At 70.4% G+C, this 56,841-nt stretch carries 47 protein-coding genes and 1 riboswitch (2 of these 48 running past the window's edge); of the genes, 22 read left to right on the forward strand and 25 right to left on the reverse strand.

The window, feature by feature from the left end:
• Nucleotides 1-362, forward strand: partial view of a glycerol-3-phosphate dehydrogenase/oxidase gene (locus tag AB0N02_RS03370; RefSeq protein ID WP_363942102.1) — the 3' end only. The gene continues 1,381 nt to the left of window position 1, outside the view; 362 of the gene's 1,743 nt are visible here — the last part of the coding sequence; its start codon lies off the left edge, out of view; its stop codon occupies nt 360-362.
• On the opposite strand, the gene AB0N02_RS03375 is transcribed toward AB0N02_RS03370, so the two are convergent.
• The gene (locus AB0N02_RS03375) at nt 359-652 is read right to left on the reverse strand and encodes a type II toxin-antitoxin system Phd/YefM family antitoxin (protein WP_363942104.1); all 294 of its coding nucleotides are present in this window, start codon (nt 650-652) and stop codon (nt 359-361) included. The genes AB0N02_RS03370 and AB0N02_RS03375 overlap by 4 nt on opposite strands.
• 65 nt (nt 653-717) lie before the next feature.
• On the opposite strand from AB0N02_RS03375, the gene AB0N02_RS03380 reads away from it, so the two are divergent.
• The gene (locus tag AB0N02_RS03380; RefSeq protein WP_363942106.1) at nt 718-1,320 is read left to right on the forward strand and encodes an ATP-dependent Clp protease proteolytic subunit; all 603 of its coding nucleotides are present in this window, start codon (nt 718-720) and stop codon (nt 1,318-1,320) included.
• A gap of 139 nt (nt 1,321-1,459) precedes the next feature.
• Here the strand turns inward: AB0N02_RS03380 and AB0N02_RS03385 are convergent, their stop codons facing one another.
• A complete protein-coding gene (locus tag AB0N02_RS03385; RefSeq protein WP_363942108.1) occupies nt 1,460-1,927 on the reverse strand; it encodes an ATP-binding protein in 468 nt (155 codons plus the stop codon).
• A 124-nt stretch (nt 1,928-2,051) separates the two neighbouring features.
• Here AB0N02_RS03385 and AB0N02_RS03390 point away from each other — a divergent pair, with 124 nt between their 5' ends.
• Both AB0N02_RS03390 and AB0N02_RS03395 read left to right on the forward strand, forming a co-directional pair.
• The gene (locus tag AB0N02_RS03390) at nt 2,052-2,903 is read left to right on the forward strand and encodes a helix-turn-helix transcriptional regulator (protein ID WP_363942111.1); all 852 of its coding nucleotides are present in this window, start codon (nt 2,052-2,054) and stop codon (nt 2,901-2,903) included.
• The gene (locus AB0N02_RS03395) at nt 2,888-3,103 is read left to right on the forward strand and encodes a DUF397 domain-containing protein (protein ID WP_363942113.1); all 216 of its coding nucleotides are present in this window, start codon (nt 2,888-2,890) and stop codon (nt 3,101-3,103) included. The genes AB0N02_RS03390 and AB0N02_RS03395 overlap by 16 nt, the downstream gene beginning before the upstream one ends.
• Nucleotides 3,104-3,335: 232 nt before the next feature.
• Here AB0N02_RS03395 and AB0N02_RS03400 read toward each other — a convergent pair whose 3' ends face one another.
• Nucleotides 3,336-3,689 (reverse strand): VOC family protein, encoded by a 354-nt coding sequence (locus tag AB0N02_RS03400; protein WP_363942115.1) that lies wholly within the window; start codon nt 3,687-3,689, stop codon nt 3,336-3,338.
• A gap of 231 nt (nt 3,690-3,920) precedes the next feature.
• Here AB0N02_RS03400 and AB0N02_RS03405 point away from each other — a divergent pair, with 231 nt between their 5' ends.
• From AB0N02_RS03405 to tgmC, 7 genes are all read left to right on the forward strand, one after another.
• Nucleotides 3,921-4,136, forward strand: a complete 216-nt coding sequence (locus AB0N02_RS03405) for a DUF397 domain-containing protein (RefSeq protein WP_363942118.1) — start codon at nt 3,921-3,923, stop codon at nt 4,134-4,136.
• 280 nt (nt 4,137-4,416) lie between these two features.
• The gene (locus tag AB0N02_RS03410; RefSeq protein ID WP_363942120.1) at nt 4,417-4,656 is read left to right on the forward strand and encodes a hypothetical protein; all 240 of its coding nucleotides are present in this window, start codon (nt 4,417-4,419) and stop codon (nt 4,654-4,656) included.
• Nucleotides 4,637-5,149 (forward strand): DUF6879 family protein, encoded by a 513-nt coding sequence (locus AB0N02_RS03415; protein ID WP_363942507.1) that lies wholly within the window; start codon nt 4,637-4,639, stop codon nt 5,147-5,149. The genes AB0N02_RS03410 and AB0N02_RS03415 overlap by 20 nt, the downstream gene beginning before the upstream one ends.
• A 16-nt stretch (nt 5,150-5,165) precedes the next feature.
• The gene (locus AB0N02_RS03420) at nt 5,166-6,017 is read left to right on the forward strand and encodes a helix-turn-helix transcriptional regulator (RefSeq protein WP_363942123.1); all 852 of its coding nucleotides are present in this window, start codon (nt 5,166-5,168) and stop codon (nt 6,015-6,017) included.
• Between the two features lie 63 nt (nt 6,018-6,080).
• Nucleotides 6,081-6,383 (forward strand): putative ATP-grasp-modified RiPP, encoded by a 303-nt coding sequence (gene tgmA, locus AB0N02_RS03425; protein ID WP_363942126.1) that lies wholly within the window; start codon nt 6,081-6,083, stop codon nt 6,381-6,383.
• 28 nt (nt 6,384-6,411) lie between these two features.
• Entirely contained in the window at nt 6,412-7,371 is a 960-nt protein-coding gene (gene tgmB / locus AB0N02_RS03430; RefSeq protein WP_363942509.1) for an ATP-grasp ribosomal peptide maturase, read from the forward strand.
• Nucleotides 7,368-8,507 carry an ATP-grasp peptide maturase system methyltransferase gene (gene tgmC, locus AB0N02_RS03435; RefSeq protein ID WP_363942128.1) on the forward strand — a complete coding sequence of 380 codons (1,140 nt, stop codon included), beginning with the start codon at nt 7,368-7,370 and terminating at the stop codon, nt 8,505-8,507. The genes tgmB and tgmC overlap by 4 nt, the downstream gene beginning before the upstream one ends.
• Before the next feature lie 199 nt (nt 8,508-8,706).
• Here tgmC and AB0N02_RS03440 read toward each other — a convergent pair whose 3' ends face one another.
• The 3 genes from AB0N02_RS03440 to AB0N02_RS03450 form a co-directional block, all read right to left on the reverse strand.
• A complete protein-coding gene (locus AB0N02_RS03440; RefSeq protein WP_363942131.1) occupies nt 8,707-8,898 on the reverse strand; it encodes a hypothetical protein in 192 nt (63 codons plus the stop codon).
• A gap of 753 nt (nt 8,899-9,651) precedes the next feature.
• Nucleotides 9,652-11,202, reverse strand: coding sequence for an alpha/beta hydrolase (locus AB0N02_RS03445; RefSeq protein ID WP_363942133.1), 1,551 nt, complete (start codon nt 11,200-11,202; stop codon nt 9,652-9,654).
• A 774-nt stretch (nt 11,203-11,976) separates the two neighbouring features.
• Nucleotides 11,977-13,527: an alpha/beta hydrolase gene (locus AB0N02_RS03450; RefSeq protein ID WP_363942134.1), complete on the reverse strand. Its 1,551-nt coding sequence runs from the start codon at nt 13,525-13,527 to the stop codon at nt 11,977-11,979.
• Nucleotides 13,528-13,991: 464 nt separating this feature from the next.
• Here AB0N02_RS03450 and AB0N02_RS03455 point away from each other — a divergent pair, with 464 nt between their 5' ends.
• From AB0N02_RS03455 to AB0N02_RS03470, 4 genes are all read left to right on the forward strand, one after another.
• Entirely contained in the window at nt 13,992-15,032 is a 1,041-nt protein-coding gene (locus tag AB0N02_RS03455) for a class I SAM-dependent methyltransferase (RefSeq protein ID WP_363942136.1), read from the forward strand.
• Nucleotides 15,029-17,359: a glycosyltransferase gene (locus AB0N02_RS03460; RefSeq protein ID WP_363942139.1), complete on the forward strand. Its 2,331-nt coding sequence runs from the start codon at nt 15,029-15,031 to the stop codon at nt 17,357-17,359. Before AB0N02_RS03455 ends, AB0N02_RS03460 begins: the two co-directional genes overlap by 4 nt.
• Before the next feature lie 15 nt (nt 17,360-17,374).
• Complete coding sequence (locus AB0N02_RS03465; RefSeq protein ID WP_363942141.1) at nt 17,375-19,198, forward strand: glycosyltransferase; 1,824 nt, start codon at nt 17,375-17,377, stop codon at nt 19,196-19,198.
• A 522-nt stretch (nt 19,199-19,720) separates the two neighbouring features.
• Complete coding sequence (locus AB0N02_RS03470; RefSeq protein ID WP_363942143.1) at nt 19,721-23,383, forward strand: CDP-glycerol glycerophosphotransferase family protein; 3,663 nt, start codon at nt 19,721-19,723, stop codon at nt 23,381-23,383.
• A 32-nt stretch (nt 23,384-23,415) separates the two neighbouring features.
• Here AB0N02_RS03470 and AB0N02_RS03475 read toward each other — a convergent pair whose 3' ends face one another.
• The 7 genes from AB0N02_RS03475 to AB0N02_RS03505 all read right to left on the reverse strand — a co-directional run bounded on the left by AB0N02_RS03475 (nt 23,416) and on the right by AB0N02_RS03505 (nt 31,335).
• On the reverse strand, nt 23,416-24,396 hold the full coding sequence (locus AB0N02_RS03475; protein ID WP_363942145.1) for an amidohydrolase family protein: 981 nt from the start codon (nt 24,394-24,396) through the stop codon (nt 23,416-23,418).
• 105 nt (nt 24,397-24,501) lie between these two features.
• Nucleotides 24,502-25,131 (reverse strand): hypothetical protein, encoded by a 630-nt coding sequence (locus AB0N02_RS03480; RefSeq protein ID WP_363942147.1) that lies wholly within the window; start codon nt 25,129-25,131, stop codon nt 24,502-24,504.
• A gap of 20 nt (nt 25,132-25,151) precedes the next feature.
• Nucleotides 25,152-25,907, reverse strand: coding sequence for an ABC transporter ATP-binding protein (locus AB0N02_RS03485; RefSeq protein ID WP_363942149.1), 756 nt, complete (start codon nt 25,905-25,907; stop codon nt 25,152-25,154).
• Nucleotides 25,904-26,701 carry an ABC transporter ATP-binding protein gene (locus AB0N02_RS03490; RefSeq protein WP_363942151.1) on the reverse strand — a complete coding sequence of 266 codons (798 nt, stop codon included), beginning with the start codon at nt 26,699-26,701 and terminating at the stop codon, nt 25,904-25,906. The genes AB0N02_RS03485 and AB0N02_RS03490 overlap by 4 nt, the downstream gene beginning before the upstream one ends.
• On the reverse strand, nt 26,701-28,707 hold the full coding sequence (locus AB0N02_RS03495; protein WP_363942153.1) for an ABC transporter permease: 2,007 nt from the start codon (nt 28,705-28,707) through the stop codon (nt 26,701-26,703). Before AB0N02_RS03495 ends, AB0N02_RS03490 begins: the two co-directional genes overlap by 1 nt.
• A 46-nt stretch (nt 28,708-28,753) precedes the next feature.
• A complete protein-coding gene (locus AB0N02_RS03500; RefSeq protein WP_363942156.1) occupies nt 28,754-30,103 on the reverse strand; it encodes an ABC transporter substrate-binding protein in 1,350 nt (449 codons plus the stop codon).
• On the reverse strand, nt 30,100-31,335 hold the full coding sequence (locus tag AB0N02_RS03505; RefSeq protein WP_363942158.1) for an FAD-dependent monooxygenase: 1,236 nt from the start codon (nt 31,333-31,335) through the stop codon (nt 30,100-30,102). Before AB0N02_RS03505 ends, AB0N02_RS03500 begins: the two co-directional genes overlap by 4 nt.
• 280 nt (nt 31,336-31,615) lie before the next feature.
• Between AB0N02_RS03505 and AB0N02_RS03510 the strand changes: the two genes are divergently transcribed.
• Nucleotides 31,616-32,446, forward strand: a complete 831-nt coding sequence (locus AB0N02_RS03510) for an IclR family transcriptional regulator (protein WP_363942161.1) — start codon at nt 31,616-31,618, stop codon at nt 32,444-32,446.
• Between the two features lie 99 nt (nt 32,447-32,545).
• Here the strand turns inward: AB0N02_RS03510 and AB0N02_RS03515 are convergent, their stop codons facing one another.
• The 6 genes from AB0N02_RS03515 to AB0N02_RS03540 all read right to left on the reverse strand — a co-directional run bounded on the left by AB0N02_RS03515 (nt 32,546) and on the right by AB0N02_RS03540 (nt 40,212).
• Nucleotides 32,546-33,454: an intradiol ring-cleavage dioxygenase gene (locus AB0N02_RS03515; protein ID WP_363942162.1), complete on the reverse strand. Its 909-nt coding sequence runs from the start codon at nt 33,452-33,454 to the stop codon at nt 32,546-32,548.
• On the reverse strand, nt 33,451-34,509 hold the full coding sequence (locus AB0N02_RS03520; protein ID WP_363942164.1) for a maleylacetate reductase: 1,059 nt from the start codon (nt 34,507-34,509) through the stop codon (nt 33,451-33,453). The genes AB0N02_RS03515 and AB0N02_RS03520 overlap by 4 nt, the downstream gene beginning before the upstream one ends.
• A 100-nt stretch (nt 34,510-34,609) precedes the next feature.
• On the reverse strand, nt 34,610-36,118 hold the full coding sequence (locus tag AB0N02_RS03525; RefSeq protein WP_363942166.1) for a CoA-acylating methylmalonate-semialdehyde dehydrogenase: 1,509 nt from the start codon (nt 36,116-36,118) through the stop codon (nt 34,610-34,612).
• A gap of 82 nt (nt 36,119-36,200) precedes the next feature.
• A complete protein-coding gene (locus tag AB0N02_RS03530; RefSeq protein WP_363942168.1) occupies nt 36,201-37,127 on the reverse strand; it encodes an alpha/beta hydrolase in 927 nt (308 codons plus the stop codon).
• A gap of 180 nt (nt 37,128-37,307) precedes the next feature.
• Nucleotides 37,308-38,648 (reverse strand): amidohydrolase family protein, encoded by a 1,341-nt coding sequence (locus AB0N02_RS03535; protein WP_363942170.1) that lies wholly within the window; start codon nt 38,646-38,648, stop codon nt 37,308-37,310.
• Between the two features lie 22 nt (nt 38,649-38,670).
• Nucleotides 38,671-40,212 carry an FAD-dependent oxidoreductase gene (locus AB0N02_RS03540; RefSeq protein ID WP_363942171.1) on the reverse strand — a complete coding sequence of 514 codons (1,542 nt, stop codon included), beginning with the start codon at nt 40,210-40,212 and terminating at the stop codon, nt 38,671-38,673.
• 209 nt (nt 40,213-40,421) lie between these two features.
• Here AB0N02_RS03540 and AB0N02_RS03545 point away from each other — a divergent pair, with 209 nt between their 5' ends.
• Nucleotides 40,422-41,237, forward strand: a complete 816-nt coding sequence (locus AB0N02_RS03545) for an IclR family transcriptional regulator C-terminal domain-containing protein (RefSeq protein ID WP_363942172.1) — start codon at nt 40,422-40,424, stop codon at nt 41,235-41,237.
• Nucleotides 41,238-41,300: 63 nt separating this feature from the next.
• Here AB0N02_RS03545 and AB0N02_RS03550 read toward each other — a convergent pair whose 3' ends face one another.
• On the reverse strand, nt 41,301-42,767 hold the full coding sequence (locus AB0N02_RS03550) for an IclR family transcriptional regulator C-terminal domain-containing protein (protein ID WP_363942174.1): 1,467 nt from the start codon (nt 42,765-42,767) through the stop codon (nt 41,301-41,303).
• 116 nt (nt 42,768-42,883) lie between these two features.
• On the opposite strand from AB0N02_RS03550, the gene AB0N02_RS03555 reads away from it, so the two are divergent.
• The 3 genes from AB0N02_RS03555 to AB0N02_RS03565 are packed head-to-tail and all read left to right on the forward strand — an operon-like array spanning nt 42,884 to nt 45,404.
• Complete coding sequence (locus AB0N02_RS03555) at nt 42,884-43,636, forward strand: CoA transferase subunit A (RefSeq protein WP_363942176.1); 753 nt, start codon at nt 42,884-42,886, stop codon at nt 43,634-43,636.
• Nucleotides 43,633-44,262: a CoA transferase subunit B gene (locus AB0N02_RS03560; protein ID WP_363942178.1), complete on the forward strand. Its 630-nt coding sequence runs from the start codon at nt 43,633-43,635 to the stop codon at nt 44,260-44,262. Before AB0N02_RS03555 ends, AB0N02_RS03560 begins: the two co-directional genes overlap by 4 nt.
• Nucleotides 44,259-45,404: a thiolase family protein gene (locus tag AB0N02_RS03565; RefSeq protein ID WP_363942180.1), complete on the forward strand. Its 1,146-nt coding sequence runs from the start codon at nt 44,259-44,261 to the stop codon at nt 45,402-45,404. The genes AB0N02_RS03560 and AB0N02_RS03565 overlap by 4 nt, the downstream gene beginning before the upstream one ends.
• A gap of 189 nt (nt 45,405-45,593) precedes the next feature.
• On the opposite strand, the gene AB0N02_RS03570 is transcribed toward AB0N02_RS03565, so the two are convergent.
• Both AB0N02_RS03570 and AB0N02_RS03575 read right to left on the reverse strand, forming a co-directional pair.
• A complete protein-coding gene (locus AB0N02_RS03570) occupies nt 45,594-48,581 on the reverse strand; it encodes a M36 family metallopeptidase (protein ID WP_363942183.1) in 2,988 nt (995 codons plus the stop codon).
• 336 nt (nt 48,582-48,917) lie between these two features.
• Entirely contained in the window at nt 48,918-51,047 is a 2,130-nt protein-coding gene (locus tag AB0N02_RS03575; protein ID WP_363942186.1) for a beta-propeller domain-containing protein, read from the reverse strand.
• A gap of 85 nt (nt 51,048-51,132) precedes the next feature.
• Here AB0N02_RS03575 and AB0N02_RS03580 point away from each other — a divergent pair, with 85 nt between their 5' ends.
• A complete protein-coding gene (locus tag AB0N02_RS03580; protein WP_363942189.1) occupies nt 51,133-52,698 on the forward strand; it encodes a succinic semialdehyde dehydrogenase in 1,566 nt (521 codons plus the stop codon).
• 211 nt (nt 52,699-52,909) lie between these two features.
• A riboswitch (TPP riboswitch) is annotated at nt 52,910-53,021 on the forward strand.
• Nucleotides 53,016-54,746, forward strand: a complete 1,731-nt coding sequence (gene thiC / locus AB0N02_RS03585; protein WP_363942192.1) for a phosphomethylpyrimidine synthase ThiC — start codon at nt 53,016-53,018, stop codon at nt 54,744-54,746. It overlaps the preceding riboswitch by 6 nt.
• 332 nt (nt 54,747-55,078) lie before the next feature.
• Here the strand turns inward: thiC and AB0N02_RS03590 are convergent, their stop codons facing one another.
• The 3 genes from AB0N02_RS03590 to AB0N02_RS03600 form a co-directional block, all read right to left on the reverse strand.
• A complete protein-coding gene (locus AB0N02_RS03590) occupies nt 55,079-55,807 on the reverse strand; it encodes an SDR family oxidoreductase (protein WP_363942195.1) in 729 nt (242 codons plus the stop codon).
• 73 nt (nt 55,808-55,880) lie between these two features.
• The gene (locus tag AB0N02_RS03595) at nt 55,881-56,564 is read right to left on the reverse strand and encodes a response regulator transcription factor (protein ID WP_363942197.1); all 684 of its coding nucleotides are present in this window, start codon (nt 56,562-56,564) and stop codon (nt 55,881-55,883) included.
• 70 nt (nt 56,565-56,634) lie between these two features.
• On the reverse strand, nt 56,635-56,841 hold the 3' portion of the coding sequence (locus AB0N02_RS03600) for a histidine kinase (RefSeq protein ID WP_363942200.1). It continues 1,344 nt past the right edge of the window; 207 of the gene's 1,551 nt are visible here — the last part of the coding sequence; the start codon falls outside the window, past its right edge — the gene reads right to left on this strand; the stop codon is at nt 56,635-56,637.

The raw sequence follows: 56,841 nt of genomic DNA on the forward strand, positions 1-56,841 counted from the left end.
AGGCGGACCCGTCCCTGGCGCTCCCGCTGGCCGGGGCGGACGACTATCTCAGGGCGGAGGTCGTCTACGCGGCCACCCACGAGGGCGCGCGGCACCTGAACGACGTGCTGTCCCGGCGCACGCACATCTCGATCGAGACCTTCCACCGGGGGGTGGGGGTGGCCGAGGAGGTGGCCGAACTGCTCGCCGGGCCGCTGGACTGGGACGACGAGCAGATCAAGCGCGAGGTGGAGTACTACGCCAAGCGGATCGAGGCCGAGCGGCTCTCCCAGGAACAGGACACCGACCAGGAGGCCGACGCCATCCGCCTGGGCGCCCCCGAGATCGTCCCGGTGGCGGTCCCCGGCCCGGACCGCCTCTAGCGGGGTCCGTCGGGCTTGCCCGGCTGCCGCCGGTACTCCGCGGCGATGCCGATGCGGCGGGGCTCGGCCGGCTGGGGCTCAACGGTGTAGGTCGCGGCCCCCAGACGGGTGATCGTCTCCGGGGGCTGCCGTTCCATGCTCTCCAGCCGTTCGAGGTCGGCGGCCGGGACCAGGGCCACGATGGGTTTTCCGTGCCGGGTCATCACGATGCGCTCCCCGCCGTACGCGGCGCGGTTCACCAGCTCGGCGAAGTCGGCGCGAGCTTGCGTGACAGGGATCTCTTCCGCCATGACTCCAACATAGCATTCTGTATGTAGTGTACGTTCTGTATATTCTGTACAGAACGGAGGCGCTCATGATCAACCCAATCGGCCGATATGTCCTGCCAGAGGTTATTGAGAGGACTGGCCACGGCACGATCGTGATGGATCCCTACTCCAAGCTCCTGGCCGGGCGGATCATCTTTCTGGGCGCCCCCATCGACGACACCAGCGCCAACGACGTGATGGCGCAGATGCTCTATCTCGATTACGACAACCCCGAGCGGGACATCTCGCTCTACATCAACTCTCCCGGCGGCTCGTTCACCGCGATGATGGCGATCTACGACACCATGCAACACGTCGCCTCGGATGTGGAGACCGTCTGCATGGGCCAGGCCGCCTCCGCCGCCGCCGTCCTGCTGGCGGCCGGAACCCCCGGAAAGCGGATGGTTCTGCCGCGCTCGCGCGTCCTCGTTCGCCAGCCCTCCAGCGAGGGGCGGGGGCAGTACAGCGACCTGGAGGTCCACGCCCGGGAGATCTTGCGTGCGCGGACGCTCATGGAGACACTGCTCGCCGGGCACACCGGACAGAGCGAGGAGCGCGTCCGGCGTGACCTTGAGCGGGACAAGGTCCTCGACGCCGACGAGGCCATCGCCTACGGCTTCGCCGACGCGATGGCCGCCTCGCGCAAGTAGGTCCCGATGGGTTGTGCGTGGAGGCCCCGGCGCCGGGGGTGGCGCCGGGGCCTCCACTCTCCCGGCCCGCCCCATCGTGGGGAGCCGGAGGCGGGCGTCACGGTGTCGGGGGAACACCGTGGCCGGGAGGGCGTGAAGGTCAGACGTTCTCGTCTTCCGTTTCCGTTCCCGTGACGGGAATGACGTCCAGAACGGCCCAAACGGCCCGGCCGAGCGAGCCGTAATCCCGCACACCCCAGCTACGGGAATGCCGGGCGACCAGCCAGAGACCGCGACCGTTCTCCTGGTCGATCGGTATTTCATCGGGCACGACCGGATTCCACGGCGGCCCGCCGGGATCGATCACCTGAACGTATATCCGGTCCTCGGAGGAGGTGACGGTCAGAGTCACCTTGTTTCCGTACGGCCTGCCTCTCGTGGAGTGGACGACCGAGTTGGCCACGAGCTCGGAGACCACCAGCTCGGTCCTTTCATAAGCCGGGTGTTCGGTTCCCAGCCATTCGCGCAAGCGGGCACGCGCCTGCGAAACGACTTCCGGCGCGAGATCGAACGTTGCCGCGCCCAGGAGTGTCCAGCGACTTTCTACACAGGACTCCTCAAGATCCATGGCTTTCCCTTATCTGGTCATCCGTCTTTTCGGATTCGCCTGACCAGGATGGCAGTGCATGGCTACAGTCGGTAGTCGAACGGCTTGAAAGGGTGGTCAACGGTTTTGTTAAACCGTGTCTTAAATGACGGAGGTGGTTGCGGTGCCCGGCCCCAAGGAGCTCGACCCGGCGCTGTCCCCGAGCGCCTACTTTGGCTACGAGCTGCGCAAATACCGTACGGCCGCAGGGCTGTCCCAGACGGCGCTGGCGAGCAGGATCGGGTATTCGTACGGTTTGGTCAGCATGACCGAAACCGGAAAAAGGCCACCTACCGATGATTTTGTCAACAGGTGTGATGAGGCACTCGAACTCGAAGGAGCACTTGGACGTCTCAAGGCGATGATCGACAACATGGCCACCAAGATTCCTCCATGGTTCCGCGAGTGGGTTGAGATCGAGCAGAATGCCGAAAGCCTGCGCACCTGGGAGCCGATCATCGTGCCCGGCCTGCTACAGACACCGAAATACGCCAGGGCAATCCTGAGTGGGAGGCCGAAGATATCGCCAGAGATCCTAGACAAGGATCTGGCGACTCGCCTTGAACGCCAGAAGATCCTCGATCGGGATGATCCGCCCATGTTCTGGGTGGTCCTCGATGAGGGGGTCTTGATTAGGCCTGTCGGTGACAGCGAAGTCATGGTCGAGCAGCTCGATCATCTGCTTGAGCTTGCGCAGCACCCCGCCGTGGCCATTCAAGTGCTTCCCCACGATGCGCGGTGCATGACCGGCGTACTGGGCGCATTCGTGGTTGCGCAGGGCCCCGGTCTTCCGGATACCGTGTACTTGGAGTCCTCTTTGCGGGGAGAAACCGTGGACGATCCTGAGGACGTGAAAACAATACTCATGTGGTACGAGGCGATCCGGGCCGAAAGCGCGTCGAAAAGTAGTTCGCTGGCCATAATCGAGGAGAAGAGAGCCCAATGGACCCGCTGCTGAATCGCGAACTGTGTGACGCCGTGTGGGTGAAGTCGTCGCTCTCGGGGCCGAATGGTGGCAACTGTGTGGAGGTTGCCAGGCTGGTTGGGGGCCGGGTTGGTGTCCGTGACAGTAAGAACAGGTCTGGTCCGGCGTTGGTCTTCGCTTCTGGTGAGTGGGCGGCCTTCGTCGAAAGCGTCAAGGACGGCCACTTCGGCTGAACCGTCGCGGAGCGGAACGGTGAAGACCCCGACAGCTGAGACTGCCGGGGTCTTCCTCTTACGGCCTCCCCGCGATTGGGGCCGGGGCATACCGACGTGGTGTGGGTTGAACGACTCAGCCGGCCGTGAGGTAAACGAGTACGGGTTGGGGCATGGCCGCGCGGGCCTGCCAAGGTTCCACCTCAGCAACCCAGCCGGCCACCAGCACGTCACCGCCTGCGCGAAGACACCGTCAGCTGGGCTGCCACAGCTCGACCCGATTGCCCTCAGGATCGGTGACCCAGCCGAACCGGCCGACACCCTCCATATCCTGAGTCTCCTCGGCCACGTCCGCCCCCTTGGCGCGCAGTTGCGCGAGCATCGCATCCAGGTCGCGGACTCGGAAGTTGAGCATCGCCTGCTGGGCACGGGAACCGAGGTAATCGGTCTCGGACTCGAAAGTCGCGAACACCGTCACCCCGGCTTCCTGACGCCACATGCCGTTCTCATCGGCATCCAGGCCCAGGCAATCGCGGTACCACGCACCCAGGGCCACGGGGTCGGCGGCCCTCATGAAATATCCGCCGATTCCAAGCACACGTTCCATGCCGCCATCTTGCCAGGACCGAAATCGCCCGATTCGCACTTTGCCTCAAACGCGGAGGAACTCGTTGGTCAGCCTGTTCGGAGGCGGTACGGTCGCTCGCTTCCTCTGGCGTGTTACTTCTCCATCGGCGCGCGTACGGACATCTCACCATGCCGACGAGTGTGGAACCGGCGCGTCCGGCGCATCTACGGTGCGAGTCGATTCGTGCCGAGAGGCAAGGAGAAGAATCTGATGAACCCCCTGCTGAGCCGTGAGCTCGCTACCGCCACCTGGGTGAAGTCCTCCCTGTCAGGGGCGAACGAAGGTAACTGCGTGGAGGTCGCCAGGCTGGCCCAGGGCCGGGTCGGTGTCCGTGACAGCAAGGACAGGTCCGGTCCGGCGTTGGTCTTCGCCCCCGGTGAGTGGGCCGCCTTCGTCGAAAGCGTCAAGGACGGCCACTTCGACTGACCCCGGTGCCTGTAGACGTGAAGCCTTCAGCGGCATCGCCGCCAAGGCCTTTACGTCCGCCCGCTCCCGCGACGTTCAGGCCAAGCCGCCGCTGGACGACTGCCGTGGATAAGGGTCTGGAAAATCCCCTGGGCAGGGAAGGTTCTTTTCCTCCTTCAATTGGTCTCAAATAGGGACGTATCAATTTGGTTTTATGCGACACGCTTGACGGTCGTAGTCCTGTCACTCAGGCTCGCAGTGGCGTGCAAGTCCGCGCATGTTCGGAGGTCAGGAGAGCGACATGGCGCTACGGTTCTACGGTAAGGGCGGTAGTGAGCAGGAAAGCTGCCCTTCGGTGCACCTTGACGAGGCTGATGGCAGTCTCGTCATCGTGGGCTGGCCCGTGGAGGACCCCGAGATACTCACTGCGATCCAGGAGGTGAGTCACATCGAACCCCACGAGCGGGCCTTTCGGGTACCGAAAGAGCTGAGGAAGGCATTGTGGGAGGCGTGCGGTGGCAATGATCCAGACTTTGGCTGAGCTGTTCGCGAAGACCCAGCGCTCGGTCACTCATCTGGAGTTGCGTGATACATACGGCCAGAGCCGAGGATTCACGGCGTGGCAGCAAGGTGTGTCCCTGGATGAGATCTCACGGTTCGACTTCTGGCTCCCATGGATTGACCTGGTGAAGGAGCATGTGGAGCGTGGTGTTTCGTTCCGTCGTGCACGAGTGGTTTCAGAGCCGGTCAGCGACTACATCCGCTACGAGAACCAGGTCACACCGTTCACCAATCTGGTGGCCGGCGAACAGGTCCGCTGGTTTCCCCGACCGCGGGCGCGAGACATCGCGGTCCCTGGTTGCGACTTCTGGCAGTTCGACGACGGCCTGATCTGCTGGATCTTTCAAAGCGGGGACGGTGAGCCCACCGGCTACGAGTTGAGCGAGGACCCCGCCGAGGCCAAGCTCTGCTCCGCGGCCTTCGAGGCCGTATGGGAGCGGGCCATCGACCACGAGGACTACCGGCCGGCCTGACCTCGGTTCTCCGAACGTGGCCACTTCACCGTCGTCCAGTGCCCGGCAGGCTCGGCAACTCATCGCCGACAGGCTTCGAGAGATCCTTCGCGATTCCGGCCTGACCGCTCGGGCACTGGCTCGGCAGGCTGGATGGGATGAGACCAAGTGCTCTCGGCTCATCCACGCGCGCACGCCTCCCAGCGATGCGGACATCCGTACCTGGTGCACGGTCTGCGGCGTCCCAGAGGAGATCCCCAACCTCATCGCGGCCTCCCGTAACGCCAACAATGCCTACGTGGAATGGCGCAGGGTTCAGCGCAGCCAGAAGCGCATGCAAGAGCTGCGGCTGTCGCTGTATGAGGAGACGCGCCTGTTCCGCTTCTACTGCGCGGGCGTCGTCCCATGGCCTTTGCAGACACCGGACTACATGCGGTCTGTCATGACCCGCTTCAACGACTTCCACCGGGCCTCGGCCGGCGACATCGAGGAGGCGGTCCAAGCTCGGGTGGCCCGTCGCCGTTACCTGAAGGACGATACTCGTCGCTGCGCGATGCTCATCGAGGAACAAGTCCTGCACAACAGGTTCATGGGCGGCGATGAGGTGATGCTTGAGCAGCTTCGCCACCTCCTGACCGGTATGAAGCAGCAAAACCTGTCCCTCGGCATCATTCCGCTCAATAGGTCGCGTCTTCAGCGGCCGACCGAAACGTTCTCGATATATGACGAATCGCAGGTCTTCATCGAGCTTGTCTCTGCCGCGGTGACTATCACGCAGCCTCACGAGGTGGCACTGTACGTGAAGTGTTTCCAAGACCTGGGGTCGGCCGCGGTACATGGCGATGAGGCGCGGGCGCTGATCGAGACGGCGATAGGCAGGCTCGCATAACCGGCTTACAAGTTCGTACAAGTTCGTTGAGCCCATGAAATCGCTGGTCCTAGCGTCGAGGTCATGACAGCCGAGACCGCTGCACAGTTCGACGAAGACCGCTCAGAAATGACGGTGGCGATGCCTTGGGGCTTGAAGCGAGCGACCAAGCATCTGACGCAGATACCGCAGCCGTACGCGACGACCGAACTCGACCCGGTCAGTCAGCTCACGCGCTTCTACGACGCGCAGGGGACGCTCGTTGATATGAGCAGGGAGGGAACCAGCAGGGCGTACCTCACGGTCACCATGTCCCGACCCGAGGACGGCTCGCAGAACGCGCCTCAGGGAGGAGACGACACCAGAAACGACGAGGGCAGCGACTGACATGACGCGATCTGAGAGCGGCGGTGTGATGGTGATCACCTCAAAGGAGGACGTCACCGCCAACCTGGTCATCGAGGCGCTGAACGAGCGCCGGGTACCGGTCACCCGCGTCGACCCCGCCGACGTGGGGCCCGACCTGCTGTTCAGTGCCCACCTGAGGGAAAACGCAGCGCACTGGTCCGGACGGCTGCGCACCCCGAGCCGGGACATTGCCTTGGAGCATGTGCGGGCGGTTTACTACCGGCGCCCGTCTTCCTGGCGGTTTGAGGACCTGGAGCCGCAAGCACGTGCCTTCGCTACTGCCGAGGCCAGGCACGGCCTGAATGGGCTGCTTCTCAATCTGCCGAACTGCCGCTACGTCAACCACCCGACCACCATCGGCATGAGTGAGTTCAAACCGGCGCAGTTGCAGGTGGCCGCGCAGGCGGGGTTCACGGTACCGACGACCTTGATCACCAACGATCTCGACGCGGCCGATACGTTCGCAGCAGGGCACACCCCGATGATCTACAAGTCGTTCCGGGGAGTTCCCTCCGGCCCGAATAATGAGGCCAAAGCGATCTGGACTCAGCGGGTCGAGCCCGCCGACCTGGATGAGTCCATCACGGTCACCGCCCATCTGTTCCAGGCGGAGGTGCCCAAGCACAGTGACGCCAGGGTGACGGTTGTCGGCCCACGCCTGTTCGCCAGCCAGATAATCTCCCCGGACGGCGCCCTCGACTGGCGCCGCGGCGACTGGGACACCCTCGTGCACGCCTCCATCCCCGTTCCCTCGCAGGTCGCGGAGGCGCTACGTGTCTATCTCGACAGTTTCGGCCTCGTCTTCGGCTGTTTCGACTTCGCCCTCGAAGAGACCGACGATGCGAACGAGCCCTATCGGTGGACCTTCGTCGAATGCAACCCGAATGGACAGTGGGGCTGGCTTCCCGATTCCGACGCGATAGCCGACGCTTTCGCCGACACCCTGCTGGAGGGATGGTTCGTATGAACCTGGCAGCCGAACTGCGCCGCGAACTGGCCGACGCGATCGGCTCTGTGGCCTGGCGCTCGGCGCTGGAGGAGGTGCCTCGCGAACTTTTCCTGGGCAAGGCCGTCTACCGGCACGAACCCGAACACGGCTGGGTTCCCGCGCACCGCTCCGAGATGAACTCTGACGACTGGCTCGCCCTCGTCTACACCGACGAGACCTGGGCGACCCAGATCAACGGCGTGCTGGCCGAGGACGCCACCGAACCGGTGATGTTCATGCGGCCCACCTCCTCCTCCACCTTCCCGGGGCTCGTCGTACAGATGCTGGAGACGGCCGGGATCGGCGAAGGTGACCGGGTGCTGGAGATCGGCACGGGAACGGGCTACTCCACCGCGCTGATGTGTAGCCGACTGGGGTCGGAGGTCGTCACCTCCATCGAGTATGACCCGGTGATCGCCACTCGCGCGAGAAAAGCGATCACCGAGGCCGGGTACACACCAACACTCATCGAAGGTGATGGTCTGCTCGGGTATGAAGCCAACGCGCTTTACGATCGGCTGATAGCCACCTGCGCGGTACGCACCATCCCGCTCGCTTGGCTGCGGCAGGTCCGGGCAGGCGGGACGATCACCGCCCCCATGCGGGGATGGCTGGACGGCGTAGCGTTCGCGCATCTTCAGGTTGCCAAGGACGGTTCGGCCAGCGGGCGTTTCGTCAGAGACAACGTGTACTTCATGACCGCCCGGCCTCACCTGCCGCCCTACAGGGAACACGGGCTCGGCCGTGGAGAAGGGGGCGCCAGCCGGATAGATCCTGCACTGTTGAAGGACGACACGGGACTTTTCGTTGCCCAGCTCGCCATCCCCCATGCACTGTACGGATGGGTCGAAGACAGCCTTCTCTCGTTGCACGATGTGGCCACCGGCTCGGAGGCCGAGGTCAGGCCGTCGCCTGAGGGGGGATGGACAGCGCGACAGCACGGGCTGGTCAGGCTGTGGGACGCGGTCGAGGAGGTCATTCTGATCTGGGAGGGAGCGGGGCGTCCTCACCAGTCGGGGTTCGGGCTCACGGTCACCCCCGATCACCAGTACGTCTGGCTGGGCGAACCCGACGGCCCACGCTGGGACCTGCCTGCCTCTTCATTGACCGGATAACTGAAGAACGACGTCGGCGTTACGGCGCGACGTACGGCATGAGCCCACCCTCGGCACGTTTGAAGGCTCTTCGCGACCGGTCCTCTCATGCTGAGGATCACGTCGGTATCACGTCTGGCGCCGTAACGCCATGCGGAGAGTGTCTGCTCGCTGTCGTCAAGCGTGCCAGCGGCGGCCTGCTGATTTTTAATTCGTGAAGCTACAACGGCTTGAGGGCCAGGCCGGTCCCGGTCAGGCAGCCGTCGATCAGATGGGGCCGGTATCGGGTCTTCTTCAACTCACGTTTGATCACGCGCACCAGGTGGTCCAGGCTCATCGCGGCGAGGTTGGCCAGCCCGCCGCGGTTCGTCAGCGGCCAGACGCCTTCCACCGCCTTTGAGGTCGGGAGCATACGGCGGCAATCGAAAGACCTGCAGCCAGTCGGCGTTGGCGGCGATAACCGCCGCATCGGGGCGCAGGTGTGTCGGCCACACCTGTTCTCGCTTGACTCGTTGCGCGGCGGTCGGCCCGCCGCCTTGCGCGTACCGCATGAGCTGGGGATACCGCCAGAACCGGATATTTCCCCGTGATGTCAGTACCGTACAGGTGTCAATCACGGGAGCGGCATCTTCCCGGATTCGTTCACCGAGGACTTACTGTGCGGCGATAAGGCCGAGGCCTCGGTCCACGCCAATCCCGGCGGCGACTCGCCGAAGGCGGGAATGGACTTGCCCCGCAGTGACCGTGCCACCGGGGCGGGTGGTGCTGTGGTGCAGGCTGGTTGTGCTTATTGCGGGAACAACCGGGGGTCTGGGGGGCTGACCTGATGTGGCTCGCAGAGTGAGGCCCCCGGTGGCGTCGCCACCGGGGGCCTGCCCGTTTACTCGTCTTCCGCGATTCCGGTGCTGTGACCAGGAGGATTCACCGGGTTGCGCGCCGTCCGGAGGCGCCGGTCATGTCCGTGTCGGCGCTCGCCGTACCGGCGCCTGGGAACACCGCCAACCGGTTGAGGTGTGCGGTCACCGCGACCGGGGATCGGGGTGCACGCGGAACCGGTTGGAGGCGAACACGGGACCGGTTCTGGGTGGACGCGAACCGGTCATAGGTAGACGCGAAACTGGTTAGAGGTGGACGCGGAATCGGTCATAGGTGGATGCGGGACCGGTCAGAAGGGGAAGGTCCATCCCGGGGTGCGGGGCAGACGCGGGGCGATGAGTTCCTGGACTCTGTTGGCCTCGTCGGTGGACGGGACGGCCGGGCAGCTGGCTCCTCGGGCCGGGAGGGTCTGCGAGATCAGGTAGGAGTCGACGGTCTCCGTGACGCACGTCCCCCTGCGGTAGGCGATGTGGCCCCAGCCCTCGTAGGTGAGCAGCCGACCCGAGCGGCCCAGCTGGCGGGCCGTACTCTGCGCCCACGGGTAGACGGTGGCCGGATCGTGCTTGGAGTTGACGACCAGCACCGGAGTGTCCGTGCGGACCCTCAGATGACGCTGCGGGTTGGGGATCGGGTCCGGCTGCCCGAGGCAGGAGATGACCGGCAGGAACGACAGCGTGTTGTAGCGCATGTCGGGGGCGATCTTCGCCATCCGGCGCAGGTGTGCGCTGTACTCGCGGTAGTCGCGGACGGGCAGCCGGAAGTCCTCGCAGGTGATCTGGACGGGGTTGGGGGTGACCTCCTCCGTCCTGTCAGTCATCGGGGACCCCAGGGGCAACACCCCCTGGGGTGTCGCCCCACCGCTGTCGAAGGCGGCGAGGAGTTCGGAGAACGGCAGCCAGGAGGCCGGAGTGTAGAAGTAGCCCACCGCGGAGTCAATGAGCATGAACGCGGTCATCTTGATGTCGGGCTGTTCGGGAGAGGGCAGTTCGCCGCGGTCGGCGCGGGTGAGTAGGCCCTTCCAGAGTGCTTTGACGTCCTGGCCGTGCTGGAGGCAGCGGCTGTCCCGGTCGCACCAGGCCACGAATTCGTTGAAGGCGTCCTGTGCTCCCCAGGTCTCGGTGTCCATGAAGCTCTGGGTGTCGAGGCTGTGGTCCATGGTGCTGTCGAGTACGAAGGCGCGGACGCGGCGTGGGTAGCGTTCGGCGTACTGCTGGCCGAGGAGGGTGCCGTAGGAGCCGCCCCAGAAGGACAGTTTCTCCTCGCCGAGTGCGGCGCGGAAGGCGTCGAGGTCGGCGGCGGTGCTGAGTGAGTCGACGTGGTCGAACAGCGGGCCGGTGCGGGCCCGGCAGTCGGCGCGCAGGCGTTCGTTGTAGGCCAGCCTCCGGTCGAAGTCGGCCTGGCTCTTCAGGAGCGGATCCGGTGCCTGTGCCATCAGGTCCGTGGAGCAGACCACGGGGTGGCTCCGGTTCGTGCCGCGCGGGTCGAGGCCGACGATGTCGAAGCGGCGCAGGATCTCGGGGCTGAATATCTCCGGACTCGCGAGAACCGCCTCCACCCCTGACTCACCGGGGCCGCCCGCGCCCAGCGCGAGCGTGCCGATCCTGGCGGCCGGGTCGGTGGCCTTGTGCCGGGCGACGCCCACGTTGAACGTGCCGGCGGACGGACGCTTCCAGTCGATCGGTACGGCGAGCGTCCCGCACTCCGTGGCCGGATCCTCCGGGCAGGGGGCCCAGGAGATCGCGGGCCTGGGGCCGGCGGCCTGTGCCGTGGCGGCCGAGACCGGGGTGAGAAGGGCGAGAGGGGTTACGAGCCCCAACAACAGGGCGGCTGATCGTCGCATGCCTTGATCATCGACTGAACCCGGACAAACGGGCATCGGCCAAAGAGTGGGACGGTGGCTCCCCCGCAGGGGTGACGAGATGGGACTCAGGTCTTAGAACATCCCGGAAAACGCGGTGTAAAATCGCCGCCGTCTCCCGGCGTTCATCGACCTGAGGGGACTCCGGGCCGCGATCAGGAGTGGGCGTCGATCGTCTCCCCGAATCCGCCACCGAGATCGGCGCCGGTCTATTGTGCGTCGGCTCCAGGGCCGGTGGTCCACCGCCTTTCCCGGTCGTTCGGATGGCGGCCCAGGCCGTCCGTGGAGAACCAGACGTGCGGTCTGATACGGCTGAGGGGGCCCGGTTCGGTGGACCTCATTGAGCCCTGTGGCTCGTGGCGTGAGGCCCCCGATGGCGTCGCCACCGGGGGCCTGCCCGTTTACTCGTCTTCCGCGATTCCGGTGCTGTGACCAGGAGGATTCACCGGGTTGCGCGCCGTCCGGAGGCGCCGGTCATGTCCGTGTCGGCGCTCGCCGTACCGGCGCCCGGGGACACCACCAACCGGTTGAGGTGTGCGGTCACCGCGACCAGGGGGCGGTGTGCACGCGGAACCGGTTGGAGGTGGACGTGGAATCGGTCGTGGGTGGGGACGGAGACCGGTTGGAGGTGGACGCGGAACCGGTCGTGGGTGGGGACGGAGACCGGTTGGAGGTGGACGCGGAACCGGTCGTGGGTGGGGACGGAGACCGGTTATAGGCGGACGTGGAATCGGTCATAGGTGGATGTGGGGCCGGTCAGGATGGGGAGGTCCATCTCGGGATGAGGGGCAGGGGCAGGCGCGGGGCGATGAGCTCCTGGAGCCTGTTGGCCTCGTTGGTGGGCGGGACGGCCGGGCAGCTGGCTCCTCGGGCCGGGAGGGTCTGCGAGATCAGGTAGGAGTCGACGGCCTCCGTGGCGCACGTTTCATGGCGGCCGTAGACAATGTGGCCCCAGCCCTCGTAGGTGAGCAGCCGGCCCGAGCGGCCCAGCTGGCGGGCGGTGCTCGTGGCCCACGGGTAGACGGTGGCCGGATCGTGCAGGGAGTTGGTTACCAGCACCGGAGTGTCCGTGCGGACCCGCAGGCGGTGCTGCGGGTTGGGGATCGGGTCCGGCTGCCCGAGGCAGGAGACAACCGTGAGAATCGACAGCGTGCTGTACCGCATGTCGGGGGCGATCTTCTCCGACCGGCGCAGGTGCGCGCTGTACTCGCGGTAGTCGCGGACGGGCAGCCGGAAATCCTGGCAGAGGATCGGGATGGGGTTGGGAGTGACCTCCTCCGCACCGTCGGCCCTCAGGGGCAGTGCCCCCTGGCGTGGAGCCCGGCCGCTGTTGAGGTCGGCGAGAAGCTGGGAGAAGAACGGCCAGGCGCCCGGATCGTAGAAGTGGTTCACCGCGGTGCCGATGAGCGTGAAGGCGGTCATCTTGATGTCGGGCTGTTCGGGATCGGGCAGTTCGCCGCGGTCGGCGCGGGCCAGCAGCTTCTTCCAGAGTGCTTTGACGTCCTGGCCGTGCTGGAGGCAGCGGTCGTCTCGGTCGCACCAGGCCACGAATTCGTTGAAGGCGTCCTGTGCTCCCCAGGTCTCGGTGTCCATGAAGCTCTGGGTGTCGAGGCTGTGGTCCATGGTGCTGTCGAGTGCGAGGGCCCGGACGCGGCGTGGGTAGCGTTCGGCGTACTGCTGGCCGAGGAGGGTGCCGTAGGAGCCGCCCCAGAAGGACAGTTTCTCCTCGCCGAGTGCGGCGCGGAAGGCGTCGAGGTCGGCGGCGGTGCTGAGTGAGTCGACGTGGTCGAACAGCGGGCCGGTGCGGGCCCGGCAGTCGGCGCGCAGGCGTTCGTTGTAGGCCAGCCTCCGGTCGAAGTCCGCCTGGCTCTTCAGGATCAGATCGGGCGCCTGCAGCATCAGGTCCGTGGAGCAGACCACGGGGTGGCTCCGGTTCGTGCCGCGCGGGTCGAGGCTGACGATGTCGAAGCGGCGCAGGATCTCAGGGCTGAATATCTGCGCGCTGTAGAGGACCAGTTCCACCCCCGACCCGCCGGGGCCGCCCACGCCCAGCGCGAGCGTGCCGATCCTGGCAGCCGGGTCGGTGGCCTTGTGCCGAGCGACGCCCACGTTGAACGTGCCGCCGGCCGGACGCTTCCAGTCGATCGGTACGGCGAGCGTCCCGCACTCCGTGGCCGGATCCTCCGGGCAGGGTGTCCAGGAGATCGCGGGTCTGGGGCCGGCGGCCTGTGCCGTGGCGCTCGCGGCCGGTGTGAGAACGGAGAAAGGGATTGCGAGGCCCAGTAATAGGGCGGTCAATCGTCGCATAACCCGAATGATCGGCTGAATCCGGGTGAACGGGAATCGTTCAAAGTGTGGATCGGTGGATCCCTCGTAAGAAGGATGAAACGGGACCTGGGTCTTAGAACGTCCCGGGAAGTGCGATGTAGTTCGCCGCTCGCGCCCAGGTGCTGCCTCCTCGCTGTCGCCGTACGGTATGACGGGTGTCGGCGGGAAAATGAGATTTCGGGTCTCCGAAACATCACCGATGTTTGAAGAATGCACCACCGCGGCCGATCCCGGCCTCGTGGCCGGAGCCGGGTGGAAAGAGGCCCGCGTCCCGGCGCGCAAGTGCTTGGGCCGGGCTTCGCAAAGCCCAGGCCAAGCGCGGATTGTCGTCTGGAACCGGCCGCTACGTTATTTCGCAACGTTGCCCGTCGAATGGCCGGTGGACGCTGAATGGCGATCCATGAGGGCAATTTCCCCGAAAGGCCCGGATGCGTATGTCGTCGATGAGATTTCCCAACCGTTCCCTCGTGGTGGCGACCGCTCTGGTGCCGGCCGTGTCGGCACTGGCGTACGGCGCCGGCGAGCTTGACGCGCGCCTGCCCTCGGCGCTGTCCGCCGGACTCGTGGCGGGCGGGGGAGTCCTGACGCTCGCCGGGGTGCTCGCGCTGCTGCGCGGGGTCCGGCAGAGCGCTGAGCGGACCAAGCAGGCGGGCAAGACGATCGTCCGCCTGGAGCGCAAGATGGACAGGGCGCTGGTCCGGATCGACCGCAGGGTCGGCGGGCTGGAGGACATGGGCGCCGCCTGGCACGCCGAGTGCCTGCGCGCCGTGACCAGGGCGCACGATCTGGTCGAACGCGGGTTCGCCCGGGTGGACGGCCAGGTGGACAGGGGGTACCGCTCCCTGGAGCGGGAGATCCGCCGCTCCTACGCGCAACTGGAGGCGTTCACCGACCTGCGGGCGCTCATCGTCCCGCGTGCCCCGCTTCCTCCGCTGCGAGGCTGGGCGGCCTCGCCGGACGTGCTGCGGATGATGGCGGGGTGGATCCTCCGGACCCACCCCAAGACGATCGTCGAATGCGGCAGCGGGTCCTCCAGCGTGTGGATGGGCTACCTCGCCGAGCGGATCGGGGCGACGATCATCGCCCTCGAACACGATCCGCGCTACGCGGAGGCCAGCCGGGACCTGGTCCGCGCCCACGGCCTGTCCGGCGTCGTCGAGGTGCGCGACGCGCCGCTCCAGCCGTGGGAGAGCGAGGGACGGACCTATCCCTGGTACTCCCTGGACGCCCTCGACGACATCGAGGACGTCGGCCTCGTCTTCGTCGACGGACCACCCGGCGACACGGGCCCCGACGCGCGCTATCCCGCCCTCCCGCTCCTGCTGCCCCGCTGCGCCGAGCAGGTCGCGATCTTCCTGGACGACGCGGCGCGGGAGGGGGACAGGGCGGTGAGCGACCACTGGGCCGCCCGCTTCCCCGAGGTCGTCCGTACCGTTCACGCGGCGGAGAAAGGCCTGGACGTGTTCGTCAGGAGTGGCGCATGAGCCTTCGTCAGGAGCGGCACGCGGACTCTCGCCGGAACCGGAAGCCGCCTGCGGGCTCCCGCCAGGAGTCACTTGCGGGCTCCCGCCAGGAGTCGCCTGCGGGCTCTCGTCAGGATCGGCGTGCGGAGCGCGGACAGGACACGGGACCGTCCGTTCTCGGCTGCCACATCGGGTTCGAGACGAGCCCGGAGGCACTGGCCGGGCTGTGCGAGGGGACGGGCGCGGCCGGGACGACCTGGATCGACCTGGACGTCGCCGCCACGGACCATCCGATCACGACGGGGGAGCCGGAGGGTCTTGTCCTCCTGGCGAGGACGCCCGCCGACCTGCGGCGGGCGGTGCCGTACGGGGGGATGCTCCCGAAGAGCCACACGCTGACGGTCATCGTCGCCGAGTCCCCGCCCTGGCGCCTGGCGCCGGTGCCCGCCCCGGACGGCGCCGCCTTCTGGCGCGCGCTGCACGACGTCCGCGTCCGCCGGGGACAGCAGCGCGCCCGCGGGCCGGGCCGCGCGCCCGGCTACGCCTGGCGGATCGACATGACCTTCGGCAAACCCGTTCCCGCCGGGGGTGTCCTGCGGGCCGTCGCCCGGGGGCTGGGCGGCCTCTCACGCGAGACGTTGCACGCCCCGGTGGTCTCCCTGGCGGGTGTGGGATCCGGCCAGTGGCGCCCCGGAGATCCCAACGTCACGCTGGCCCCCGTCTCCGGACCCGTCCCGGACAGGCGGGACGCGCCGGGATGCGACGTTCTTCTCAGATCCCTCCATACGACGGCCCCGGAGGTCGATCCGCCCGATCCACGGGCGGGTCCCCCCGTGATCGACCGGCCGGAACCCGTCACGGGCGGCCTCCGCCCGGTACGCCCCGCCGAGGCCGTCGCAGCCGCCCGATCCGTCCATCCCACGCCCGGACTCCTGACTCCCGGCGATCTCGCCCCCGCTCACCCCACGTCCGGTCGCCTGACTCCCGGCGATCTCGCCTCCGTACCCCCCGCGTTCGGTCGCCTCACCCCCGACGACCTCATCCCCGTACCCCCCATCCCCGTACCCCCCGCCTCAGGTCGCCTCACCCCCGGCGACCTCATCCCCGTCCACCCCGCGCTCGACCGTCTCACCCCCGACCACCTCGCGCCGGTCGACGAGCGGTCGGTCTGTCCCATCGGCTTCCTCCCGGAGACGGACGGCCCGCTGGGCGAGCTGGTCGAACGGCGGGAGGCGTACGAGGTGGTCGGGGGCGACGAGGTCGTCGTGCGGGTGCCGTTCTCCGGGACCCTCACGGACATGGACGTCGCCCGCCTGCGCGGGCTCGCGGGCGTCGCCGTGGACCTCCACGCGGACTGGACCGCCCCCCTCGGCGTCGCCCGTGTCGTCTGCGGTCTCGCGGCGGCGGGGGTTCCCGTCGTCGCCGAGCCGGGTACGGCGTGGCGTGGCCCGCTGGGCGCCGAACTGGCCGGGCTGCTGGACGGGTTCGGGGCGGAGCAGCTGTCCGACGCCCTCGCCCGCGAGCAGTACAGCATCCGGCTGCGGCGGTGCGCGCTGGACCTGCACGGTGTCGCGGGCAGGTGGCGGAGGATCGGCGCCGCGTGCGGCCTGAGGTCGCAGGCCCTGCCCACGGTCTCCGTACTGCTGTGCACGCGCAGGCCCGACATGGTCGCGTTCGCCCTGGAGCAGGTGGCCAGGCAGCGGGGGCCCGAGGTGGAGGTGATCCTGACGCTGCACGGCTTCTCCGCCGGCCATCCGGACACCGCGCCGGCCGTGGCCGCCTACAAGGGGGCGATCACGGTGATCGAGGCCGACCCGCGCCTGTCGTTCGGAGACGCGCTCAACCAGGCCGCGGAACGCGCGACCGGCGCGTACCTGACGAAGATGGACGACGACGACTGGTACGGCCCCGGCCACCTGTCCGACCTGCTGCTCGCGCAGCGCTACTCGTCCGCCGACCTCGTGGGCTCCGCACCGGAGTTCGTCCACCTGGAGCGGATCGGCGTCACCGTACGCCGCGCCCTGGCGACGGAGACCTACACCGGCGTCGTAGCCGGCGGAACCATGCTGATGTCCCGCGCGGCCTTCGACAACGTGGGCGGGTTCCGGCCGCTCCCGCGCACCGTGGACGGCCAGCTGCTGGAGTCGGTCTCCGTGGCGGGAGGAAGGATCTACCGCACCCACGGCCTCAACTACATCCTCCGGCGCCGGGAGGCCTCCGGTCACACCTGGCAGGAGCCCATCAACGCCTTCCTCCGGTCGTTCCGGCGGCAATGGAGGGGGCTCCACGCCAATCCGCTGATGGAAATGGAAGGACTCTCCGCGCTCGGAGAGCACGACGAGGCATAGGTGAAGATGTCGACGATGAACATGCCGGCCGCGCGCGTCCATCCGGCGACGGGATCCCCGCCGCTGATCCGGCTCAACGACTTCGGCGCCGTGATCCCTCCCGAGCTGGGCGCCTGGACTCCCCGCCGTACGGTGAGCGTCGTCGTTCCCTCGTTCCGGTGCCCCCTGCTGCCGCTGACCCTGGCGAGCCTGGCCGCGCAGAGCTATCCCGCCCACCTGATGGAGGTCATCGTCGTCGACGACGGGGGAGACTCGGTGCTGCGGCTCCCCGAGATCGTCCCCGAGCGCACCAGGATCGTGCCCAGCCGTCCGGGAGGCTGGGGCCGAGCCTGGGCCTGCCAGACCGGGGTCGGTGTGGCGGAGGGCGAGGTGATCCACTGGCTGGACGCCGACATGGTCGTTCTCCGTGAAGAGGTGGAGGCGCAGATGCGCTGGCACCACCTGGCCGACTACTTCACCGTGCTCGGCAGGCTCAAGATGGTCTCGGCCTGGGGCGAGCGCCTCAGCCCCGCCGAGGTGTACGCCGCGGTGAGCGCGGGCACGACGGAGAAGCTGTTCGAGGAGTACGGCGGCGCCGGGGGCGGTGCCGGCGTGGAGAACGTCACGGACACCTGGAGCAGCGAGTACATCGAGCAGACCGGGGACCTGCGGTGGGCCGGGCTCGACGCATTCAAGGTCCACGTCGGCGCGAGCGCCTCCCTGCCCGCCTCCCTGCTGCGCCGCGCCGGAGGAATGGACACCTCCCTGGTGCTCGCCGAGGACACCGAGCTGGGCTACCGCCTGGCACAGGCGGGCGCGGTCTTCGTGGCCGACGGGGAGTCCCGCAGCCGCCACCTGGGGGCGTCCACGATGATGCGCAGGGAGCAGGAGGTCAAGCGGCACAACTGGGTCTTCCTGGCCAACCGGGTCCCGCACTACCGCTGGCTGCGCAAACCCCCGGCCAGGCAGTGGGAGGTCCCCTACGTCCAGGTCGTGGTGACGGCCGGGGACGCGTCGTACGAGCAGATCCGCGCCACGGTCGACGGGTTCCTGCTCGGCACGGTCTCCGACGTCGAGGTCGCCGTCGTGGGGCCGTGGTCGGCCATCCCCGGCGGACGCCGGCCCCCGCTCGACGACTCCTACATCGACCTGCGGCTCGTCCACGAGCTCTACGCGCACGACGGCAGGGTGAACCTGGTGGAGGCCGTCGAGGAGACTCCCTTCCCCACCCCGTTCCGGTTCGTGTGCCCGCCGGGCTGGGTGCCCGGGGCCGACTGCCTGCACCGGCTCATCCGGCTCGCGAACGAGGAGGGGTACGGGCTCGTCTCGCTGGCACTGGCGGAGCACGCCGGGGCGACCGGCGCGGGATCCGGCGCGGGATCCGGCGGGGTGGTCGCGGCCAGGCTCGAACGGACCGCCGCGTTCAACCGGGCCCGGTTACTCCGGGACGGGCGCCGTCCTGGAGACCCGCCCGGGGGCCTGAAGGACCGCGAGAACCTTGAGGATCGCGAGAGCCTTGAGGGCTTTGGGGGCCTTGGAGACCTTGGGGATCTTGTGGACCTTGAGGATCTTGTGGACGCCACCTTCGGCACCCAGTGGCTGGACGGGGAGACCTGGGGGCTGTCGGCGATGACGGAGGAGGCGGCCACCCCGTCCCGGTCCTCCGACAGGGCGAAAGTGTGGAAGAAGAAGGCCCTGCGCTGGAAGCGCAAGACGGTTCACCTGCAGAGCAGGATCGACCGTACTCCGATGCGACGCCTCAGAAGGGCGCTCAGGAGGGCGCTCGGCAAGGGACTCTCCCTCGCGGGGATCCGCCGGAGCAGGCGGTCCCGCTCCCGAGGCGGAAGCCGTCCGGGATGAGAGCCAGCCCAACGACGCCCGGCAGGGTACCCGTGAACGTTCACCGGGCCGCGCGCCGTTCATCGGCGCCGGTCGGGTCCGTGCCGCCGCTCGCCGTACCGGCGCCTTGGGGTATCGCGTGTGTGGCGGGGGAGGGTGTTGCGCGCCGTGCGCTGGTGCCGTGCCGGTCGGGTCCGTGCTGCTGCTCGCCGTACCGGCGCCTTGGGGTGTCGCGTGTGTGGCGGGGCGGGGCGGGTTGCGTGCCGTGGGTCGGTGCCGGTCGGGTCTGTGCCGCTGCTCGCCGTATCGGCGCCCTGGGGTGTCGTGTGTGCGGCGGGGGCGGGCGTTGCGCGCCGTGCGCTGGCGGCGGGCGGGGGCGTGTGGGTGCTCGTCGTGTCGGCGTCCTGGGGTGCCGTGGGGGTGGGGCGGTTCGGGGTGCGGGGTGGGGCCGCTCTTCTCGGTTGTTTGGGTTTCTCCGACCGCTCCGGGCCCGGTGCCCGGATCGGTCACCTGTTCTCCGGTCGTCCTGGATCTGTTCCAACCATGGGGGTTGACACCTTGCCCGGACTGAGTGTGATCATTCCGATCTACGACGTGGAGCCGTACCTGGAGGCGTGTCTGGAGTCGCTCGCCTGCCAGACCTGGCGGGACATCGAGGTCGTCATGGTCGACGACGGCTCCCCAGACAGCAGCGCCGAGATCGCCGAGGAGTTCGCCGGGCAGGACGGGCGGTTCCGCCTTGTCAGGCAGGCGAACGCCGGGCCCGGCGCGGCGCGCAACGCCGGTGTGCGGGCCGCCTCGGGAGACTTCTTCGCCTTCGTCGACAGCGACGACATGCTGCCGCCGTACGCGCTGGAGACCATGATGGCCACCGCCGCGGAGACCGGGTCCGACCTCGTCACGGGGAACGTGCACCGGTTCAACGGACGCGGCGCGTGGCAGTCGAACATGCACCGGGACGTTTTCAGCGAGAGCGTCCCGCGGACCCACGTCACCCGCAGGGAGAGCCTGCTGAGGGACCGGCTGGTCACCAACAAGCTGTGGCGGCGGTCGTTCTGGGAGAGGCACCGGTTCCACTTCCCCGAGGGGGTCATCTACGAGGACACCGCCGTCGCGCTGCCCGCCCACTTCCTCGCCACGGCCGTCGACGTGCTCGCCCGCCCGATATACCTGTGGCGGGAGCGCCACGGCGACTCCCCGTCGATCACCCAGGACCGCACGCACGTCAAGGGCATCGAGGACCGCTTCGCCTCGGTCGCCTCGGTGCGGCGCTTCCTGCTCGGCGGCGGCCGTGCCGCGCACCTGTCCGCGTGGGACCTGACCGTTCTCGACGGCGACCTGCCGGTCTTCTTCCCGGCGCTGGAGAATACGGACGAGGTGTTCCGGGAGCGCTTCCTCGACCTCGCCGGCGAGTATCTCGACGTCGTCGATCCCCGGGTGTTCACCCGGCTTCCCGCGCCGAAGCGGGTCAAATGGCAGCTGGTGCGGGAGCGGCGCATGTCCGAGCTGCTGGAGTTCCTGGAGTGGGAGCGGACGGTCGCGCCGGACGCCCGGGCCGTCAGGCGCCTGTACCGCTATCACCTGGCGGCCCCGATGCCGCTGCGGCCCACGGTCACCCGGCTACGTCACGAACTGGAGCCGCGGCAGCGGATCGACGACGTCCGCTGGGAGGGCGGCAGGCTCCGGATCGAGGGCAGGGTGACGCTGAGATACCTCAGGCCCGACGACCGCATGCGGCAGCACGTGTTCGCCTGGTTCGTGCGGGAGGACACCGGGCGCGGGATCCGGGTCCCCGTCACCGTCTTCAAGGCCCCCTCGCTGGTCAACCGTGACGTCGAGGACTGGTGCGGTTTCCGGATCTCCATCGACGGCGACAGGCTGGGAGACGGCGGGACGGCCTGGTACGTGGACCTGTGGATCGTGCACCGGGGCATGCTCAGGCGCGAACGGCTCAGGAGGCCGGACACGCCCCGGGGCGGGCCGCTGGAGTGCCACGAGCCACGGCCCGGCGTGCGGCTCTGGCCCCACTGGACGGAGTCGGGGGAGTTCCGCGTCCGCGTCGACCGGGAACACCTGCGTGTCACGGAGTGCACGCCGGACGGTGATCGGCTGCTGCTGTCGGGGCGCGTCCTGGAGGACCTCGGGCGGGACCCCGTCCTGGTCGTGTCGCGTTCCGAGGGCGGGTTCCCCCACAGGCATCCGATCAGCGTGTCGGGCGAGACCTTCCGGGTCGAGGTCGGCCTCGACCGGTTGCTGGCCTCCAGGCTGCCCGTACTGCCCGCGTCGAGCCCGGAGGCCGGGATCCTCGACACGACGACCGAATGGCGGTTCGAGGTCGAGGGCGCGGGCCCCGTGACGGCGGGGGCGGAGTGCCGTCACGTCCACGCCGGCCGGGACCTGACCGTGGGCGCCTCCGCCGCCGGCGCGCTGGTGCTGTGGGAGCACGCCTCCGCCTTCCACGTCGAGAGCGCCGAGTGGACCCCGGACGGCGACCTGGAGCTGGCCGGGACCGCCGTGGGGCAGGGGCCGGCACACCTGGTGGTGACCTCCCACAGCCGCTCCGACGAGTACCCGTTCCCGCTGTGCCTGTCCGGCGGCCGTTTCACGGTCACGGTGACGGCACGCGAGGTCGTCTCCCTGGCGGGACGGCTGCCCCTGCCCTCGGGCACGTACGGCTTGGCCGTACGGTCCGAGGGGCGCGGGCGGCGGGTGCTGTCCGCTCTGGAGACGCCGGTGCGGCACGACTCCCCGCACCGCGTGCTCGCCTTCGAGACCGATCCGGACGGTGTTCCCGTGCTTTCGGTCGGCGGTGACCTGCGGGGTGAGGCGAAGGACCCCAAGGCACGGCGGATGCTGCGCGAGCGGCTCTACCCCCGGCTGCGGGAGGAGGAACCACTCCGCGAGGCCGTCTTCTTCGACGGGCGTGGCGGCAGGCAGTTCTCCGGCGACCTGAGAGCGATCTACGAGGAGCTGCGCCGCAGGGGGACCGCGCTGGAGTTCCTGTGGGCCGTACGGGAGGGCCAGGTGGCGTTGCCCGAGGGGGTCGTGCCCGTCCCGATGGCCGGGCGGGAGCACGTCGAGGCCCTGGCGACCTGTAGATACGTCGTCACCGGCACGTATCTGCCGAAGTGGTTCCGGCGCAGGGAGGACCAGGTGGTCGTGCAGACCTGGCCGGGGGCGACCCCCAAGCGCGTCGGCTTCGACATCGACAGGGGGCCGCTCGCCGAGCCGGTCCATCGGGAACGGCTGGCCAGGGAGGTCGGCCAGTGGAGTCACCTGGTCTCGGCGGGACCGTGGTGCACGCGGACCCTGCGCGCCGCCTTCCGGGCCGACGGGACCGACGGGACCGACGGGACCGATGGGGGCGGTGAGAGCGACGAGAGCGGCGAGAACGCGTGGGTCGGCGGGATCGTGCGGACCGGCGGGACCGGTGGGAGCAGTGAAAACGAGGGAGACGAGAGAGACGCGGGAGACGAGGAGGCGGGCACCGAGTTCGAGGGGTTCCGGGGGGAGGTGCTGGAGACGGGCAGCCCCCGTGACGACCTCCTCGTCCGTCCCCGGCCGACGGCGGCGATCCGGGAGAGCATCGGCCTGCCGGAGGACAGGAAGGTCGTCCTGTACGCCCCGACCTGGCGCGACGACAGATACCACGGCAAGGGCCGCTCCAGGTTCGACCTGCACCTGGACCTGCACAGGATGTGGAGCGGTCTCGGTGAGGACCACGTGGTCATGGTGCGCAGGCACCCGAACACCTTCGACCGGGTTCCCCGGGTCGGCACGGACTTCGTCTTCGACGTCTCGGCCTATCCCGACGTCCGTGACCTCTACCTGGTCGCGGACGTGCTCGTCACCGACTACTCCTCGGCGATGTTCGACTTCGCGGTGACCGGGCGGCCGATCCTCCTGTACGTCTACGACCTGGAGCAGTACCGGGACGAGGTGCGCGGCTTCTCCTTCGACCTGGAGACGCGGGCGCCCGGCCCGCTGCTGCGCACGGCGGGCGAGCTGATCGAGGCGATCCGCGACCTCGACCGGGTGGCCGCGGACCACGCCGCCCGCTACCGCGACTTCGTGGCGGAGTTCCGCCCGCCCGCGGACGGCGGGGCCGCCGCGAGGGTCGTCGACCGGGTGTTCGGCGAGTGGCCGGGGAACGGGGTCGCCATTCCCCGGCAGTCGCGCAAGGCCATCCACGACCGCCTGCCGTGACCGGGGTGCACGGGCACCAAGCGGTGTGGGCGCTAAGCGGCGTGGGCCAGCCGCTTCGCGGCGCGCGGGAAGAGGTCCGCCGCGCGCCGCCTGACCCCTTCGGCCTCCTCGGCGGTCAGGGCACCGCACTGAGCCAGACCGCGAAGGTTCGCGTCGGCGGACGCCTCGGTCGTGCAGGGGGCGCCCCAGTCGCTGCCGTAGACGATGTGGCCGGCGCCGACGGTGGCCACCGCCGGAAGCAGCGACTGCGCGGCGGCGGTCGCCGCCGTGTCGACATAGAGCCTTGAGACCTGCTCGTCGATCTCGTTCGCCGTTATCCCCTGCGGCACCCAGGCCTCGTCTCCGAGTAGACGGAGCCGTCCGGTCAGCGCGGGGAAGGCGCCTCCGCAGTGGGCGATGACGAAGGTGATGTTCGGGTACCGCGTGAACGTCCTGCGGAACAGCATGTCGAAGACGGTCCGGGCGGTCTCGAAGGCCACCTCGTACAGCGGCGCCGGGTGGTCCAGGACAGGGGGGCGGCGTGCGTCCGGGTGGACGAACACCACGGCTCCCCAGTCGTCGAGTTGCGCCCACAACGGCGCGAGCGAGTCGTCGCCCAGGTGGACACCGTTGTAGTCGGCCGTGACCGCGAATCCGTCGGCGTCGAGGCACTCGTGTGCCCGCCTCGCCTCCCGCAGGGCGGCCGACGGATCATCGGTGGGCAGCGCCGCCAGGAGACCGAACCTCGACGGATGGTCCGCCACGAGTTTCGCGCCGTAGTCGTTCGAGGCGCGAACGGCGGGCACCGTGCCCGGGATGTTGCTCAGCAGCTGCATGGCGGTTCCCGAGGAGTCCATGTAGGCCAGCGTCCGCTCCAGGGACCATTCGTAGGGTTCCGGGAAGTAGATCCCCCTGCCGAGCATGGCCTGCCATGCCCGGACTCGCTCGTCCCGCGTGCTCGGCGGGGAGAAGTGCGCGTGGATGTCGATGCATCCGTCGGCGCGGGTGGCCGTCGGGTGCCGCGCGGTGACCATCTGCGTTCTCGCCTTTCCATGCTGTCGTCGGTACTGCTGCGCCGTCGTCGGTACCGCCGCCGGTCGCGGCGGAGATTCGCCCGGTTTTCGAGCTTCCGGAGCGGACTACGCGCGCCGCGGCCGCCCGCCGGTGAACAGCGCGAGGCCCTCCTCGATCTCCGAGAGCGGGCTCCGCTCCAGGCTCGGCGCCAGCAGCGCCCGCGCCTCGGCCGGCGAGATCAGCGCCGACGGATCCACCTCGTCCACGCGCCAGCTGCCGCTGTCGTCGTAGATGTACTCGCCCGCGAGCCGCCCGTCGCGGTAGGGCCAGCTCGCCGCGAAGTTGTGCGAGACCTGGTAGACGCCGCGGGGATCGACGTCCTCACCGGCGAGCGCCGGGTCCGTACCGCGGACCACCTGGGCGAAGACGGCCTCGATGAAGATGCCGTGGTCCGAGACGGCCACGTGCTCCTCCAGCGCGCCGAACACGTTGGCCCCCGCGGAGACGATGTGCGAGTAGAAGTCACGTACCTCGTCCATGCCGTCGCACACCGTGGTCCGGCCCCGCTCGGTGATCCGGTAGACCGGGTGGTCCACCATCATGGTGGGCGTGAGGATGTCCTCCCAGAAGCCCGACACCTCCAGCAGCGCGTGCCGGCGGTAGTTCTTCAGCATGTGCCGATGCGCCGGGTTCTCGACGACCGCGAGTGCGGCGTCGACACCTTCGGTGATGTCACGGACGTCGAAGACCTTCATCGTTCTCTCCTTTTCCACTGTCAACTTCCACTGTCGACCGCATGAGTGCCGGCCGGGGCCGGCACGGGTGAGGGGGCCGTCTGCTCCCCGAGGTAGGCGCTGGTCAGTTCGTCGACCTTGGGCCGCATCTCGTCCGCGGTTCCCGAGGCCGCCATCGTCCCGCCGGCCATGACGTAGACGCGGTCGACCCACCGCAGCGCCACATGTACGTGCTGTTCGACGATGAGGACCCCGCATTCCCGCTCTGCCGCGATGCGGCGGAGCACCGGGAAGAAGGCGTTGACGACCAGCGGCGCGAGCCCCAGGCTCATCTCGTCCACGATCAGCAGGCTCGGATCGCGGCACAGGGCCCGCGCGAGCGCGAGCATCTGCTGTTCCCCGCCGGAGAGCGCGGCGACCCTGCGGCCGCCGAGCTCCCTCAGCGCGGGGAAGTACTCCAGCACCCACTCCGGTGACCTTCGCGTACCGCCGGCGAGCCTGATGGTCTCGTCCACGGTCAGGGACGGGAACAGCGACCGGTCCTCGGGGACGTGCTGTATGCCCGCCCGTGCGCGTCGCGCGGGCGCCAGCCCGGAGATCGACGCGCCCGCCAGCCGGATCTCGCCCGAGTACGTGCTCACCAGGCCGGAGATCGCCAGGAGCGTCGTGGTCTTTCCCGCGCCGTTGGCGCCGAGCAGGGCCACCAGTTCGCCCCGCTCCACCGAGAGACCGACGTCCCGCACGACGGGTACGGCCGCGTATCCGGCCGTCAGGCGCTCCACTTCCAGCAGGCTCACCGCGCCTCCTCGGCCGCCAGGCTCTCCCGGAGCCGTCCGTCGTCTCGTGTTCCCGGGTCGTCGGTGCCCAGATAGGCCGCGATGACCCGGGGGTCGTTCCGTACCTGCCGGGGTGCGCCGTCGGCGATGACCGCGCCGAAGTCGAGGACGTACACCCGGTCGCAGATCCCGAGGACGAGCGGCATGTCGTGATCGACGAGGACGACCGACGTGCCCGAGGCGACGACGTCGCGCAGGATCCCGCCCAGCAGGTCGCGTTCGCGTCCGTCCAGCCCGGCCGCGGGTTCGTCCATCAGCAGCAGCTTCGGGTCGCCGGCCAGCGCGCGGGCGACGCCGACCAGGACACGCTGTCCGTGCGACAGTTCGCCGGGCATCCGGCCGGCCAGCCGGTCCATTCCCAGGCGTGCGAGGACATCGTGTTCCGCTCGCCCGCCGCCCCGATGGGGAACGACGGTGCCGGAGGCTGCCGGACGGCGCCGAAGCGCCATCCGCACGTTCTCGGAGACGGTCAGGTCCTCGAAGAGTTGCAGTGTCTGCCAGGTCCGGGCCACCCCCATGCGAGCCCGTTCCGCCGGTCGGCGGCGCCGGATGTCCCGTCCGTCGAACGTGAGGGCACCACTCGTGAGCGGGGCGAATCCGGTGATCGCGTCAAGCAGCGTGCTCTTCCCGGCACCGTTCGGGCCGATCACTCCGACCAGTTCCGCGGGCATGATCTCGATGTCGACCTCTCGCAGCGCACGCACGCCGCCGTAGTTCAGGCAGAGCGCCTCGGCGTGGAGGAGCGGGCCGCCCATCACGATTCCCCCATCGCCGGTTCGCCGCGCCGCAGCTGTCTCCGGCACGTCTCGCGCAGGGCGCGCGCCGCGTCGGCGACGCTCACGGCGACGCCGTCCGGCGATCCGATCACGGTCAGGATCACGGCCAGTCCCGCGAACAGGGGCTGGTAGTCCGGGCCTATCCCGAACCACGTCGTCACGGCGTGGAACAGGAGACCCTGCGACACCAGCAGGCCGCCGACGAGCGCGCCGCCGACCGTTCCGACCCCTCCCAGTACGGCGATGCCGAAGAACGCGATGGAGGTCAGCGGTCCGAAACGGTCCGCGCTGACGCCGGTGAAGTTGTAGCCGTACAGCACACCGGCGACGCCCGCGAGAAGGCCGCCGATCGCGAAGGCGGCGGTCTTGACGGCGCCCACGTTCACACCGGCCGCCGCGGCGGCGGCCTCGCTGGAGCGTACGGCCAGCATGCGCGCCCCGAGGGCCGACCGCCGGATCCCCACCACCAGCAGCGCGCATCCCAGCAGCAGGGCGAAGACGACGAGGCCGAATCCGCTGCTGGGCGACTCCGTCCCCCAGAACGAGTGGGACGGGGAGATCTCCATGCCGAAGATCGTGATCGGCGTGACGTTCGCGGGCCGCAGCCCGCTTCCCCATTGCGGGTTGCCGAACCAGAACCGCTGGGCGGCCACGCCGCCGGCCAGTGTCAGGATCGCCAGCTGGAGCCCGCGCACCCGGCGCGCCGGTACCGAGAACAGCAGGCTCGTCGCCACCGCCGCCGCGACGCCGGCGATCGGGGGCAGCGGGAACGGAAGGTTCGCGTCGCCTCCGACCGCGGCGGTCACGTATCCGGCGGCCCCCGCCACGGCCATCTGGGCGAAGGAGATCTGGCCCACGAAGCCCGTCGTGACGACGACCGACAGGCAGAGCACGGCCCCGAGCATCGTGTTGATCAACGCCTGGCGCCAGTCGAACGGAAGCCCGGCCAGTGCCGCGACGACGACCACGGTGCCCGCGGCGGCGGCGGGCCCGACGTGCCGGGGCCGGGGCGCGCGGGGCATCGGGGGCGCGACCGCCGTCAGCCTGTCCGGCAGCGCGCGTCCCCTGAGGTAGAGCACGACGGCGAGCACGAGGAAGGGCACCAGCTCGGTCACGCCCGGCAGCGGCGCGCCGTCGATCTTGGGAAACCACGGCTGTCCCTGGAAGAGGGCGATCAGCGAGTTCACCGTCCCGAGCCCGAACGCCGCGGCGACGGTCACGCCGAACGAAGAGAACCCGCCGAGCAGGGCGGCGGTCAGCACCGGGACGACCAGGAGCGTGAAGGCCACCGGCTGCAGCTGCGTCGTGGGCGCCGCGAGCATGCCGAACAGTCCTCCGAGCACGCTCGCGATCACCCAGTTGGCGGCCTCCAGGCGAGTGGTGGACAGTCCCATGAGCACCGCGCCCTTCCCGCTGTCCGCGACCGCCCGGGTCGCGATTCCGAACCGGGTGTAGCGGTAGAGGGCCCAGAGCAGGGCCGTCACCACGACCACGAGACCGGCCAGGAACAGGCGGTCCTCCGGGATCGAGACACCGAGCAGGGCGACCGGTTCCTGCGGCAGGACGGCCGGGGCGGCGACCGGATCGGCTCCCCAGTGCAGGACGATCACCGCCTGCACCGTCAGCAGGACACCCGACGACGCGACGATCTTGGCGAGCGGTCCCGCCTTCGCCAGCGGCCGGTAGATCAGCAGGTACTGCAGCGCGCCGAGACCGGCCGCCATGACCAGGCAGATCGCCAGGGCGGGCAGGGCACCGAGCGGCTGGTGGTCGGCCGTCAGCGGGATCGGCGGCGGCAGCACCAGGGTCCCGGTCGTGCGCAGTTCGGAGTAGGTGTAGGCGGAGTAGGCCGCGGTGGCGCCCGCGGCGATGTTGATGACGCCCGACGAGCGGTACGTCACCACCATGCCGGTGGCGAGCCCGGCGATGAGCGTGCCGTACCCGAGCCCGAGCATCACGAAGGCGAGGATCTGTTCGGCGCTCATTCGCGGATCCCTGGGGTGGCGCCGGCCGGTGGAAGGCGTCGCGGTGTCATTGCGTGATGCCGATGCTCTCGGCGTTCACTTCGATGGAGCGTTCCCAACGGCCGTCGCCCAGATACGCGGTCAGGAAGACGGTGGTCGAGCAGAGCGACGGAAGGCCCTTGTCGGCGAGGAAGCCGCAGGTGACGCGGTCCGGCCCGAGGAACAGCGGGCCGCGGAACCCCTTCCACCACTCGGAGACCGCCGCGGGCGTGGGGGTGGCGCCCAGCTGGTTGAGCATCTTCGTGTTCAGGATGATCGAGTCCCAGGCGTAGGGGGCGAGCCCGCCGACCTTCGCCCGCGGGGCGTAGGCGTCCATGACGCTTCGGTAGATCGCGGCCTGCTGGTCCGTCTGGGGTGACAGCACGTTGCGGGACTGTCCCACGTAGGTCCACTTCGGCAGGTCGCCGCCGTTGGCCTGGCGCACGGAGTCGTCGGTGCAGAAGTCGAGCGCGATGACCGGTGCCCTGACGCCGAGCTGCTGTACGGCGCGCGCGGTGGGGACGCAGCTGGGCGTGTTCGCGATCCGCACCACCGCGTCCGCGTCGAGCGCTCCCGCCGAGACGAGCGCGGAGGCGACGTCGGCGGAGCCGGTCTGGGTGGCGACCTGTTTGAACGAGACTCCGAGGTGGTCGAACGCGGCCGCGACCGACTTGGCGCCGAAGGCGGAGCCGGGGTCGTCGCCGTCGTAGACCACGGCGACACGCTTGGCCTTGAGGACGTCGGCGACGTACTTCGCGATACCGCCCTGGATTCCGTACGAGCCGGGCCAGGGCTGGTACACCCCCTGGGCGGCGACGTCCGTCGGGGAGGCCGGGGTCTGCCCGACGACCGCCTTCCGATCGCGCAGGGTGTCGTAGATGGACGCGGTCCCGACGGTCAGCAGGCTGAGCTGGACGACCCGCACCCGTTCGTCGCCGGCCATCTTCTGCGCGCAGTTCAGCGCCTCCTCCTGCGCGGAGACGACCACGCAGGGGACGAGCGCGAGCGGGCGGCCTTGGACGCCTCCCAGCTTGTCGTTCACGAACTTGACGGCCGCCTCCGCCGCGACCTGCGCCTCGGGGAAACTCGGGATGCCGCCCTGCTGGGTGACGAAGCCGACGTACACCGGTGGCTTGCCGGTGTCCGCGCTGCCCGGCGTGCCGCCGACGTAGGGGCTCAGGGTGCTCTGCGCGACGTCCAGGCCCGGCAGTCCGGCCGCGTTCGCCGACGCCGTGCTCGACGGCGCAGCGCTCCCGCCCGCACCCGTCCGTCCGTCCGTTTCCTGGCTGGAGCAGCCGGTGAGTCCCAGGAGGACTCCGGCGCCCGCCGCCACGACCGCATGCCAGGTGCGCCTGCGGCCACGCGTGTCATCGGTCATTCGGCGGCGCTCCTCGTGTCGTGGTCGTTCGACGTGAATCCGATTTCGGGGTCGTGACCGTAGATCCATCCGTTGTGCGTCAACGGGTCCTCCTTCGCGAACAACTCGTCCCTGGCCTGCTGCGCCGGTCCGTCGGGCAGGTGGTTGGTCTCGGCCCTGCCTCGGCTCGCCTGCTGCACCCGGGTGGCCCGTGGGCGGCGGATCCTCTCGTAGCGTTCGAGGGCGGCCGGCGGGTCAGCCGGCTGGTCGGCGAGGCAGCGGGCGAGCACCGCGGCGTCTTCGAGCGCCTGGGCGGCCCCCTGGGCGTAGAACGGGAACATGGGGTGCGCCGCGTCGCCGATCAGCGCGATCGGGCCGTTGGTCCAGCGAGGCAGCGGATCACGGTCCAGGAGTGCCCACTGGCCGGTGCGGTCCGCCGCCGCGAGCAGCGAGGTCAGCTCGGGCGCCCATCCGCCGAACTCCGCTCGCAGGTCCTCGATCCGGCCCTCGGCCGACCAGGACTCGGTGGTCCAGTCGTGCGCCGGTCCGAAGGCGACGATGTTGACCAGCGTGCCTCCGGAGATCGGGTAGTGCACGAGGTGACGGCCGGGCCCCAGCCAGAGTGTCTGCACGGGACGCAGCGCGAACGCGGGGGCTCGGTGCGCCGGCACCAGGCAGCGGTAGGCGCACATCCCCGAGAACCGCGGCGCCCCGGTCTGCCCCACGAACCGCCCGACGGTGGTGTGCACCCCGTCGGCGCCGATGACGACGTCGGCCGTCGTCCGCGATCCGTCGGCGAAGGTGATCTCGACGCCTCGGGGGAGCCGCTCCAGTCCGACGACACGGCTGTTCAGCCGCAGCGCCGACTCGGGACCCGCCGCCCGGACCACGTCGAGGAGATCGGCGCGATGGGTGACGTAGCACTGCTCGCCGTAGCGGCGCTCGCATTCGTCGCCGAGCCGCTGGGAGAACAGCACCCGTCCGTCGGCCCAGCGCCGGAACTCCCAGCCGACCCGCAACGCCACCGCGCGTTCCCGCAGCCGCTCGAACTGGCCGAGGCGGCGCAGCAGCCGTACGGCGTTGGGCGACACGACAAGTCCCGCACCCACCTCGGCCAGCTCTCTGGCCTGCTCGTACACGGTCACGTCGATTCCGGCGCGGTGGAGGAACGCGGCGGCGGCGAGGCCACCGATCCCCCCGCCGACCACGGCCACCCGTGGGCCCGGCGAGGGCGGTCTGTCGCTGATGCCCATTCGCATACTCCTGTCAGTCTTGGGGGGAACCGGCGACGCCGCCGACACGAGCGGCAAGGGCGTTCCGGGGTGCGAGCGCGAAGATCTCAGCGGTGCGGCGGCGGCGGGTGTGCGGCGGCCGGACCGTGGACGCGCTTGGTGGGCTGTGCCCCATACAATCCACGGCGGGTGCGCCGCGCCGCAGCACGATGTCCGTTGAACGGACCCCTTCCTGGTCCGCGCCGCTCGGCGGACGGCACAATGACAGCGGCGTCACCGCTATCGCGAGTAGGTAATCGACATGCCCAACAGCACCGAACGCGGCCGTACGGTCACATCCCGAGCGCTCGCGGTCCTGGGCTCGTTCACGCCGGCACAGCCGGAGCTGACGCTCGCCCAGATCTGCCGGATCACGGGCCTGCGCCACGCCACCGCGCACCGGCTGGTCCGCGAGCTGGTCGGCTGGGGGGCGCTGGAACGCGTTCCGTGCGGTGCGTACGTGATCGGCCTGCGGCTGTGGGAGCTCGGCACGCTCAATCCACGCGGGCTGCCGCTGCGCGTCCGGGCGATGCCCTTCATGGAGGACCTCCACGCCGCCACACGGCAGCACGTGCAGCTCGCCGTCCTCGACGGCGGCGAGGCCCTCGTCGTCGAGAGGTTCTCCGCGGTCGACGCGGTGCCCGTCCGGTCCCAGGTGGGCGGGCGGCTGCCCCTGCACGCCTCCGCCGTGGGCCAGGTCCTTCTGGCGCACGCCGACGAGGAGCTGTTCGCCGAGGTGGTCCGGGACGGCCTGGCCCGTTTCACCGCGGCGACCGTCACCGACGAGGCCGGACTGCGCGCGGCGCTGGCCGAATGCCGGCGGACGGGTGTCGCCGTCGTGCGGGAGGAGGTGAGCGTGGGCGCCTATTCGGTGGCGGCGCCGATCACCGACGCGAAGGGGCGCGTGGTCGCCGCTCTCTCCGTGGTGGGACCCGACCCGGCGGTCCACCGGCTGGTGCCGGCCGTCGTGATGGCCGGCCGCGGCATCTCCCGCGGCCTGGCCACGACGCCGGGCCCGGCCGGCGGGGACGACGCCGATCTCCTCTGGGGGCGGCCGTCGGCCCGCGAACCGGTCCGGGCGGGCGGTGGATGAGCCACGGAGCCGGTCGCCGGCGGTCCCGGGAACCGGTCACTTTCTCGGAATCCGGTCACTGTCCCGGGAACCGGTGACCGTCCCGGAAGCCGGTCGCCGTCACGCCTTCGCCGGGGCGAGCACGATGTCGAAGCGCGCCCTGGACCAGGTGCCGTCGACGGCCCGGCCGTCCGGCGCCGGCGTGCCGGCCGGCTGCCGTTCGAAGTCCTTGACCAGTGACTCCTTGACCCCGAAGACGCTGTCCTGGTCGAGTAGTTCGTCCCCTCGGACGAAGATGTGCGTCACCAGCCGCCGGCACCCCTCCGCGGTGACCATGAAGTGCAGGTGCGAGGCGCGCATCGGGGACCGGCCGACCGCGGCGAGCAGCCCGCCGACCGGGCCGTCGTGCGGGATCGGGTACGGCGTCGGGGTGATTCCCCAGAACGAGTAGCGCCCGTCGTCGTCGGTGAACAGGTGGGCCCGGGCGGCCGTCCGCTCGTCGTCGTACTGCACGTCGTACCTGCCGTGCCCGTCGGCCTCCCAGACCTCGATCCTGGCGCCGGGCACGGGCCGGCCCGCCGTGTCGGTGACGGTTCCCTCGACCAGGCACGGCTCGCCGGCGGCACCGAGGGCGATGTCACCGCCGAGCGGCACCTCCGGGCTGTTCTCGACGAAGAAGGGCCCGAAGACGGTGGCCTCGGTCGCGTCGCCGCTGGCCTCGTTGTTGATCGCGATGGTCTGCATCGAGGCCCCGAGGACGTCGGAGAGCAGGATGAACTCCTGCCGCCTGGCGTCGGTGATGTGACCGGCCGCGGTGAGGAAGGCGATTCCCGCGGCCCACTCCTCCTCGGTGAGTCTCGTCTCGCGCAGGAAGCCGTGGAGGTGACGCGTCAGCGACCGCATCACCTCCCTGAGCCGAGGGTCCCGGCATTCGTCGAACGACCTCAGCACCCTGTCGGTCAGGGCGGTCTCCCGGCGCTCCTGCTCGGCCGGGATACGGACGGGGGTGGTGGTCGACGGTGTGGTCACGATGTCTCTCCTGTCCAGGCGGCGTGTAGGAGCGCCGTCAGTTCGGGCCGGTTCACCGGTCGCGGGTTGGCGTACGGGTCGGCCAGCACCTCCCCGGCCACCCGGGCGAGATCGCCCTCGGCGACCCCCAGCTCGCTGAGACTCCCGGGGGCGCCGAGCCCCGCCGCGAGGGCCGCGAGACCGGCGGCCGCGTCGTCCGTGTCCAGGGCCCGGCGCAGGGCGGCGGCCGCGGCCGGAGCCGCCGGCAGGTTGTACGCGGCGACGTGGGGGAGCATGACGGCGTGGGTCTCGGCGTGCGGGAGGTCCAGCATGCCGCCGAGAACGTGGCACAGCTTGTGGTGCAGGCCCATCGTGGTGGCGCCGAGACAGGCTCCGCACAGCCACGCCCCCCGCAGCGCCGCCGCCCGTCCCGCCCGGTCGCCGGGGTCACCGGCGATGAGCGGCAGGGCGGTCGCCAGATCCCGGACGCCCTGCTCGGCCATGGCCGCGACGACCGGAGAGCCGTCCGGGGCGTACAGGGCCTCGACGGCGTGGGCGAGCGCGTTGAGCCCGCTGGTCACCGAGACGGCCGCCGGAAGCGTCATGGTCAGGTCCGGGTCGTAGACCACGCTTCGCGGCAGGACGGCGGAGTCGCGTCCGGTCCGCTTGCGGGCGTTCTCGGTGAGTCCCCAGATCGGCGTCATCTCCGAACCGGCGTAGGTCGTGGGCAGCGCCAGCACGGGAAGCCCCCGCCGGAGCGCGAGCGCCTTGCCGAGACCGATCGTCGACCCGCCTCCCGCGGCGACGCAGCCGTCGGCGGCCAGGTCGGCCGCGACCGCCTCCGCGGCGGCGACCGTCTCGACCGGCACGTGCATCCGAGCCTCGGCGAACACGCCCACGGCGCGCTCGCCGAGCAGCGTGGCCACCCGCCGGGCCAGGTCCCGCTGCTGCGGGGTGGACAGGACCAGGATCCGCCGCGCCCCGATCCGTTCGGCCTCGCCGGGAAGCCGGGCCATGCTCCCCGGACCGAAAACGACCCGCATCGGCAGGGCCTCGTAGACAAAGCTTTCCGTCATTCGTCTCCTCCTGTACGGCATGCGCCGGATGTCGAGACCGGGCCGGTGGAACGGCACGGGCGCGCCGGGCCGTTCCGGTGCGGCCACACGGTCCTTCCGCTCACGCGTTGTTCGGAAAGTCGAAGCTGGCCCCGGAGTTCCCGTGGAGGGCGCCGCGAGGTCCGGGCCACCGGGCCGTGACGACCTTGGCGCGGGTGTAGAAGCCGACGCCCTCGGGGCCGTGGACGTGCTTGTCGCCGAACAGTGATTCCTTCCATCCGCCGAACGAGTAGAACGCCATCGGGACCGGCACCGGGACGTTGACACCGATCATCCCCACGTGGACGCCTCGCTGGAACCGGCGCGCCGCCTCGCCGCCGGAGGTGAAGATGGCCGTGCCGTTGCCGTACGGGTTGGAGTTGATCAGCGCGATCGCCTCGTCGACGTCGTCGGCGCGCACGACGCACAGCACGGGGCCGAAGATCTCCTCCCGGTAGACGTCCATGTCCCGCCGTACCCGGTCGATCAGCGTGGGACCGAGGAAGAAGCCCTCCTCGTGTCCGGGCACGACGTACCCGCGGCCGTCGACCACGATCCGTCCGCCCTGCTCGGCTCCGGTGTCGATCAGCCCGGCGATCCGCTCCCGTGCCTGACGGGTGACCACGGGGCCCATCTCGCTGTCCGGGCTCGCGCCGGGCCCGACCCGTACCGCACGCGCTCGCCGGGCGACCGCGTCGACCACCCTGTCGGCCCCCGATCCGACCGCGACCGCCGCGGAGACGGCCATGCAGCGCTCCCCCGCCGAACCGAAGGCGGCGGCGACGAGATGGTCCGCCGCGAAGTCGACGTCGGCGTCGGGCAGGACGACGGCGTGGTTCTTGGCCCCGCCGAGAGCCTGGACCCGCTTGCCCGCCGCCGAGGCGCGTTCGTGGATGCGGCGGGCGATGGGCGTGGAGCCGACGAAGGAGACCGCGGCGACCTCCGGTGAGTCGACGAGGGCGTCGACGGCGACCCTGTCCCCGTGCAGGACGTTGAAGACGCCGTCCGGCAGCCCGGCCTCCCGCCACAGCCGGGCCAGCAGCATCGACGCCGACGGGTCGCGCTCACTCGGCTTGAGGACGAACGTGTTGCCGCAGGCGATGGCGACCGGGAACATCCACATCGGGACCATCGCCGGGAAGTTGAAGGGGGTGATCCCGACGCACACGCCGAGCGGTTCGCGGAACGACCAGGTGTCCACCCCCGTCGAGACCTGGTCGGAGTAGTCGCCCTTGAGCAGGGTCGGGATGCCGCAGGCGAACTCGACCACCTCCAGGCCGCGCCGTACCTCCCCGAGCGCGTCGGACAGCACCTTGCCGTGCTCGGCGGTGATCAGCTCGGCGAGCTTCTCCTCGTCGCGGTTGACCAGCTCCCGGAAGGCGAACAGCACCCGGGTGCGTCGCATCAGCGACGTCTGGCTCCATCCGTCGTAGGCCGCCCTGGCGGCGTCCACCGCGGCGGCCGCGTCCTCGGGTGTCGCGAGGAGCACCTCGTGCCGCTGCCGGCCGGTGGCGGGGTCGTAGACGGGGGCGGTTCGCGTCGACCGCCCGGTGACGGCCTCACCGCCGATCCAGTGCTCGATGACGGCCATGTCTTCCTCCATGACGGTGCGGGCGGGGGTGGGGCCTTGGCGGTGCGGGCGGGCCCGCGCTCATGTGCCTTCGGGTGGGTCGTCAGCCGAGTTCCGCCGCGAACAGCGCGGTGAGCTCGGTGACGGCCCGGTCCGCGCCGGGTGACACGGCGGGCATTCCGAAGAAGGGGTGGATGAGGTCGGCGTAGACCCTGAGCGTGGTGGGCACGCCGGCCTGGAGCAGCCGGGCCGCGAAGACGACGCCGTCGTCGCGCAGCGGGTCGAAACCGGCGACGCCCACCACGGTGGGGGGCAGCCCGCCGAGGTCCCCGGCGAGGGCGGGGGACACCCGTACGTCCCGCGCGGTCTCGTGATCGCCGCGGAAGTACAGCTTGCCGATCACGGCCAGGTCCTCGGTTTCGAGGAAGTACCCCGTGGCGTTCTCGGCCGTCGAGGGGTACGACGCCGTGAAGTCCGTGACGGGCGAGGCGAGCAGCAGGGCGCGGACCGGGTTCCCGCTCCGGGCGGCGAGCAGCGCGGTGACGGCGGCCAGGTTGCCGCCGGAGCTCTCCCCGGCCAGGCCGATCCGGCCGGCGTCGGCGCCGAGGCGGCCGACGTTGGCCCGTACCCAGTCGAGCGCGGCCGAGGCGTCCTCGACGGCGGCCGGGAACGGGTTCTCCGGGGCGAGCCGGTAGTCGACCGACACCACGACGGCGGACAGCTCGTGGCTCAGGCGGCGGGCGACGTCCTGCATGAGGTGGGCGCTTCCCGTGACGAAGCCGCCGGGGTGGAAGTACAGCACCGTCGGGACCGGCCCGGTGGCTTCGGGCCGGAACACCTTCAGGCTCAGGTGCCCGACGGTGACGTCCTCCTCCGAGGCGACCGGCGCGAAGGTCGAGGGGTCCCAGCCGCCCTCGATGGCCTGGGTCATCCGGGCTCGCATCTCGTCGGGCTCACCGTCGAACGATCCCGGTGCTCCGGCGGAGCGGAGCATGCCGAGGAAGCCGGCGAATCCACTGTCGAGGGTCATGGGGTTCCTCATCTTCGTCGTCGGGTCTGTTCCGGTCCGCGGGCGCGTGGATCCCACGGCCCGGGCGGGTGCCCGGGCCGCGGCCGGAACGGGTGGGGGTGGGGTGGGTCGGGGGTGGGCGGGGCCGGAATGGGTTCGGAACGGGTGGGTTCGGGGTGGGCGGGGCCGGGTGGGCGGGGTTCAGGTCGCGAGGATGTGCCGGCGGGATTCCTCGGCGAGGGCGCGCAGCCGGTCCTGGTCGACGCCGACCAGGACGCCGCCCCGCTTGCGGACCACCCCGGCGACGACGACCGTGTCGACGTTGCCAGCGTGCGCCGCGTTCACCACCGCGGCGACCGGGTCGGTCACCGGGTAGAGGTTGAGGTCGGTCGCCCGGACCAGCACGATGTCGGCGGCCTTGCCGGGCGACAGGCTCCCCACCCGATCGCCGAGCCCGAGCACCTCGGCGGCGCCCTGGGTGGCCAGGTGGAACACGTCGCCGACGGAGAAGGTGCTCGGCGGGTCCTCGAAGCGCGACCGCCCGGTGTTCACCCGGCTCCGGGTGGCGGCCAGCGCCACCTTCATCTGGGTGAACAGGTCCGAGGCGCCGAACGCCTCGGTGTCGCTGCTGAGCCCGGTCGTGACGCCGAGGCCGCGCAGGCGGTCGATCGGGGTGTGCCCGATGCCCGGCAGGCCCTGCTCGTGCTGCGGGGCGACCGCGGCGCCGACGCCGTGGTCGGCCATCATCCGCAGCTCGTCGTCGCTGCTCTCGCTGCAGTGCACGAACGTCAGGTCGGGACCGAGCAGGCCCGCGTCGTTCATCCGGGCGATCGCGGCCATCGCGCCGAAGTCCGTGCCGCAGCCCATGTGGATGGACGTGCGGATGCCGAGCTCGCGGGCCATCGCGAGGTCGTTGCGGGTCACCTCCATCGTCGACAGCTCCGGTCCGCGCCCGGCCAGCGCCAGTGTGACGAGGGCGTCGTCGTCGGGGAGCAGGTCGTTGCGGATCCTGCGCAGGTCGCCGGTGTGGTCGCGGCCGCTCTCCATGATCCACTCGGGCAGGTCCACCAGTGGCCAGCCGTGGCCGAACACCGCGCGCACGCCCGCCTCCCGCAGCCCCTGGATCGCGGCGTCGCCGTGTCCGGGGGAGTTCTGCACGTGCGACCAGTCCATGAGCGTCGTCGTGCCCGCGTCGAGCGCGGCGAGCGCGCCGAGCAGGTTGCCGACGTAGACGTCGTCCGGCCGGTACCGCGACCCGAGTCTGCCGAACATCTCCCCGAAGTAGGTCATCAGGTCCATGCCGGTGCACCGGTGGCGCACGGCGGACTGCCAGGTGTGCTTGTGGGCGTCGACGAGTCCGGGCAGCACGAGCATCCCGGACGCGTCGAGCACCTCGGCGCCGGGCGCCACGATCCCCTGGCCCACCTCGACGATCGTTCCGTTCCGCACCAGGACGTCGGTGTCCTCCGCGGTCCCGATCACGGGGTCGCCGGAGACGACCCAGCCGCCCGTGATCAGCATGGTGGTGGTGGCCTTGCTCATCCGATGTACCTTCCGTGGTCCGTCAGTGGCCGGCGGGCGTCAGATCGGCGGGCGTCAGGTCGGTGCGGACACCGTGGCCGACCGCCCCGGCGTAGGCCGCCTCAAGCTCCGAGTCGGACGGAGCGGCCGTCCAGGCCCGCGCGACGTACGCGTCGGGACGGATGAGGGCCGCGGACGCGCCGGCCAGTTCGCGGGTGAAGCCGGGGTCGTCGGTCACGACCCGGGTGATCCGGGAGGGCAGCTCCCGGGTGGCGGGCGCCCGGTCCGCGTGCTCGACGAGCACGAACGCGCTCCGGGCCGCGACCTCGGTGTAGCGGTGGTCGCCGAGGTGGAGTTCGCCGACGCGGGTGCCGTCCGCCGGGTGCGGGTCGCCGTCCCGGTGGTAGGTGGTCTTGAACCCGCTCAGCCGGTCGCGCAGGATCGCGTTCACCTCCGGGACGGGGATGAGCTCCGTCTCGACGAACTCCTTGAGCTTGAGACCGGCCGGTGTGAAGTCGAAGTGCAGTTTGCACTGGGCCGCGACGTCGTCCATGAGGTCCTGGAGCACCGGGTACCGCTCGTCGTCGTAGGTCCGGAGCAGTGCCTCGGGGGCTTCGCCGGTCGCGACCAGGCCGAGTTTCCAGCCGAGGTTGAAGGCGTCCTGGATGCAGTAGTTCATGCCGATGCCGCTGGCCGGGTAGTGCACCCGGGTGGACTCGCCGACGAGCGACACCCGGCCCCGGTGCAGGTAGGGCGTCGTCTTGTGGGTGTCTCCGTACCGCGACACCCACTTGGCGCCGGTGATGCCGAAGTCCTCGCCGAAGATCGCGCGCAGGCTCTCGCGCGCCTCCTCGATCGTCACCGGCTCGGTGCGCGGTACGGTGCGACGCGCCTCGGCGACGATGATGAAGCGGGTGGTCCGCCGGCCGAACGGATAGGCCAGGACCCAGCCGTTCTCGTTGCGCCGCATCTGCATCGACGCCGCCCACGGGAACTGCAGGTCGGCGTCGATCGACACCGCGGTCAGTTCCGCCTCCCGTCCCTCGAACGGGATACCGGCGTGGGTCCGCACCGCGCTGCGGGCGCCGTCCGCGCCGACCAGGAACCGGGCGCGGAGCCGGACGGTCGTCCCGTCGGCGTCGAGCGCGGTCACGGTGACTCCGCCCGTGTCCCCGGCATCCTCGGTGTGCTCGACGTAGGTCACCCCGCGCCGCACCTCGGCACCGGCCTCGGCGGCCCAGTCGCGCAGCAGGTGCTCGGTGGTGGTCTGCGGCAGGATCAGCGCGTACGGGTGCGCGCTGTCCAGCAGGTCGTAGCGCAGGCCCGTGAGCCCGGCATAGATGTAGCGGGGAACCTCGAAGTCGGGCCGCCAGTTCTTCGCGGCCTCGCGGAAGCGGCCCATGAGTCCCCGGGCGTCGAGGAGTTCGAGCACGCGCGGCTGGATGACGCCGGCTCTCGACGGGCTGTCTCCCTCTCGCTTCTCCAGAACGATCACACGCGCCCCGAGTCGGGCGGCCTCGGCCGCGACGGTCGCACCCGAGGGACCACCACCGATGACGACGACGTCCGCATCAGCTCTACGCATCTCTCTTGCCTCGCTCCCTGCCACTCTGTCCGCCCTACGGACAACTGTCCGTTTTTGGCGTGCGGCCGAGCATAAGTCAGCCGCTATCTCGCGTCAATGCCGTAAAAAACCAGGTAAAAGACCTGTACACCAGAGGGTGGGGCTTGCGCGTACACTTGTCCGTTGTACGGATGATCGCCCTTTCCGGGCGCCACGCAAGAAAGGTGACCATGGCTCGGGAGAACACCGGCCCCGACTTCATCGAGGCCCTCGCACGCGGCCTCGATGTGATCAAGTCCTTCGGCGCCCACCATCGGCCGATGTCCCTCAGCGAGATCGCCGGTGAGACGTCTCTGGCCCGCCCGACCGCGCGGCGGATCCTGCTCACGCTTGAGCAGCTCGGCTACGTGCGTCCCGCCGACGGCGGTTTCGTGCTGACCCCGCGCGTCCTGGAGCTCGGCGTCTCCTACACGCTGTCGACCGGCCTGTGGGACATCGCGCAGCCGTACCTGCGGGACCTGGTCCGCTCGACGAACCAGGCGGCCTCGGTCGCCCTGCTCGACGGCTCGGACGTCGTCTACGTCGCCCGCGCCGCCGTTCCGAAGGTGGTCTCGACCAACATCAACGTCGGCATGCGCCTGCCCGCGCGCAGCACCGCGCTGGGCAAGGTCCTGCTGTCCTCGCTCGACCGCGACCGGCTCGGCGAGGTCCTGGCCACCCCGTCGACCTCGATGATCCGCGCCTTCCGGGAGCAGCCCCTCGAAAACCTCCAGGGCGAGCTCCGCGAGATCCGGGCCCGCGGGTGGGCCGCGACCGACGAGGAGATGACCCCCGGCGTCCGGTCGATCGCCGCGCCCGTCCGCGACGGTGACGGTGCCGTCGTCGCCGCCGTCAACCTCAGCGCCATCGCCGCCGAGGTCACCCGCGAGCAGATGACGGAGGACTTCCTGCCCCTGGTCCTGCTGGCGGCCAGCGAGATCGGAAACAACCACACCCTGCTCCGGAACACCCCCCAGATCCTCGTCTCGGAGCGGGCCGCGATGTGAGCCGCCCGGGAGCACGCCGGTTCGCGCGGGTCCCCGCCCCCGGCGGGCCGGGCGTGGGCGGGATCAGGAGCGGAGCAGGTCCTGGCGGATGTGCGCCAGGTCGTTGGTGATCCTGGCCGCGGTCTCGGTGAGCACGGGCAGGACGTCGCGCAGCAGGTCGTCGACGGTGGCGCGGCTGGCGTGGGTGGCCACGTTCACCGCGGCGACGACCCGCCCGTCCCGGTCGTGGAGGGGGACGGCGACGGATCGGACGCCGTCCTCCAGCTCCTGGTCGACCAGGGCGTACCCGTCGGCCCTCGCCCGCCGTACGGCCGCCGCCAGCTCGCCGGACGACGTGACGGTGCGACCGGTCAGCGGCCGGGGGACGATCGCGGACAGCCGCTCGTCGGGAAGACCGGCCAGCAGCACCCGGCCCATCGAGGTCGCGTAGGCGGGGAAGCGGGTGCCCACGGTGATGTCGACGCTCATGATGCTCATGACGGGCACACGCGCCACGTAGACGATCTCGTCGCCGGAGAGCATCGCGACCGACGCCGACTCGCGGAGCCGCGCCACCAGGTCCGTCAGGTGCGGCTGGATGATCTCCTCCAGGGTCCGTGAGGACAGATGGGCGTAGCCGAGCTCCAGGACCCTGGGCAGGAGAACGAAACGGGTGCCCTCCGCGGCCACGTATCCGAACCGCTCCAGGCTCAGGATCGCCCGCCGTACCGTGGCTCTGGGCAGGCCGGTCGCCTTGGCGGCGGCGGCGAGGGTCAGCCCGCCGCGTGCCGAGCCGAGGCTGACCAGTACGGCCAGGCCGCGGGCCAGCGACTGGAGATACTCGGCGCCCAGCTCCTCCTTCGCGGCGCGGGAGGTGTCCACGGCGGCGGACGGCACCGGCGGCGGAACCGGCGCGGACAGCGCCGTCTCCATCTCGGCCACCGCCTTCCTGAGGCGGGGCAGGGCATGGGCGCGCAGTCCGGCGAGGGTGTGCCTGCTGGTGTGGCTGGCCACGCCCAGCGCGCAGACCGCCCTGCCGCTCCCGTCCCGTACCGGCATCGCCACCGCGATCACCCCCGGTTCCATGAGCTGGTCGTCCTCGGCCCACGGCGCGGCCGGGTCGAGCAGCGCCAGACCGGTCGCGCAGCGGTCGGCGGGCAGCAGGTCCCCGGTCCGGAAGGCGACGGACATCGTGCGCCGCCGGGTGAACTGGCCGACGAGGCGCAGCCCGTCCCCGTCGAGAACGCCCAGCGACACCGATTCGTCCAGTTCCCGCGCGAGCCTGTCCGCGGGCGGGCCGAGGATCTCCGCGAGGCCACCGCAGGCGAGATACGCCTCGCCCAGCTCCATCAGGGGAGGGGCGAGCAGCACGTCCCGATCCTCGATCCGCAGGTGGCCGAGATGGGCGAAGGTCGCCACGACGCGGTCGACCGTGGATCTGGCCAGGCCGGTCATGCGCGTCAGGTCGGTCGCGCGCGTCCGCCGCCCGGGGGCGGCCGACAGGGCGCGCAGCACGGCCAGACCGCGTTCGAGGGTTCCGGCCGGCTCCATTCGGTCTCCTTCTCGCTTTTTCGGGTGATGGGAGCACTTTGACAGGTGGGCTTCATGCCACGCATACTCGGCGCATATTAGTGAACTAAAGTTCACTATGCGAACACAGGAGTGTTGTGGGCAGAGACAAGGTGATCGCCACCGCCGCGGAGGCCCTGGCCGATGTGCACGACGGCGCGTCGTTCGCGGTCGGCGGCTTCGGCCTCGGCGGCATCCCGAACGTGCTGATCCGAGCCCTCTACGACACGGGGGTGACCGGCATCGGCGTGGTGTCGAACAACTGCGGCGTGGACGGCGGCGGCCTGGGCGTTCTCCTGGCCGCCGGGCGCATCGCCCGCGTGACCGCCTCCTACATCGGCGAGAACAGGGAGTTCGCCCGCCAGTACCTCGCGGGGGAGCTGGAGGTCGAGCTGACCCCGCAGGGCAGCCTGGCCGAACGGCTGCGCGCCGGCGGCTGTGGCATCCCCGCCTTCTACACCCCCGCGGGCGTCGGCACCCCGGTCGCCGACGGCGGGCTGCCGCTGCGCCACGCGAAGGACGGCTCGGTCGCCGTGGCCTCGCCTCCCAAGGAGGTGCGCGAGTTCGACGGCGTGGAGTACGTCCTGGAGCGCGGCATCACCACGGACTTCGCGCTGGTCAGGGCGGCGCGCGGGGACCGGCACGGGAACCTGGTGTTCAACAAGGCGAGCCGCAACTTCAACCCGCTGGCGGCGATGGCGGGGCGCGTCACGATCGCCGAGGTGGAGGAGCTCACCGAGCTGGACCCCGACGAGGTGCACCTGCCCGGCGTCTTCGTGCAGCGCGTGGTCGTGCTCACCCCCGAGCAGGCCGCCGACAAGGGCATCGAGAAGAGGACGGTCAGCTCATGACGTGGTCACGGGACGAGATGGTCGCCAGGGCCGCGGCCGAGCTGCGCGACGGCGACCACGTCAACCTCGGCATCGGGCTGCCCACCCGCATCCCGTCGTTCCTGCCGCCCGAGGTGGACGTCGTGCTCCACTCGGAGAACGGCATCCTCGGAGTCGGCCGCTATCCCACCGAGGACGAGGTCGACCCCGATCTGATCAACGCGGGCAAGGAGACGGTCACCGTCCGGCCGGGGGCGTCCTTCTTCGACTCCGCGCTGTCGTTCGGCATGATCCGCGGCGGCCACATCGACGTCGCCGTGCTCGGCGCGATGCAGGTCTCCGCCCGCGGCGACCTGGCCAACTGGATGGTCCCCGGCAAGCTGGTCAAGGGGATGGGCGGGGCCATGGACCTGGTGCACGGCGCCCGCAGGGTCATCGTGATCATGGACCACGTGGCCAAGGACGGCTCACCGAAGATCGTCGAAGAGTGCTCCCTGCCGCTCACCGGAAGGGCCTGCGTCCACCGGGTGATCACCGACCTCGGCGTCCTCGACGTCACGGGCGAGGGACTGGTGCTCGTGGAGACCGCGCCCGGGGTGGGCGTGGCGGAACTGCGGAGCCGTACGGCGGCGAAGGTGATCGCATGAAGGACGTCTACATCGTCGACTCGCTCAGGACCCCCGTCGGCAGGTACGGCGGAGCGCTGTCCGGCGTCCGCCCCGACGACCTGGCCGCGCACGTCCTCCGCGCGCTGGCCGAGCGCACCGGCCTCGACCACGCCGACGAGGTGATCCTCGGCAACGCCAACGGCGCCGGTGAGGAGAACCGCAACGTCGCCAGGATGGCCGCGCTGCTGGCCGGGCTGCCGGTGACCACACCGGGCGCGACCGTCAACAGGCTCTGCGGCTCCGGCATGGAGGCCGTCGTCCAGGCCTACCGGGCGATCGCCGTGGGCGACGCCTCGGTGGTGATCGCCGGCGGCGTGGAGTCGATGACCCGCGCCCCCTGGGTGCTGCCCAAGCCGGAGCGGGCCTTCCCCGCCGGCGGCCAGGAGCTGGTCTCCACCGCACTCGGCTGGCGCCTGGTCAACCCGAGGATGCCGCGGGAGCACACCGTGGCCCTCGGCGAGGGGGCCGAGCTGATCGCCGACAAGCACGGCATCACCCGCGAGGAGCAGGACGCCTTCGCCCTGGACAGCCATCGGAAGGCGGCCAGGGCGTCCTTCGAGCGCGAGATCGTCGCGATCGGCGGTCTCTCCCGGGACGAGGGCATCCGTGAGGACACCTCCCTGGAGGCGCTGGCCCGTCTCAAGCCGGTCTTCCGCGAGCACGGCACCGTGACGGCGGGCAACTCCTCCCCGCTCAGCGACGGCGCGGCGGCGCTGCTGCTCACCGACGAGGAGGGGCTCGCCGGGCGCGAACCGCTGGCCAGGATCGTCGCCACCGGCGTCAGCGCGCTCGAACCCCGCCACTTCGGCCTCGGCCCGGTCGAGGCGGCCGGGAAGGCACTGGCCAGGGCGGGCAAGGGCTTCGGCGAGCTGACCACGGCCGAGCTGAACGAGGCGTTCGCCGCCCAGGCGCTCGGCTGCCTGGCCGAACTGCCCGACCTCGATCCCTCGATCGTCAACCCGTGCGGCGGCGCGATCGCGCTCGGCCACCCCCTGGGCGCGTCGGGGGCGCGCATCACCGGCGCCGTCGCCCACCGGCTCGCCGAGGCCGGTTCGGGCACCGGCCTGGCCGCCCTCTGCATCGGAGTCGGCCAGGGACTGGCCATCGTGCTCGAAAGGTGACCCCGTACTCGGTACGGACCCCGTATCGAGTACGAACCTCGTGTCGAGTACGGACCCCGTACCGAGTACGGACCCCGTGTCGGGTGCGGGTCCGGCGGGTGCGGAAGACCTCGGGCGCGGTGCGACGGCACCGCGCCCGAGGCTCGTGTCGAAGCGGTTTCAGGACCCGCTTCCCGGATCGGACTCGCCCTAGTGAGAGAAGGCCTGGAACTCGGCCGCGCGCAGCTGGTTCCTGGTCGCGCTCGCGGTGGCGCAGTCGGTCGAGGAGTTGGGGTCGTTGTCCTGCTCACCGGCGTAGAGCGGGTTGCCGGTGCACTGGGTCGAGACGGCCCGCAGGGTCAGGTGGGTCGCCTTGGTGGTGGGGATCCTGAACGACTTGATGAGCAGGTCGGCGCCGCGGGGGCGCGGCAGGCGGGTCTGGAAGGCGTCGGAGGGGCTGGTGTAGACGACTGAGTACGACGCGGGGGAGGAGCAGTCCTTCTTGGTCGCGTCGCAGGCGAGGACCTCGAAGGAGCGCAGGGCGGTGAAGCGGTTCTGGCCGCCGGGGTCGGCGGGGTCGTTGACGTTCGGCCGCAGCAGGGCGCTGACCTGGACCCTGCGGACCGAGACCGGCTCGGTCCCGGCCAGGTCCACGGTCACCGACTTGCCCTTGACGGGCCCGGTGAGCGAGGCCCAGTCCGTCGCCTCGGTCTCGTCGATCAGCTTGGCCTGGTTGACGCCGTCGCCCGAGGTGGTCGCGCCCAGGGCGGCAGAGGCGAGGTTCCTCGTCAGCGCCGTCACCGGCACCGTCCCGTGGTGCGGCACCGTGAGCTTGAGCCGGGTGTGGCCGTAGCCGTTGCCGACGACCAGGAAGGTGTACTGGCCCGGGGTCAGCTCGGCGGTGTCACCGAGGGCGGTCGCCGGGTCGGTGTCGGCCACCGGTACGGCGCGGCCCTCGTAGTCGCCGACGTAGAGCCGCAGCACTGCGTCCTTGGCGTCCTTGGCATCGGCCGGCGGGGTCAGCCGTACCTTGCCGTTCTTGCCGGACGGGTTGACGAAGCTCGGCGTCGGGTCGGGGTCGTTGGCGTCCTTGCTCGCCGCGCCCTTGCCGAGGCCGTGCTCGGCGAACGCCCGCCACATGACGTCCTTGTCCTTGCCGCCGAACCGGATGGCGTCGGCCGCCAGCAGCGCGTCGCGGTGGTCGACGTAGCTCACCGATCCGGAGGCCATCAGCAGCAGCGCGTCGAAGGAGACCTGCGCCCAGCGCCGGTTGCCCGGGCATCGGTCGAGCGGGGTCCTGCCCTCGGCGCACGCCCGCTGCTGGGCCGGGCTGCCCTGGCCGTACCTGTCGATGAAGGCCTTGCGCACGTCGTACTGGGTGGCGGTCCAGATCTCGCCGTCGGCGTGCACCTGCTGGCCCACCAGGTCGTAGCCGACGTCGCTGTAGTTCAGCGGGGAGGTGGACATGTCGTAGTTGCGGATTCCGGCCTTCTTGTCGCCGGTGACGTAGCCGCCGGTGACGTACGGCGTGTCGCCCGCCGGGCGGAAGCCGTTCTCGAAGAGGTACTCCATGGCGAACAGGTCGGAGGTGCTCTCGTTCATGGCGCCCGCCTGCGCGCCGCTCCACCCGGCGTCCGGTCCGCCGACCATGCGGCCCGAGATCGCGTGGGTGTACTCGTGCCCGATCACCGACATGTCGTAGTCGCCGTCCACGCACGGCGAGTAGAAGGAGCCCGCGATCGGCTGCCAGAGGTACATGTTGGTGATCGGCGCGAGCCCGTCGGGGCCGGTGATCTGGTTGGCGTTGTCCCGGACGGTGAGGTCCCTGGCGCCCGCCTGGGCGTTGCCCTGCTCGGGGTCGGCGCCGAGGCCGCCGCGGGTGCCGTTGTCGCTCTGCATGTTCCACGCGGTCTCGGTGAAGCCGAGCCGGTAGGACCAGTCGTGCATGCGGTTGTGCATGACGTGCAGGTTGGAGATCGCCGCCTCGAGGTCGGCCTCGCCGGGCTGGTCGAACGTGGCCGGGTCGCACTTGGCCGTGTACCACTTGTTGGTCCACGGGTAGGTGTACTCGCGGCTCGGCGTGGCCACGTTGCTGCGGGTGCCGACGGTGTACGGGTCACCGCTGGCGCGGTTCTCGAAGGTCTTGGCGGAGTTGCCGACGCTGGTGCCGGTCGGGGTGCCCGTGGTGTGGTCCACGTCCCACGCCTTGCCGGTCCCGGCGTCGCCGACGGGGGCCTGGTCACAGCCGCGAGCGGGCTTGAGGCACCAGGTCGCGCGGGTGTCGGTGGAGGAGTAGTCGCCGGGCGGGTTGGCGGTGAAGCCCTTCCAGCGCGGGTTGTCCGGCTGGCGGCCGTCGGGCTGGAAGGCGTGGTCGACCAGGTTCTCGCGGGTGAGGATCTCGCCGCTGACCGCGTCCACGTGGGTGGTGTAGGCGGCCGCCTCGCCCTCCCCGCCGCCGATCAGCGTGACCTGGAAGGCGCTGTGCGTCCCGTCGGGGGCGGGTACCGCGACCGCGGTGACCTTCTTGGCGCTCGCGGTGGCGAGGTCGATCCCGCCGTCCTTGGCCGCGATCTCCAGTGCCTGCTGCTCGGTGAGCTTCGCGGCGGGCGGCGGCGCGCTGGAGCGTGACAGCGTCGAGGTGACGTGGATGATCTTTCCGTTCGTCACGCCGAGCGCCACCTGCCCGTCGACGCCCGCGGGCAGGTCGCCGAACCTCTGCCTCAGCAGTACGGCGTAGCCCTCCCCGATGGGGTTGACCGCGACCTTCTCCAGGGCGTCGACGGCCTCGGCGGACAGGCCGAACAGGGTTTCGTTGGCCTTGAGGTAGGCGCGGGCGGCCTGTTCCGGGTCGGCGCCCAGGCCCTCGGCGAGTGGCGTGACACCGGTGACCGCACCGGTCTCGGCGTCCGTCCCGGCGCCGGTCTCAGCGCCGATTTCAGCACCGGTGATGACCGCCGGGGTGCCCAGGTTGTTCCACCGGATCGTCGCCGCGTTCGCGGCCTTGGCGAGGTAGGCCGGGGGAGCGACGCTGCCCCGCCGGTTGTCCAGGTCGGGCTTGGCGCCTTCCTCGGCCTGGAAGTCGTGGGCTTTGGTGGACTGCCCGCCAGGTGAGCTCTGGGCGAGTCCTGGGAGGGGAAGGGCGAGCGCCGCTGTTGCGGCCGCGATGACGGTGATGCGTAACCAGGGTTTGGTCGACACCGATCCTCCTGCGCAGTGATGGCCGTCGTTGGCCATGCCACACGTGGGTCACATGTGTTGCGCAAGAGGTAACACTTACTCAAGTGGCCTGACAAGATCTTGTAAAGGGTGATATGTCGGTGTAATGACTTGTTTCGGAGCCGGATTCTCCCGGCTCCGAAACGTCCTCGGAACATATCCGAACCGTCCTTGAGCGGCTTTTCGGGCCGTCCACGACCCCGCCGGGCGGAGAGCCCGCCCGGGGAGCCGGCCGGAGAACCCGGCCGGGGAGATCGGTCAGGAGGCCCGGTCGAGGCCCGGCCGGGAGCCCGGTTGGGGAGCCCGGCCGGGGCCCGGTCAGGAGAACGGGATCCAGGCCTGGTCGGCCAGGCTGCTCAGGTCGCTGACCTTGAGGCCGAGGTCGGAGACCGTCCAGAGGCTGTCGCCGATGACGACCGAGCGGCGGATGCTCGGATCGAGGTAGTTGGCGACGCGGCTGTTGTTCACCGGCTTGGGGGCCGGGTGGACGATGTTCCCGACCTTGGTGACGGCGGAGTCGTCGATCCTCAGGACCAGCGCCGAGCCGCTGGCCTGCCCGGTGTCGTTCCAGGTGTTCAGCGGCAGGACGGCCGTGCCGGTCTTGGCCCAGTACAGGAAGGCGTGCGGGTCCCACTCGGCCTCCGAGCCGGAGTCCTTCTGGAACATCTGCGACAGGCGGTTCGGGGCCGCCGGGTCGCGGACGTCGAAGAGCGAGACCTGGGTGCCGAGCGTGCGGCCCTTCTCGCTGGCCTCCTGGCCGATGCCGATCAGGCGCCCCTCGCCCGCGGGCTGCAGGAAGGCGGAGTAGCCGGTGATCTTCAGCTCGCCGGTCTTCCTCGGGGCCGCCGGGTCGCGCAGGTCGAGCGTGTAGAGCGGGTCCACCTGCTTGAAGGTCACCACGTAGCCGACCGGGCCGATGAACCGGACCGAGTAGATCCGCTCGCCGTCACCCAGGCCGCCGAGCTCGCCGACCTTGGCCAGGGTGTCGTCCTTGAGGACGTAGACGGCGCTCGAACTGTGCGATCCGCTGGTCGAGGTGGTGGCGATCCGCAGGTGCCCCTCGTACTCCGACAGGGAGTACTGGTTGAGCAGCCTGCCCGGCACCTTCCCCGAGGCCACGTAGCGGGGCGCGCCCGGCGCACTGATGTCGAACCGGTGGATCTCGGTCTCCTCGGGCGGCGGAGCGGGCATCGTGGCGGGCTCGGTCGTCGCCGTCGCCGTGGGGGACACGCTGGGGGACGCGGTGGGAGACGCGGTGGGCGCGTCCGTCGAGGGGGCCACGGGGGCGTCGGTCGGTACGATCGTCGGCGGGTCCGTCAGCGTCGGTTCCACCTGCGGGGCCTGTCCGGTGCTCTTGTCCGAGGGTGTGACCTGCGGGGATTCGGGCGGCATGTCGGACGGCGCGTCCTCGACCGCCGCCTCGATCGGCATGGGCCACCACCAGCGCGGGTTGCTGGCCACGTACAGGCTGGAGCCGGTGCCGTAGACCGTGTCGCCGTCGGCGGCCACGCTGATCGGGGAGGTGTCGGCGATCCCCTGGGACAGGTCGAGGGTGTGCACGGTCAGCATCGACGTGCCGGTGTACTCGGCGGGGTGGCTGACCTGCTCGCAGGCGACCTTCCCCGTCGTGGTCGTGCCCTTGGCGTCCGTCACCTCGAACTTCGGCAGCCACGCGTCGAGCGACGCCTTCTTGACGACCTCCATGTTCCGCCGCGTCCGCTCGTTGTCCGGCAGGTCGCCGCCCAGGTCGGGGAAGGCGATCTCCGGCTGGCTGCGGACCACGATCCGCACCGTCGAGCCGATCATCCTGGCGTCCACGTGGGAGCCGTTCGGGGTGATCGAGCCGATCACCTTGGGGCTGCCCGACAGGTCGACGAGGACGTACCGCGGTCCCGGGCTCGCCATCCGCTTGACCATCGCGCCGTAGGGAATGATCCCGCCGCCGGAGAACAGCACCAGCGCCCGGTCACCGCTGATCAGCAGGTCGGCCGGGGCCCACATCTGCTCGGCGCTCACCAGCCTGAGCGTGCCGGTGACCTTCTTCGTCGCCGCGTCGACCACCCGGAGCACGCCGCGGTTCACCGTGATCACCCGGTTGCCGTCGGTCTTCACCAGGTCGGGCTCGTCGACCCCCGCCTCGTGCACGTTCGTGGTCGAGTGCTCGGGGGCGGCCGTCTTGGCCTGGCCCGACGCCATGTCCGAGCGCGCCTCGGCGTACATGATCTGCGGGCCCCCCAGCCCCCACGGCCCGACATTCTTGGCCGTCGCCGCCCGCAGCCCGGCGAGCATGTCGTCACAGCCGCTGTAGGAGACAAGCTTGATCCTTCCCAGGTCGGCGGCCGGTGCCGTCCGGCTCGCGCCCGACCCTGTCTCCGTGGAAGTGCACCCCGTGGCGAGCAGCGCGGTGGCGAGGGTGACGGCGCCCACCGTGCGGATCGATGTCCTCATGCCCCCTTGACGGATCGAAATCGCGTCCGGTTCACCCCGTTACCGCCCGGTAGTCAGCGGAGTGCGGCCGGAATATTCTTCGACCATGGCTGCCACACTTGGAACATCCCGGACACTCGACCCGGCCATGATCGAACGCGTCGTCCGGCATGTGACCTCCGGCGGGAAGACACAGTCGATCACCGCGCCCTTCACCGGGGAGACCCTCGTCGAGCTGCCCGTCTCCACCGCCGACGACGTCCGTGCCGCCCACGCCAAGGCCCGCGCGGCCCAGCGGGCCTGGGCGGCGCTGCCCGTGAGCGAGCGGATCAGGCCCTTCCTGCGCATGCACGACGCCATCCTCGACCGGCGCGAGGAGATCCTCGACGTGGTCCAGTGGGAGACCGGCAAGGCCCGCAGGCACGCCTTCGAGGAGGTCGCCGACGTCGCGGGCTGCACGCTCTACTTCGCGCGGCGGGCCCCCGGCCTTCTCGCACCCCAGCGCAGGGCCGGAATCTTCCCGCTGGCGACGAAGGTGGTCGAGATACGCCAGCCCAAGGGCGTCGTGGCGCTGATCTCCCCGTGGAACTACCCGCTCACCCTCGGCGTCACCGACATCGTCCCCGCCCTGATCGCGGGCAACGCCGTGGTCCACAAGCCCGACACCCAGACCGCGCTGTCCACGCTCTGGACGATCGACCTGCTGGTCTCCCTCGGGATGCCCCGCGAGATCTGGCAGGTCGTCCTCGGTGACCCCGCCGAGGTCGGCGAGCCGCTGATCGAGGAGGCCGACTACGTCGCGTTCACCGGCTCGACCAGGGGCGGCCGTAAGATCGCCGAGGCGGCGGCGGCGAGGCTGATCGGCTGCTCGCTCGAACTCGGCGGCAAGAACCCGATGGTCGTGCTCGACGACGCCGACCTCGACATGGCGGCCCAGGGCGCGCTGCGCGCCTGCTTCACCAGCGCCGGTCAGCTGTGCATCTCCATCGAGCGGCTCTACGTGCACGACAGCGTGTACGACGCGTTCGTCGACAGGTTCGTCCGCCAGACCCGGAACATGAGGCTCGGCTCCGGGCTCGACTGGAGCGTGCAGATGGGCTCGCTCACCTCCCGGCGTCAGCTGGAGGCGGTCAGCGCCCACGTGGACGACGCCGTCGCCAAGGGGGCCAGGGTCCTGGCCGGCGGGAAGGCGCGCCCGGACATCGGCCCGCTGTTCTACGAGCCCACGGTCCTGGCCGACGTGGACGAGAGCATGAGCCTGTGCCGCGACGAGACCTTCGGTCCCGTCGTCTCCGTCTACCGCTTCCACGACGACGACGAGGCGGTCGGCAGGGCCAACGACACCCCCTACGGCCTCAACGCCTCCGTCTGGACCCGGAACCTGGCGCGCGGCCGGGCGGTGGCCGCCCGCATCAAGGCGGGAACGGTCAACATCAACGAGGGGTACGGCTCCGCCTACACCTCCTACGACGCGCCCATGGGCGGCATGAAGTCCTCCGGCCTCGGCCGCCGCCACGGAACCGAGGGCCTGCTGAAGTACACCGAGGTGCAGACCATCGCCAGCCAGGCGTCCTGGCTGGGCTTCGAGCCGATCCTCGGCATGACCTACGACAAGTACGCCGACACCCTCGCCGGGCTGCTCAAGACCATGAAGAGGCTCCACCTGAAGTAGGCGGCCCGGAGCGGGCGACGCGATCCCCCGGGGGAGCCGTCCTCCGGGGGTGCCGTATCCCGGGGTGGGGACATGACGGTCCCGGGGCGGCCGGGCCGTACTCCGGGGGGCGTGAGACCCGGGGTGAGCCTTGTCCCGTCCCGGGGATCGCGGACCCCGTTATCCCATATGTGGGGGTTGCGGCAATGGGACGGTTTCGGGTTAACGTCGTGAGGACCGACGCGGGAGCCCGGCGCACCGGGCTGAGAGGGCGGCTGAGACGGCCGTCGACCGCATGAACCTGACCGGGTAATGCCGGCGTAGGGAGTAGTCGTCCTATGGTTTCACCTGCCCGAAGAACGGTTTCGCCTGCCCGCAAGACCTATCTCGTCGGCTCGCGGCCCGACATCCGCGTGCCGATGCGGGAGATTCCGCTGACCAACGGATCCGCCGTCGTCCTGTACGACACCTCGGGCCCGTACACCGACCCGGACCACGTCGCCGACCCCGAGAAGGGACTGCCGCCGCTGAGGGCGGCCTGGCGTCCCTCCGGTGAGGCGCTCTCCCCGGGTGGGACGGTCTCCCCGAGTGGGACGGTCTCCTGCGGAGGGACGGGTCCCTGCGGCGGGACGACGGTCCCGGGCTCCGGCCGGTCCACGGGCCTCACCCAGCGGGCCCGCGCCAGGCGCGGGGAGATCACGCCGGAGATGGAGTTCGTCGCGTTGCGCGAGGGCGTCGCGCCGGAGTTCGTCCGCGAGGAACTGGCCCGTGGCCGCGCCGTACTGCCCGCCAACGTGAACCACCCGGAGAGCGAGCCGATGATCATCGGCCGCAACTTCCTCGTCAAGATCAACGCCAACATCGGCAACTCGGCCGTCGCCTCCTCGATCGAGGAGGAGGTCGAGAAGATGCGCTGGGCCACCCGCTGGGGCGCCGACACGATCATGGACCTGTCGACCGGGAAACGGATCCACGAGACCCGCGAGTGGATCCTGCGCAACTCCCCGGTCCCGGTCGGCACCGTGCCCATCTACCAGGCGCTGGAGAAGGTCGGAGGCAGGCCGGAGGACCTGTCGTGGGAGATCTTCCGCGACACGGTCGTCGAACAGTGCGAGCAGGGCGTCGACTACATGACGGTGCACGCCGGGGTGCGCCTGGCCTACGTGCCGCTCACCGCCCGCCGCAAGACCGGGATCGTCTCGCGGGGCGGCTCGATCCTCGCCGCCTGGTGCCTGGCCCACCACGCGGAGAACTTCCTCCACACCAACTTCGCGGAGCTGTGCGAGATCCTCGCCGCCTACGACGTGACCTTCTCCCTCGGCGACGGACTGCGCCCCGGCTCCATCCACGACGCCAACGACGAGGCCCAGCTCGCCGAGCTGCGGACGCTGGGGGAGCTGACCAAGGTCGCCTGGGAGCACGACTGCCAGGTCATGGTCGAGGGCCCCGGCCACGTCCCCATGAACAAGATCAAGGAAAACGTCGACCTGCAGACGGAGCTCTGCTCCGAGGCGCCGTTCTACACCCTCGGCCCGCTGACCACCGACATCGCACCCGGCTACGACCACATCACCTCGGCCATCGGCGCCGCGATGATCGGCTGGTACGGCACCGCCATGCTGTGCTACGTCACCCCGAAGGAGCACCTCGGCCTGCCCGACCGCGACGACGTCAAGGCGGGCGTGATCGCCTACAAGATCGCCGCCCACGCGGCCGACCTGGCCAAGGGACACCCGGGGGCCCAGGCGTGGGACGACGCGCTGTCGGAGGCCCGCTTCGAGTTCCGCTGGGAGGACCAGTTCAACCTCTCCCTCGACCCGGACACCGCGCGCTCCTTCCACGACGAGACCCTCCCCGCCGCCCCGGCGAAGACCGCGCACTTCTGCTCCATGTGCGGCCCGCACTTCTGCTCCATGCGGATCACCCAGGACGTGCGCGCGTACGCGGAGACGAACGGCCTGTCCGACGGTGAGGCACTGACGGCCGGGATGCGGGAGAAGGCCGAGGAGTTCCTCCGCAACGGAGGCCGCGTCTACCTCCCCCTGCCCTCCCCACCCCAAGAGGACTAGCCCGCTACTCCCCGGGGACCCGCAGTTCCCCTGGGGGACCCGCAGCGGCGCGATCCTTCGGGCGCGCCCACGGGCGCGGCGCGGTGACACTCATCCCCGCTGTGTTCGCGTCTACCCTGGGCGCCGGTACGGCGGGCGGTGGAGCGGGGTGGACCGGCGCCGATGAACGGTGCTCCGCCTGGTGAGCCTTTCCAGCCGCCGTGTTGGTGCTGTGACCGGAAACGTTCACCGGGTCGGGCGCCCGCTCATCGGCGCCGATCCGCTTCGTTTCACGACCCGCCGTACCGGCGCTCGGAGGGGCACGAACGCGGTGGAGGTAAGTGGTCGCCGGGCTAGGCGAGGCCGCCGCTTGCCCGGAGGTTCTGGCCGGTCATCCAGCGGCCGTCGGGCCCGACGAGGAAGGCGACCACGTCGGCGATGTCGGCGGGGGTGCCGAGCCTGCCGAGCGCGGTGACGGAGGCGACCCGCTCCAGGGCCTCGGCCGGGTTGGTGCCGCGCAGCAGGTCGGTGTCGGTCGCCCCGGGCGAGACCGTGTTGACCGTGATGCCGCGCGATCCGAGCTCCCTGGCCGCCACGGCGGTCAGCTGCTCGATCGCCCCCTTGCTGGCGGCGTAGGGCGCGTTGCCCGGCGCGGGGCGGACCGTGTTGACCGTCGAGATGTTGACGATGCGGCCGTCGTCGCGCATGTGCCGGGCCGCGTACCGCATCGTCAGGAAGGTCGTCTTGGCGTTCACCCTCATCACGTCGTCGAACACGGCCTCGTCGGTGTCGGCGATGGGCGCGACCCGAAAACTCATCGCGGCGTTGTTCACCAGGATGTCGAGCCCGCCCAGGCGCTTCTCGGCCATCTCCATCAGCCGTTCGGCGGCCCCCGGCTCGGCCAGGTCGAGCCGGATCCCGTGCGTCCCCTCCACCGTCGCGGTGATCTCGGCCGCGGCCGCGGCGCTGGAGGCGTAGTTGAACACCACCTCGGCGCCGTCCCGCGCCAGCCGTTCCACGATGGCCCTGCCGATGCCCCGTGACCCGCCGGTCACGACCGCCGCCTTCCCCCTCAGCTGCATCAGGCCAGCGTCGCATCCGGCGGCCCCGGGGACAAGATCGAACCAGGAGTGTCGCCGGTCTTCCGGTACGGGGTCAGCCGGAGTCGCCCGGGGAGATCAGACCGGTCTCGTAGGCCAGGACGACGGCCTGGACGCGGTCGCGGAGGCCGAGTTTGGACAGGATGCGGGCGACGTGGGTCTTCACCGTCGTCGTACCGAGGGTCAGCCGGTCGGCGAGTTCGGCGTTGCTCAACCCGGTGGCGAGCAGGCGCAGTACCTCCAGCTCCCGGGGCGTCAGCTCGGACAGGTCGCGGTGCAACATGGCCTTCGCCTCGTCTCGGCGGGCGAAACGCTCGACCAGGCGGCGGGTGATGGACGGCGCGAGCAGGGCGTCACCGGAGCGCACCAGCCGGATCGCGGCCACCAGGTGCTCGGGCGTGACGTCCTTGAGCAGGAAGCCGCTGGCGCCCGCGGTGAGGGCGGCGTAGACGTACTGGTCGAGGTCGTAGGTGGTCAGGATGAGCACGCGGGTCTCCTCCGCGCCGCCGCCCAGGATCCTCCGGGTGGCCTCCAGTCCGTCCATCCGTGGCATCCGGATGTCCATGAGCACCACATCGGGCCTGGTGCGCCGTACGGCGGCGACCGCCTCGGCGCCGTCGGCCGCCTCGGCCACCACCTCGATGCCGTCGACGGTGAGGATCATCCGGAACCCGGTGCGGACCAGCGCCTGGTCGTCGGCGATGACGACGCGCAGCGCCCCGCTCACGGGGCCGTCCACGGGGTGAGGCGCGCCGGCCGGTTCGGGGCCGTCCACGGGGCCGTCCACGGGGTGAGGTACGGCGGCCGGTTCACGCGGCAGTCCAGGGCAGGCGGGCCACGAGGCGATAGCCGCCGCCTCCCGGCCCGGCGTCCAGGGTTCCGCCGTAGAGGGCCAGCCGTTCGCGCAGCCCGATCAGCCCCCGGCCGGCGCCGGTCCGAGAAAGGGGGTCCTGCGAGAAGGACGCCTGCGAGGGGACGGTCCGTGAGGAGGCGGCCCGGTTTCCGCCGGTGTCGGT

Source organism: Streptosporangium sp. NPDC051022, assembly GCF_040683035.1.
Classification (GTDB): Bacteria; Actinomycetota; Actinomycetes; order Streptosporangiales; family Streptosporangiaceae; genus Streptosporangium.

Bases quoted from the DNA above. Each gene is read 5' to 3' on its own strand.
- AB0N02_RS03480 (WP_363942147.1), bottom strand. From the start codon at position 25,131: ATGAAGGTCTTCGACGTCCGTGACATCACCGAAGGTGTCGACGCCGCA.
- AB0N02_RS03380 (WP_363942106.1), top strand. From the start codon at position 718: ATGATCAACCCAATCGGCCGATATGTCCTGCCAGAGGTTATTGAGAGG.
- AB0N02_RS03475 (WP_363942145.1), bottom strand. From the start codon at position 24,396: ATGGTCACCGCGCGGCACCCGACGGCCACCCGCGCCGACGGATGCATC.
- AB0N02_RS03560 (WP_363942178.1), top strand. From the start codon at position 43,633: ATGACGTGGTCACGGGACGAGATGGTCGCCAGGGCCGCGGCCGAGCTG.
- AB0N02_RS03550 (WP_363942174.1), bottom strand. From the start codon at position 42,767: ATGGAGCCGGCCGGAACCCTCGAACGCGGTCTGGCCGTGCTGCGCGCC.
- AB0N02_RS03405 (WP_363942118.1), top strand. From the start codon at position 3,921: ATGAACCCCCTGCTGAGCCGTGAGCTCGCTACCGCCACCTGGGTGAAG.
- AB0N02_RS03580 (WP_363942189.1), top strand. From the start codon at position 51,133: ATGGCTGCCACACTTGGAACATCCCGGACACTCGACCCGGCCATGATC.
- AB0N02_RS03545 (WP_363942172.1), top strand. From the start codon at position 40,422: ATGGCTCGGGAGAACACCGGCCCCGACTTCATCGAGGCCCTCGCACGC.
- AB0N02_RS03415 (WP_363942507.1), top strand. From the start codon at position 4,637: ATGATCCAGACTTTGGCTGAGCTGTTCGCGAAGACCCAGCGCTCGGTC.
- AB0N02_RS03535 (WP_363942170.1), bottom strand. From the start codon at position 38,648: ATGAGCAAGGCCACCACCACCATGCTGATCACGGGCGGCTGGGTCGTC.
- AB0N02_RS03520 (WP_363942164.1), bottom strand. From the start codon at position 34,509: ATGACGGAAAGCTTTGTCTACGAGGCCCTGCCGATGCGGGTCGTTTTC.
- AB0N02_RS03450 (WP_363942134.1), bottom strand. From the start codon at position 13,527: ATGCGACGATTGACCGCCCTATTACTGGGCCTCGCAATCCCTTTCTCC.
- AB0N02_RS03455 (WP_363942136.1), top strand. From the start codon at position 13,992: ATGAGATTTCCCAACCGTTCCCTCGTGGTGGCGACCGCTCTGGTGCCG.
- AB0N02_RS03385 (WP_363942108.1), bottom strand. From the start codon at position 1,927: ATGGATCTTGAGGAGTCCTGTGTAGAAAGTCGCTGGACACTCCTGGGC.
- AB0N02_RS03445 (WP_363942133.1), bottom strand. From the start codon at position 11,202: ATGCGACGATCAGCCGCCCTGTTGTTGGGGCTCGTAACCCCTCTCGCC.
- AB0N02_RS03465 (WP_363942141.1), top strand. From the start codon at position 17,375: ATGAACATGCCGGCCGCGCGCGTCCATCCGGCGACGGGATCCCCGCCG.
- AB0N02_RS03505 (WP_363942158.1), bottom strand. From the start codon at position 31,335: ATGGGCATCAGCGACAGACCGCCCTCGCCGGGCCCACGGGTGGCCGTG.
- AB0N02_RS03540 (WP_363942171.1), bottom strand. From the start codon at position 40,212: ATGCGTAGAGCTGATGCGGACGTCGTCGTCATCGGTGGTGGTCCCTCG.
- AB0N02_RS03395 (WP_363942113.1), top strand. From the start codon at position 2,888: ATGGACCCGCTGCTGAATCGCGAACTGTGTGACGCCGTGTGGGTGAAG.
- AB0N02_RS03590 (WP_363942195.1), bottom strand. From the start codon at position 55,807: ATGCAGCTGAGGGGGAAGGCGGCGGTCGTGACCGGCGGGTCACGGGGC.
- AB0N02_RS03440 (WP_363942131.1), bottom strand. From the start codon at position 8,898: ATGCTCCCGACCTCAAAGGCGGTGGAAGGCGTCTGGCCGCTGACGAAC.
- AB0N02_RS03565 (WP_363942180.1), top strand. From the start codon at position 44,259: ATGAAGGACGTCTACATCGTCGACTCGCTCAGGACCCCCGTCGGCAGG.
- tgmB (WP_363942509.1), top strand. From the start codon at position 6,412: ATGGTGATCACCTCAAAGGAGGACGTCACCGCCAACCTGGTCATCGAG.
- AB0N02_RS03575 (WP_363942186.1), bottom strand. From the start codon at position 51,047: ATGAGGACATCGATCCGCACGGTGGGCGCCGTCACCCTCGCCACCGCG.
- AB0N02_RS03375 (WP_363942104.1), bottom strand. From the start codon at position 652: ATGGCGGAAGAGATCCCTGTCACGCAAGCTCGCGCCGACTTCGCCGAG.
- AB0N02_RS03400 (WP_363942115.1), bottom strand. From the start codon at position 3,689: ATGGAACGTGTGCTTGGAATCGGCGGATATTTCATGAGGGCCGCCGAC.
- AB0N02_RS03410 (WP_363942120.1), top strand. From the start codon at position 4,417: ATGGCGCTACGGTTCTACGGTAAGGGCGGTAGTGAGCAGGAAAGCTGC.
- AB0N02_RS03525 (WP_363942166.1), bottom strand. From the start codon at position 36,118: ATGGCCGTCATCGAGCACTGGATCGGCGGTGAGGCCGTCACCGGGCGG.
- AB0N02_RS03490 (WP_363942151.1), bottom strand. From the start codon at position 26,701: ATGGGCGGCCCGCTCCTCCACGCCGAGGCGCTCTGCCTGAACTACGGC.
- tgmA (WP_363942126.1), top strand. From the start codon at position 6,081: ATGACAGCCGAGACCGCTGCACAGTTCGACGAAGACCGCTCAGAAATG.
- AB0N02_RS03530 (WP_363942168.1), bottom strand. From the start codon at position 37,127: ATGACCCTCGACAGTGGATTCGCCGGCTTCCTCGGCATGCTCCGCTCC.
- tgmC (WP_363942128.1), top strand. From the start codon at position 7,368: ATGAACCTGGCAGCCGAACTGCGCCGCGAACTGGCCGACGCGATCGGC.
- AB0N02_RS03460 (WP_363942139.1), top strand. From the start codon at position 15,029: ATGAGCCTTCGTCAGGAGCGGCACGCGGACTCTCGCCGGAACCGGAAG.
- AB0N02_RS03470 (WP_363942143.1), top strand. From the start codon at position 19,721: ATGGGGGTTGACACCTTGCCCGGACTGAGTGTGATCATTCCGATCTAC.
- AB0N02_RS03390 (WP_363942111.1), top strand. From the start codon at position 2,052: ATGACGGAGGTGGTTGCGGTGCCCGGCCCCAAGGAGCTCGACCCGGCG.
- thiC (WP_363942192.1), top strand. From the start codon at position 53,016: ATGGTTTCACCTGCCCGAAGAACGGTTTCGCCTGCCCGCAAGACCTAT.
- AB0N02_RS03500 (WP_363942156.1), bottom strand. From the start codon at position 30,103: ATGACCGATGACACGCGTGGCCGCAGGCGCACCTGGCATGCGGTCGTG.
- AB0N02_RS03510 (WP_363942161.1), top strand. From the start codon at position 31,616: ATGCCCAACAGCACCGAACGCGGCCGTACGGTCACATCCCGAGCGCTC.
- AB0N02_RS03495 (WP_363942153.1), bottom strand. From the start codon at position 28,707: ATGAGCGCCGAACAGATCCTCGCCTTCGTGATGCTCGGGCTCGGGTAC.